The organism is Microbacterium halotolerans, assembly GCF_003569805.1.
GTDB lineage: Bacteria > Actinomycetota > Actinomycetes > Actinomycetales > Microbacteriaceae > Microbacterium > Microbacterium halotolerans.
In genome coordinates, this window is sequence record NZ_KZ984051.1 from 57,672 (window position 1) to 115,183 (window position 57,512).

Sequence of the window (57,512 nt, forward strand, 5' to 3'; positions counted from 1 at the left end):
GGCGGTGGAGCACTCCCCGCCCTCCGGCTTCTGCAGCGCGAGCACCTCGGTGCGCGCATTGAGCGTCATGATCTCTGCGATCGTCATCTCGGCGCCATCGGCGACGCCGACGAGCTCGTCGAGCACACCGGGTGCGTGCTCAGCCGTCTGCGCGAGCGCGCCGTCGACGACGCGGGAGACGGCATCCGGGGCGAACGCGAGCCGGTCGAACAGCTCGGAGTACTCCGCGAGCGAGACCCGCAGCTCGGCGCGCCACGCACGCCCGTACGCACGCCCGCGCTCAGCGGCGTCAGTGCTCTCGGCACGCCACCGCCGGATCATGCGCTCACCTCCGCACCCGTGACGGGGCAGACCATGCGCCCCCTCGATTCCACGAGCGATCCGAGATCGCCGTATGCGTCCCCGCGCTCCCTGGCGTCGCGTGCGACGCGCTCTCGCACGTCATCCGGTTTGTCCTGGCTCACCTTGAACACCGCCTTCTCGTCGATGACGGTGAGGCGGAAGCCGACGACGCCGTTCACGATCCTCTCGAAGGTCGGCACCGAGCCTTCGTCGTCCCATCTGGTCGGCATCAGGTCCTCCGCGGCACGCACCGTCTCGCGCACGATGCGCATGCAGTCGTCCGCGCCCTCGAGCACCTCCACGCGCACCGTGAGGTGCACGGCCGCGTAGTCCCACGTCGGCACTGACGGATCGGAGGCGTAGCTCGTCGGCGACACGTAGCCGTGCGGGCCGGAGAACACCAGCAGTGCGGGAATCGACTCATCGATGCTCTGCCACTGCGGGTTCGCCCTCGCGATGTGGCCGAGCAGGGTGGTGCCCACGAGCGTGTCGGCGGGGGCGGCGTCCGAGGGGATCACCACGGGTGCGTGCGTCGCCACCGGCGCCTCGCCGGGCGGCGAGGTCACGATCATGGCGAACGGATGCCTGCGCACCAGTTCGACGACGTCCTGGCCGGAGGGAGCGGGGTACTTCGCGAACTCGTGCACCGTCTACCGTCCCGCCTCTACGATCGCGTCCCAGACGACCTCGCTCGCGAGTGCGCCGATCGCTGTGGCGTTCAGCGACAGGCGCCCGTGCTTCGTCTCAGGCGAAACGGGAAGCTCGACCTCGTCGGTGGTGAGCGCGAAGAGCGTGTCGCCGTCGAGCGAGGTGTGGAACGGCTGGATGCCGCGGTGCATCGAGCTGTGCACCTGCTTGGCGAGCTGGTTCAGCTCCACGTCGCCGAGTGCGACGTTGGTGATCACGGCGGTGACGGTCGTGTTGCCAGCCGCGGTGTCGGGCAGACCGCCCTCGGCTATGGCCGCCTCGTAGTGCTCGTTGGGATGGTGCCGCTCGCCGCTGGACTCGTCGTAATCGCCCCGGATGATCGTGCCGTCGCGGTCGACGACGACTCCGACGGGGTTGACGACGGTCACGGCGAGCACCTTCACGTCGCCGACCTGGCGGAACGCCGCGCCCTGGCCGGTGAACTCCGCACGCGAGTACTCGATCTTGCCGGCGGACGCCGTCGCGCCGGCGCCGACGCGGCCGATCCGCACGGCCGGCTCCGCGTTCTCCAGAGCCGCCCGGCCGAGCTCTGTGTCGGGACAGATCGCGTTGTCGCGCACGGCGAGGTCGTAGATGATCGCGCCGGAGACCAGCTTCAGGTCGGCGAACGACGCCCGGCCCTCCGTGCTCTCCAGCAGCGCGTGCGAGACGCCCGTCGCCGCGGCCAGGCCGTAGACGGATCCGCCGGCGAGGCAGATGGCGTGGTTGAACGGATACGACCCGATCTGCCCGACCGCCCCTCCCCTGGCATCGACCGCCGTCCTGGCACCAGCAGGCACCGAGATCACGGTCGCACCGGTCGGCCCTTCGTCGTACTCCGCGCTGCCGACGAGCACGCCGGGGAAGTCGTACTCGAGGCGCGACCTGCCCGCTCCGTTGGCCGGCACCAGCGGAAGATCCCGATTGGTCCGTCCGACGGATGAGGGGAAGTAGGGGGCGAGGCGATGGGTCACGATGTCAACTCCTGGAACAGCTTCTGCGAATACGGATGGGAGGGGCTCTCATAGAAGACGGAGGTGTCGGCCACCTCGACGACCTCTCCGCGCCGCATGACTGCAACGCGATGAGCGACGTAGCGCACCGCAGCGAGGTCGTGCGAGATGAACAGGGAGGAGAAGGCGTGCTCGGCCTGCAGATCCCGGATGAGGTTGAGGATCTGGGCCTGGACCGACACGTCCAGAGCGCTGACGGCCTCGTCGAAGACGATGAACTTCGGCCGCGTGACGAGGGCGCGCGCAATCGAGACCCGCTGGCGCTGACCGCCGGACAGCTCATGCGGATGGCGCCAGGCGAACGACTCCGGCAGCCCGACATCGGCGAGCATGGCGAGCGCGCGCTGTTCGTCGTCCTTGTCGCGCGAGACGACGCGCAGCGGCTCGAGCACCGAGTCGATCACACGTCGGCGCGGGTCGAGCGCCCACTGCGGGTGCTGCTGCACCGCCTGCATCCGGCCCGCTCGCGAACGCAGGCTGCGGGCGAGCGGTGCGCCGTCGAAGCGCACGGCGCCGCCGGTCACCCGCTGCAGACCGAGCACGACAGCTCCGGTCGTCGTCTTGCCCGACCCCGACTCCCCCACCAGGCCCAGCGTCTCGCCCTGCTCGATCGAAAGCGTCACGCGGTCCATCGCGGTGATCTGGCGTCGGTTCGCGCCCCATCCGGTGCGGAACTCGACCGAGACCTCGTCCAGCTCGACGAGCGCGCTCATGCGGCGTCTCCCTCGCGACGGGCACCGAGCGGCGCCGGCTCCGGAAGCTCGTCGGTGCGTATGCACAGCACGGATCGGCCCTTGCTGGTCACGCGCCGAGGCCGTGTCACGTGACAGGCGTCGACGGCGAAGTCGCATCTCGGCGCGAACGCGCATCCGTGCGCCGCCTCGCGCAGCACGGGAGGCGTTCCCGCGATCGAGACGAGGCGAGCACCCCTCGGCACGTTCGCCGGGTCCGCGCCGGCGAGCGCCCTGGTGTACGGATGCACTGGCGCTTCGAGCACGTCTCCGGCAGGTCCTCGCTCGACGACGCGCCCCGCATACATCACCGCGATCTCGTCGCACCAGCGCGCGACGCTGGGCAGGTCGTGGCTGAGCCACACGATCGTCGTGCCGCTCGCCGCGGCTCGGTCGAACATGAGCCGGATGACCTCCTCTCGCACCTGCGCATCCAGCGCCGCCGTCGGCTCGTCGGCGACGAGGATCCGCGGCTCGCGGCACATCGCGATGGCGATCGCGATCCGCTGCGCCATCCCGCCCGACACCTCGTGCGGGAACAGCCGCAGCACCCTCTCGGGGTCGGCGATCCGCACGCTGTCGAGCAGTTCGACGCACGCCGCTCTGTCGTGGTCGCTGCCCGCTTCGCGGAGCACGAGTCGCAGCTGCCGTCCGATCCGCAGCGTCGGGTCGAGCGAGCCGATCGGGTCCTGCGGCACCATGCCGACCGTGATGCGACGCAGCTCGCGGACGCGATCGGTCGGCATCGCCGTCACATCGGCACCGTCGACGCGCACGGTGCCGCGGGAGATCTCGGCGTTCCGCGGCTGCAGCCGCGCGACGAGCGACGCCAGGGTCGACTTGCCCGATCCGGACTCGCCCACGATCGCGAGCGACGACCCGGCACGGATGTCGACGCTCGCACCGTCGAGCGCTCTGACGACCCCTGATGGAGTGTCGAAGTCGACCACGACGTCGTCGGCGTCGAGGGCGGGAGGCGTGTTCTCGGAAGCGCTCATGTCAGGCTCCGTGTCTCTCGGGGTTCGAAGGCATCGCGCAGGCTGTCGCCGACGAGGTTCACGCACAGGATCGAGATCACCAGCGCCAGCCCCGGCGCCATCAGCAGCCACGGCGCCTGGGTCATGTACTGCATTCCCTCCTGCACCAGTGTGCCCAGCGAAGCGCCTGGCACCTGCACGCCGTAGCCGAGGAAGCTCAGCCCTCCCTCTACGAGGATCGCGATCGACAGCGCGTAGCTGGCCTGCACCGCGATGGTGCCCGCGATGTTGGGCAGCAGGTGCTCGGCGAAGATGCGCGGGGCCGACACCCCGCTGATCCGCGCCGAGACCATGAAGTCCCTCGGCGCGACGCGCATCGTGGTGATCCGGACCATCCGGGTCATCAGCGGGATCGTGATGATCGTGATGCTGACGATCGCGGCGACGCGACCCGGCCCCATCAGCGCAGAGACGAGGATCGCCAGCACCAGCGCGGGGAAGGCGTAGAGCACGTCGATCACGCGCATCACGACCTCGCTGACGCTGCCGGCGAAGTAGCCGGCGAGCATGCCGAGGATGGTGCTGACCACGGCCGAGCACACGACGGCGATCAGCGACAGCAGCAGCGTGGTGCCGATCCCCTCGAGCAGACGGGGCAGCGCCGACCGACCGAGGTTGTCGGTGCCGAGCCAGAACGCGTTGGACGGGCGGTCGAAGCGCGCGCCGACGGTGTCGGTCGTCGAACCGGCGACGTCGGTGAACCACCCGAGCGCCGAGAGCACGACGAACAGGCCGAGCACCGCCGTCGCGATGACGAGCACGAGGTCGACCCGCCGTCGCCGCCTGCGCCGCTGGGTCGGCATCACGGTTGTGGTCGCGGGGGCTGCGGACATCAGGCTCTCCTCCCTCTCAGGCGCGGATCGAGCCCCGCGGCGACGAGGTCGACGATGAGGTTGGCGACGATGAACACCACGGCGGCGAGCAGCACGCCGGCCTGGATGATCGCGTAGTCGCGACGGCCGAGCGCCGTGATCAGGTAGGCGCCGATGCCCGGCACGTCGAAGATGCTCTCCACGATCACCGTGCCGCCCAGCAGCGTCGCCGTGATCGTGGCGAGCAGTGTGAGCACGGGAGGCATGGCGTTCCGGATGAGGTGGTGCCGCACGATGAACCACGATGACGACCCGCGTGCGACCGCGGCGCCGATGTGCGGTTCGACGAGCACGTTCATCACGGCGTCGCGGGTGTTGCGCGCGGTGATGGCCGCGCTCGGCACCGCGAGCACGATGGTCGGCAGCACGAGGGAGCTCACGAACGCGGCGGGATCCGTGTCGAACGAACGGTAGCCGCCGACGGAGAGGCCGACCGCCAGCGACGACACGGCGAAGACGACCAGACCGCCCAGCACGAAGTCGGGCACGCTGATGCCGAGCGCGCTGACGATGCGCCCGCCTGCGCCTCCGCCCCTGCGGCCGGAACGCAGCGCGGTGAGGAAGCCGAGCGGAATGCCGATGATCACCGTCAGCGCGATGGCACCGAGCGCGACGGTCGCCGTCACCGGCAGCCGCAGCGCGAACTCCTCCGCGATGGCGACGTCGGAGACGAACGACCGGCCAAGGTCGCCGGTGACCACGCCCATGATCCACTGCGCGAACTGCACGACGATGGGCTGGTCGAGCCCGGCCTCGGTCATCGCCGCCGCACGCTGCTCGGCGGTGGCGAGCGGACCGAGCGCGACGTCGACGTAGCTGCCGGGCATCAGCCGGACGGACGCGAAGATCAGCACGCCGACGGCGAGCACCGTCGCGGCCGCGACGACGATGCGCCGCAGCGCCCACAGCACGACTGTCATAGGAGAGCTCCGAAGTGTGGGCGCTACTCGGCCGCGCGGTACTCGGTGATCGCGCGCAGCACGTTCCCGTAGCCCTCGTCGGCGAAGAGCGTGGGGCTGAGGCTGTCGGTGCGGTAGCCGATCTCGGTGGGACGCAGCACGAGCGGCACCGTCTCCGACTCCGCATCGACGCTCTCGCAGAGATCGGCGAAGAGGTCTGCCCGCTCAGCACCGGCCGGGGTCCGGGCCGCGTCGGCGATGAGAGCGCTGGTCTCGTCGGAGCCGACGTTGTACACGCTCGTGAAGCCGGCCAGCGACGGATTCCACCACGTGGTGACCATGGACGGGTCGGCGTAGCCGGAGAACCAGCTCAGCGCGAGGTCGAAGTCGGACGGGTCGGCGTACACGAGGCTGGAGTACGTCGCGTAGTCGTAGGACTCGATCGACACCGTCACGCCGATCTCGGCGAGATTCTGCTGAATGACCTGAGCGATGTCGCTCAGCACGGCCTCGGAGTCGTACACGACGAGGTCGAGGTCGAGACCGCCGAGGTCGTCGATGACTGCCTTGGCGGTCTCGATCGAGGCCTGAGCGCTGGGAAGATCCTCCGCGACGCAGGCGTCGGGCAGCGTCGCCGGAGTGACGCCGGTCGCCTGGCTCGTCCCTCCGAGCACGAGCTCGTTGATCGCGTCACGATCGATCGCGGTGTTGATCGCGAATCGCACGTCCTCGTCCTGCAGAGCTGCGTCGCCCGCGATCGAGTTCATGACCAGGTAGTGGAAGTCGGTGTTCTGCTGGTTCACCACGGCCACATCCGAGGCGTCGGCCAGTGCGTCGGCCGAGTCGACGGAGTTGAGCACGGCGAGATCGGCGCTGCCGTCGCGCAGCGCGGCCACGCGGGTCGACTCGTCGCCGACCACCTCGAGGCGCAGCCCCGAGAAGCCGAGCTCGGCGGCTGCCGGGTGGTGCTCGTTCGGCTCGAAGGTCCAGTACTCGTCCTGGCGGTGCTCGGCCACCACGAGCGGGCCGGTGCCGAGCATCTCCGCGGCGACGTCGATGTCGCCCGCGTCGATCTCCTGCATCGGCAGCACGGCGGCCGGCGTGTTCGCCAGCGCCGCGAGGAACGGCGTGTACGGCTCGGCCAGCGTGACGGTGACCTCTTCGTCGCCCGTCGCCTCGACCGAGCTGATCGGGCCGAGCTGGCCCGTCCACGTGGTCGGGGTGTCGATGAGCCGCTGCAGGCTGCCAGCGACGTCGTCGACCGTCATGTCACGTCCGTTCGAGAACGTCGCCTCGGTGTCGAGCTGGAAGACGTACTCCGTGTCGCTCGGCTGATCCCATGAGGCTGCAAGACCCGGCTGGACCTCGAGGTTCTCGTCGATCGTGGTGAGAGTCTCGTAGACCAGGCCCTCGACCATCCAGCCGCGGGCGGCCGACGCGGCCTGCGGATCGAGGCCGCCGACCTCGTCGACGTCGTAGTCGACCTGCACGGTGAGCTCGCCGCCTGCGGCGAAGTCGGCGTCGGCCACGGCGAGGTAGCCGGGCTCGACCTCGTCGGCCGACCCTCCGCCGCCGGTGGGATCTGCGGGTGCGCCGCACGCGGTGAGGCCGACGGCCGCGACCGCGGTGAGTGCGAGGAAAGCGCGCTTCTTCATGAGGCTCCTTCGGGAATGGGCCGGTTCATATCGGCCCCGGTCGGGTTGCAGGAACGTTCCGGCATTGTTGGGAAGGTACAAGCCGAACGGGCCGGGCACAAGCCCCCACAGCATCTCGAAACACAGATTTCACAGTTTCAGCCGTGGCCATGACCGCCCGCCCCGCATCCGTGCGCCTGTGCACCGTCCGCCTCGCCGTGCCCGGATGTCCCGCACCCGCAGACGCCGTGCGACGCGGTCGTCGCCGGCACGTCGAGCGTCGGATTCCGATCGAAGAACCCGTATGGCGCGAAGCTGAACCCCGTCGTGTCGACGGGCATGATCGGCCAGTCCTCGAGCCGCGGGAAGTGGGTGAGGCCGAACGTGTGCCACAGCACGAGCCGCTCACCGTCGATGCCCTCGTCGTCGGCGATGTAGGAGGGCAGACCGCCGCCCGGCGCGCTCTGATTGACGATGGCCCCGGCTGGGTAGCGCTCGTCTGCGTGGTACGCGGTGACCCAGAGATGGTCGGCGGCGAATGCGGCGCGCTGGGCGATCACGGAGCCCTCCGCGGCGAGCAGCACCGGCCTGCCCTCCGGCTGGAGCACGTACGCGACGGGCTCGCCCATCCGATTGCGCGCATCGGGGTTCGACACGTGCCAGGTGCGGTCGACGGATGCGTCGGCGTGCCGCCTGCCCTCCTGCTCGGTTCGCAGCCGGGTGGCACGATTCGCGATCGCGTTCCCCCACGGGTTGTCCGGCCCGGTCGGCACGCGCACCACGTCCACCTCGTCGACGCTCGCGCGCTCCCCGTCGACGGCGACGTCGAGCCGCGCACAGAAGAGGTGCTGGTGGTAGGGCGCGGCGAGGCCGGGGGCGAGCTGGGAGGCGTAGTCGCTGGTGCGCTCGTCGTACGCGGCGGTGAAGACGAGGCCGGTGGCCTTCGCCTCGAACTCGATGCGGCCGTCGAGGTACAGGTACCAGTAGAAGCCGTAGTCGTAGTTGCCGACGGTGGTGAAGAACGACACCACGAGCCGGCGCTGTCGGCGCACGTCGGTGGTGCCGGTGAACTGCTCGGTGTGCTTCCACAGGATGCCGGCGTCCTCCTCGTGGATGCACACGGCGTTGCGCAGCTCTCGCACACCGCCTGACGCATCGGGGATCACCGCGTCGAGGTACGCGATCTCGCCGAGGCAGTCGCAGCCGAGCTCGAGCGAGTTCGCCAGGCGGCCGAGCATGTACTCTCCGGTGTCGAAGTAGTTCTGCCAGAACCGCACGGGGCCCGGATCGCCGTAGGGCACGAGCATCTCGGCGATCGATGCGCGGTTCAGGATCGGACGCCGCCTGCCGGCGTCCTCGAAGCCGATGTCCTGCAGGATGAGCCCCTCGCGCATGTCGAACGCGACACGCAGCGACCATTTCTCCCATGTCAGCTCATCGCCGTCTATCCGGAAGCTCGGTCCCTCCGGCTGGGTGATCTCGATCGGCTTCTGCGTCGTGCGCTCGGGACCGAAGGCGCCCGGGACGTGGTAGTCGCCGTGCTCCTGCGGAATCGCCGGCTGGTGCGTGTCGACGATCTCGACCACCTCGGCCGCGGCGAGGTCCACCACGGCGAGCAGGCCGTCGATCGGATGCGCCCACGGCATCGACTCCGGCGTCGGCTGGTGGTGCGCGAGCACGCGCGCCAGCCGCTTTCCGGCCAGCTCGGGCCTGTCGTACCGCCCCGCGCTGAGACCGGCGAGTGCCACCGTCGACGGGTCGTCGATGCCGCGCCTGCGCAGCGCAGCCGCCCAGCCCTCGTCAGCACCGAGCACCTCGCGCAGGAGCACGTGCTCCTCGCTGAGCAGGGGCACCTGCCCCTCATCGATCGGATCGATGCCCCTCGTCGAGACGACCGCGCCCGACCCCAGGTCGACGACAGCCTCCAGCCCGGTCGCCCCGTCGAGCAGCTGCGCGAGGGCACAGCGCCCTGCCAGCGCGTCGGCTCGGCGATCGGGCTCTGCGACGCCGAGATACGCGATCCGGCGCTCGTCGTTCAGCACGCCCTCCGCGCGGAGGATCTCGCCGACGCGTTCGACCTCGAGCCTGCTCAGTGACGCGAAGGGGGTGCGCTCGTCTCCGATCACACCCGCCGATCTCGTGGTCGCACAGTTGCAGGCCATGTCGCTCCATCCGCAGTGATCCGTCGTCTCTCGCGCCGATCGGTTCGTCGATCGATGCGAGCCCATAAATGCCGGAACGTTCCGGCATGGTGGGGATGCTACGCGATGTTCGCGCGTTCCGCCAGGACGATCCCGCCGATCCGGTGTGCAAGAATCGCCCCCATGCGCGATTCCGGACGACCAACACTCATCGACGTCGCCAAGCGCGCCGGCGTCGGAAAGACGACGGCGTCCGACGCCCTGTCCGGCCGCGGCCGCATCTCGGAGGCCACCAGGGACGCGGTGCTCACGGCCGCGTCAGATCTCGGCTATGCGCCGAACACGGCGGCTCAGCACCTGAGGCATTCGGCGACGGGGACGCTGGCGATCATCCTGCCCGAGGTGTCGGCGCGGTCCGCGTACTACATGACCTTCGCCTTCGGCGTGATCAGCGCCGCGGCGCGCGCCGACTACGACGTCACGGTCGTGACGCGCCCGCAGGGGCAGCAGCGACCGCGACGCCTGCGCGCGGACGGCATCATCATCGCCGACCCCCGCAGGGGCGACCCGGTTGCGGAGCAGCTGATCGCCGAACCGACGCCGGTCGTCACGACGGAGCATGTGCTCGAGGGTCCGAAGCCGGATGGCGTGGTCTACTCGGATCACGCGGCGGCGATGACCCAGCTGATGGCGCACCTCGACGGCACCAGGTTCGCCCGCCCCGCCCTGATCGTCGCAGCCGACGACACCGACTGGTCGGCGTCGCTCGCGCACGCGTTCCGCGAAGGCTGCACGGCGCGCGGCGTCGAGCCGATCATCCGGTACACCTCGTTCGAGGCGCCGTCCCATCAGGTGCGCGAGACGACCGAGCGGCTGCTCGCCGATCATCCGGATGTCGATGCGGTCGTCGTCGGCCCGGACGGCGGCGCCGTGGAGGTGCTGTCCGTGCTCAACCGCTCCGGCCTCGTCGCCGGTCGCGACATCGCCGTGGCGTCGTGCGTGGACTATCCGGCGCTGCAGTTCGTCGAGCCGCCCGTCACGGCGGTCGATCTGCGCCCGCACGCCGCGGGCGTGGCCGCGGCAGAGCTGATCCTCGATCTCATCGGCGGGAAGGCTGAGGCGCCGGTCGAGCGGGAGCACCCGATCGCCGTCGTCGGACGGGCGTCGACGCAGGAGGCGGTGGCGCGATGACCTCGGCACCCCTCGAAGGCATCCTGGTCGCCGATTTCTCGCGCGTGCTCGCCGGGCCGCTGGCCACGATGACGCTCGCGGATCTGGGGGCGCGCGTGATCAAGGTCGAACGCCCCGGCGCCGGGGACGACACCCGTGCGTGGGGACCGCCGTACAGCGAGCACGCGGCAACGTACTTCGAGGGCGTCAATCGGAACAAGGAGTCGGTCGCGCTCGATCTGAAGGACGAATACGATCTCGAGCGGGCGAGGAGGCTGGCCGCACGAGCCGACGTCGTCATCGAGAACTTCCTCCCCGGCACGATGGACCGGATGGGGCTGGGCTACGACGACGTCTCAGGCGCCAACCCGTCGATCGTGTACGCCTCGATCACGGGCTTCGGTTCGGCCGGCGGCGCTCGCCTGGCCGGGTACGACTTCGTGGTGCAGGCGCTCGGCGGGCTGATGCACATCACGGGCGAGCCGGAGGGCGACCCGATGAAGGCCGGCGTCGCCGTGGTCGACGTGCTGACGGGCAAGGACGCGACGATCGGCATCCTCGCCGCGCTGCGCCGCCGCGAGCGCGACGGCTCCGGTGCCAGGCTGGAGATCTCGCTGCTGAGCAGCCTGCAGGGGGCGCTGGCGAATCAGGCATCGGCTCATCTCGGCGCAGGCGCCTCCCCATCGCGGCTCGGGAACGTGCATCCGTCGATCGCCCCTTACGAGCTGCTGCGCTGCGCCGACGGCCCGCTCGCCGTCGCGTGCGGGAACGACCGCCAGTTCGCGAAGCTGGCGGTCGCGATCGGCGCACCGCAGCTCGCGGACGACGACCGCTTCCGCACCAACGCCCTGCGCGTGGCGCACCGGGGTGAGCTGCGCGAGGCGCTCGAGGACGCCCTGGCACGCGAGACGGCCGCGCACTGGCAGGCGACGCTGAGCGCGGCAGGAGTTCCGGCCGGCCAGGCGGGCGATATCGCAGATGGAATCGCCTACGCCGAGCGGCTCGGCCTCGATCCGACCATCGAGGTCACCGGTGCCGACGGCGCGTCGCACGGCAGACAGGTGCGCCATCCGGTGCTGTGGCAGCCGCGGTTCGAGCCTCCCGCGAAGGCCTCGCCGCGCCTGGACGAGCACGGCGACGACGTCAGGGCGTGGCTCGACAGAGTCTGATCGGCGCGGCAGGAGCACCTGCGATCGTCACATCTCGCGCAGCGCGAGCCAGAGCGATGCGGACACGTCGGGATCGGGCAGCGGGCGCCCGATGATCTCCTCCGCGTGCGCGATCCGCGATCGCACGGTGTTCCGGTGCACGCCGAGCGACCGCGCGGTCTGCTCCCAGCTCTGCCCGCCCCTGAGGTGCTCGGCGACCGTGTCGATGAGCGGACCGCGGGCCACCGCGAGATCGTCCACCCAGCGCGTGACGTGCTCCGCGTCGACGGGCGGACGCTGGCGGCGTCTGCGGGCGACGAAGCCGGCCGCCTCGATGTGGCCGGCCCCGACGAGGTCGGCGATCACCTCGTCGATGCCCCGTCCGGCATCCGGTTCGACCTCTTCTCGACCGGCGAGCGCCGTTTCGAGCGCCGCCTGCGCCGTCACGACGAGCAGTCGGTCCTCAGCGGAGAGCGGTCGTCCCGCGCCGACGGCGAGCGCGCCTGCCTGCACGACGGGGTACGCGACGACGTCGTGACCGCTGACCCCGAACGTCGCAGCTGCGAGCTCGGTGCCGGCGAACAGTCGTCGCGCCTCCGTGCGCACCGCGGGCAGCAGCCCCGAGCGCGATGCGGGCCATCCGGTCGGCTCCGCCGCGTCGTCGTGCGGGAGGAAAGCGGCCCAGCCGCCCAGCGCCTGTGCCACGATCCGCACGATCTGCGCCGCCGGATCGTCCGCAGCGATCGCCCGCACGATCCGCGACTGGGCGCTCAGCGACTGCACCGCGGCCGTGCGGTCGGTTCCGGCGACGAGCGACCAGTACGCGCGCGTCACCCGCTGGAACGGTTCCTCGGGCGGGACCACCAGCAGTGGCACGCCTGCACGTCGGCAGGCCTCGCGCAGACCGTCCGATGCCTCGTCGATGCCCTGCCCGAGCCCCACCACGATCCCGGCCGCGTCGATCCGCGCAAGACGATCGACGTACGGGGCCGGCCGCTCGCCGTGCACGGTGAACGGCACGCCCGTGGTGAGCACGAGCTCGCCGCCGTCGAGGAACGTCGTCGGATCGACCAGCTCCGAGACGTGCACTCCCCTGACCTGCGGGGAGGGAAGCGGAAGCGGATCGACGGGGAGCAGCGCGCTGCCCGCCTCCGTCACGAGCTGCGCGAGGGACACCATCCGGTCATTCTGTCCTAAGACAGGATGTAATATCCATATTCCTCACGGTTTGGGATGTTCTATCCATTCCGGACGCGATGCACCGCGCATAGCGTGGCGGCATGACGTTCGCTCCTCCCGATGCCGCGCGCCTCGCCGCCCCCTCCGTCGTCACCGAGATACCCGGTCCGCGTTCTCGTGCTCTGCACGCTGAGCGCGAGAGCGCCGTGTCGAGCGGCTTCGGCACAGTGCTGCCGGTGTTCGTCGACCATGCCGAGGGCGCAGTGCTCGTGGACGTCGACGGCAACAGGTTCATCGACCTCGCCAGCGGCATCGCCGTGACGAGCATCGGCGCCGCGCACCCCCGTGTGGCCGAGCGCATCGCACAGCAGGCCGCGCGCTTCACGCACACCTGCTTCATGGTCACCGAGTACGAGTCGTTCGTGCGAGTGGCGGAGTGGCTGAACGCGCGGGTTCCCGGCGAGTGGGACAAGCGCACCGCGCTCTTCTCGACCGGCGCCGAGGCCGTCGAGAACGCCGTGAAGATCGCCAGGAAGCACACCGGGCGCCCCGGAGTGCTCGTGCTCGACGAGGCGTACCACGGCCGCTCGCTGCTGACGATGGCGATGACGGCGAAGGAGCACCCGTACCGTTCGGGGTTCGGCCCGCTGCCAGATGACGTGGTGGTGCGCGCGACCAACGGCAACGCGCTGCGCAGCGGCCTCGACACCGCGGCAGCTCTTGCGGAGGTCGAACGCGTGCTGCAGGCGCACGGCCCCGAGTCGTTCGCGGCGCTCGTCGTCGAGCCGGTCCAGGGCGAGGGCGGGTTCAACGTGCCGCAGCCGGGCTTCCTCGCCGGGCTCGCCGACCTCGCGCGCGCCCACGGGATCGTGTTCGTCGTCGACGAGATCCAGGCGGGGCTCGGCCGCACCGGGCGGCTGTTCGCGAGTGAGCACGACGGCGTCGCGGGCGATCTGACGCTGACCGCCAAGGCACTCGGCGGCGGAATGCCGATCTCGGCCGTGACCGGGAGAAGCGACATCATGAACGCCGTGCACACCGGAGGCCTCGGCGGCACCTACGCTGGCAACCCCGTCGCATGCGAGGCCGCTCTCGCCGTGTTCGAGGTGCTCGACGACCCCGAGACGCTGCGGAACGTCGCCCGCATCGAGCAGGCGGTGCGCGAGCGGCTGGATCCGCTCGTCGACGAGGTCGACGTCGTCGCCGACGTCCGCGGCCGCGGTGCCATGCTCGCGATCGAGTTCGCCGATGCCGACCTCGCGCCGCTGCCAGAGCTCACCTCGGCGATCTCCCGCGCCTGCCACGCGGCTGGCGTGCTCACCCTGACGACGGGAACGCACGGCAACGTCATCCGGCTGCTTCCTCCGCTCATCGCGGAGCCGGAGCTGGTCGCACGCGGCGTCGACATCCTCGTCACCACCATCAAGGAGGCCGCAGCATGACCGGACCAGCCGACCTGCTCGATCTCGACGATCAGCTCACCGATGCCGAGCGCTCCACGCGCAAAGCCATCCGGTCGTTCGTCGACGACATCCGCCCGTCGATTCCAGAATGGTACGAGAAGGCGCACTTCCCCGCCGAGATCATGCCGGAGCTGGGGCGACTCGGTGCGCTCGGCATGATCTACGACGGCTACGGCTGCCCAGGCCGCGGCGCCGTCGAGTACGGCCTCGCGGCGATGGAGCTCGAAGCCGGCGACTCGGGTCTGCGCACGGCCGTATCGGTGCAGGGCTCGCTGGCGATGAGCGCGATCCACAAGTTCGGCTCCGAGGATCAGAAATCGGAACTGCTGCCCCGGATGGCCGCCGGCGAGCTGATCGGCTGCTTCGGTCTGACCGAACCGAATGCGGGGAGCGACCCCGGCAGCATGACGACCTTCGCGCGGCGCGACGGCGACGACTGGGTGCTGAACGGCTCCAAGCGCTGGATCGGCCTCGCCAGCATCGCCGGCATCGCCGTCATCTGGGCGCAGACCGACGACGGCGTGCGCGGCTTCGTCGTGCCGACGGACGCGGCCGGCTTCACCGCGACGCCGATCGAGCCGAAGATGTCGATGCGCGCCTCCGTGCAGTGCGAGATCCGGATGAGCGATGTCAGGCTTCCCGAGTCGGCGATGCTGCCGGAGGCGCGCGGGCTGCGCGGACCGTTCTCCTGCCTCAACGAGGCGCGCTACGGCATCGCGTGGGGCGTGCTCGGCGCCGCGCGCGACAGCTACCTCACCGCACTGACCTACGCACAGGGCCGGATGCAGTTCAACCGCCCGATCGCGTCGTTCCAGCTGACGCAGGCGAAGCTGGCGGACATGGCCGTGAAGATCACGCACGGCCAGCTCGTGGCGCTGCGGCTCGGCCGGCTCAAAGAGGCCGGCCGACTCCAGTCGCACCACATCTCCGTCGGCAAGCTCTCCAACACCCGCGACGCGATCGACGTCGCCCGTCAGGCCCGCACGATCCTCGGCGGCAACGGCATCTCAGCCGAGTACTCGCCGCTGCGCCACGCCAACAACCTCGAATCGGTGCGCACCTACGAGGGCACCGACGAAGTGCACACCCTCGTGCTCGGTCGGCACATCACCGGCCTCGAGGCGTTCCGCTGATCCACCCCAGGGAGAAGAAGACATGACGGCCACGCTCACGCATCACATCGGCGGCAGCTTCGTCGACGGCACCGGTTCGCGGATCCTCGACGAGAACCCGAGCCGACCGGATGAACTGGTCGCCGAGGGCTCGGCGGCCGGGCCCGAGCAGGTCGATGCCGCCGTGGCCGCGGCGCGTGCCGCCGCACCCGGCTGGGCGCGCACGCCGATCGCCGAGCGCGCTGCGGTGCTGGAACGGGCGGCCGGCCTGATCGACGCGGATGCCGACGCGCTGGGCACGGAGCTCGCCCGTGAGGAGGGGAAGCTGCGCGCCGAGGGCATCGGCGAGGTCCGCAATGCGGCGAACATCCTGCGCTACTTCGCGAACGAAGCGCATCGCGAGCAGGGCGAGGTGTATGCGTCTCCCCGCCCCGGCGAGCGCATCCTGGTCGTGCGCCGCCCCGTCGGCGTGATCGGCGTGATCACCCCGTTCAACTTCCCGATCGGCATTCCGGCCTGGAAGATGGCGCCGGCGCTGGTGCACGGCAACACGCTGGTGTGGAAGCCTGCGATCACTGTTCCGCTGCTCGCCCTCCGACTGGCGCAGAAGCTGCACGAGGCGGGTCTGCCTGCAGGCGTGCTGAACCTCGTCATCGGCGAGCCGGACGTCGGACCCGCGATCGTGGAGCACCCGGGCATCGACGCGATGACGTTCACGGGATCGACGGCGGTCGGCCGTGCGATCGCGGCACGGCTGGCTGCGCGCGGCGTGCCGTTTGCGGGCGAGATGGGCGGCAAGAACGCCTCCGTCGTGCTCGCCGACGCCGACCTCGACCTCGCAGTGGAGCGGGTCGCCGGCGGCGCCTTCCGCGCGGCGGGTCAGAAGTGCACGGCGACCTCGCGCGTGGTCGTGGATGACGCCGTCGCCGACGAGTTCCTGGAGCGGTTCGCCGCGCGGGCGGCCCAGGTGCGCGTCGGCGATTCGATCGTGGATGATGTCGACATGGGCCCGCTCGTCGACGGCCGTGCCCGCGACCGCGTGCTCGAGGCGATCGCCGGGGCGAGATCCGGCGGCCTGCGCCCCGTGCATGCACCCGAGCCGTACGCATCCGGGTCACTGGCTGCGGGGTACTTCGTGGCGCCGACGGTGTTCGAACTCGTGGACGAGACGCACCCGCTCTGGCGCGACGAGGTGTTCGGCCCCGTCGTGGCCGTGCGCCGGGCAGGCGACACGGCCGACGCGATGCGGCTCGCGAACGACAGCGTGTACGGGCTGTCGGCCGCACTGTTCACACGCGACCTCGGGCGTGCGCTGGCCTCGATCGACGACCTGCACGTGGGCGTGCTGCACGTGAACTCCGAGTCGGCCGGCGCCGACCTGCACGTGCCGTTCGGCGGCATGAAGGGCAGCGCCCTCGGCCCCCGCGAGCAGGGCGCAGCCGCCCGCGAGTTCGTCACCGAGACCACCACCGTCTACCTCCAGGGCGCCTGAGCCCGCGCCCTGCCGCACCTGAGCGGCAGGGCGCGGGGTCAGTTCGATGAGAACGCGGCGTCGAACGCGGCATCTGGGGCGTCGAAGGCCAGGGTGCGCACGAAGCCGACGGCCTCAGCGGCGCCGACGAGGCGGTCCATTCCTGCGTCCTCCCATTCCACCGACAGCGGGCCGTCGTAGCCGATCGCGTTGAGCATCCGGAAGGCATCCTCCCACGGGACGTCGCCGTGGCCGGTGGAGATGAAGTCCCAGCCGCGCCGCGGGTCCGCCCACGCCAGGTGCGAGGAGAGCCTGCCGCTGCGCCCGTTCAGGCGCTTCTTCGTGTCCTTGCAGTGCACGTGGTAGATGCGGTCGGCGAAGTCCCACAGGAAGCCGACGGGGTCGACGTCCTGCCACACCATGTGGCTCGGGTCCCAGTTCAGGCCGAACGACTCTCGGTGCCCGATCGCCTCCAGCGTGCGCTTGGCCGTCCAGTAGTCGTAGGCGATCTCGCTCGGGTGCACCTCGAGCGCGAAGCGCACTCCGACCTCCTCGAACACGTCGAGGATCGGGTTCCAACGGTCAGCGAAGTCCTGGTAGCCGGCCTCGACCATGTCGGCGGGCACGGGCGGGAACATCGCCACGGTCTTCCAGATCGACGAGCCGCTGAAGCCGACCACGGTGCGCACGCCGAGCTTCGCCGCCATCCGCGCGGTGTCCTTGATCGCCTCGGCGGCACGCTGTCGCACGCCCTCCGGGTCGCCGTCGCCCCACACCTCGGGCGACAGGATCTCCTGGTGCCGCCGATCGATCGGGTCGTCGCACACGGCCTGGCCGGTGAGGTGGTTCGAGATCGCCACGATCTTCAGCCCGTGCCGCGCCATCAGGTCGAGCCGCCCCTGCACGTACTCGGCGTCGTTCCAGCGCGTCACGTCGAGATGGTCGCCCCAGCAGCACAGTTCCAGCCCGTCGTATCCCCATCCGGATGCCAGACGCGCAACCTCCTCGAGCGGCAGGTCGGCCCACTGGCCGGTGAAGAGCGAGATCGGTCGAGTCATGTCGATTCCTTCCTTTGCTGTCTCCGGATGGAGACGTGGTAGTTGGTCAGTTCGAGCGCATTCTGCGGACGCGCAGCACGACTGCGGCGACGCCCACGAGGGTGACGACGCCTATCCCTCCCCACAGCCAGGCCGTTCCCGCGCCCAGGCCGCCTGACGCCTCGGCTGCCTCGTCCTGCTGCGCGCTCGCCTCGTCTTCCGCAGCGGCGGGCGGATTCTCTGCTGGGGGTTCCGGGGGCGCGGCGACATCGAGCTCTGTGGTGGTCTCGTGCTCCTGGGGTTCGGTCGTGGTCGCGGTCACGGTCCAGTGCCCCTCTCCGAGCAGGCCGGGCTCCGATGTGTACCAGCCCACCCCCTCCGGCGCGGACTCGAGGCGGACGGGCCCGACTTCCTCACCGTCGTCCGACACCGCCGCGATCTTGATGTCCACGGATTCCTCCACCGGATGCTCGTCCCCGGCCCAGACCACGAGCGCATCGATACCGCCTGCGCCGTCCGTGCCGAGATCGATCTGCAGTTCGCCGCCGTGCGCCGCAGCGGGCGCGGCACCGGTCCACCCGCCGAAGGTGAGGGCGGTCATGGCGAGGATGAGGAGTGCCGCCATCCTCATCGGGTGAATCCGACGTTGGGTGTCCATCGCTGGTGTTCCTTCTGTCTGAAGTGGTGAGAAGACCCCCGGCACAGGATCGGAGCGCGCCATCCTGTGTCGGGGGCCGCCGACGCGAGGTCGGCGTGCCGCTGCCTTGTGCCGGCCGTTGATAGGTGTCCGGGCCTGGACCATACCCACGGGCGCCCGGCACTCGTTCAGCGGCGTCTGGGGACGGGGGCCGCACACCGTGCGGCCCCCGCGGTCCGGTCAGAGTCGAGTCGCCTCCTTCGATGCATGTGCGACGGCCCCGGCGCTGCGCCGCAGACGCATCGCGATCACGATCGCGATTCCGGCCGCGAGCAGCATCAGCGCCACCACAGGTATCCCACCGAGCGCGAGGCCGGTGGCCGGCAGTTCGTTCTGACCCGGCGTGTTCTGCTGCCCATCGGTGCCGGATGCTCCGTCCGAGGCTCCCGAACCGTCCGCGTCGGTCGCGCCGTCTGCAGAGCCATCCGCATCGGCGGCGCCACCGGCGTCCGTCGACCCGTCTGCGTCCGCAGCGTCCGCGTCTGTCGCATCAGCATCCGCAGCATCAGCATCCGTCGCGTCCGCATCGGTCGCGTCTGCGTCCGCAGCATCCGCGTCGGTCGCATCAGCGTCGGCGCTGTCCGCCTCGGCGATGGTGAACGTGAGGGTCTCCCCGACGACGTTCTCCTCGCCCGCAGATGCGCGCAGCTCCACGGCGTGCTGGCCGGGCTCTGACACCTCGATCGGCGCCGTGTACTCGCCCCAGCCCGCACCGTCGACGTTCACCTCGCGGTAGACCGTCGTGCCATCGGCTCCGCCGGTCGTCTCCACGGTGACCGTGACGGGGCCGAGGTAGGTGCCGTCCGGACCATCCGGATCGGCCGGGTCGAGCGAACCAGCGACCTCGAGAGGCTCCGCGGCCTCGCCCTCGACAACCCGGAAGTAGTCGAAGGACGCGACGGACGCCGTCGTCTGCGTGGCCCCGAGTGCGTAGACGCCGATTCCGGGATCCGTCGTGCTCACAGACGCGGCGAGCGACGGTCCGGTCTGCAGCGCCTCAGCGCCGCCGTCGGAGCCTGCCAGACCGTCGTGCGAGACGGCGTCGGCGACCGTCTCCCAGTTCTCGCCGTCTGCCGAGTACGAACCGGTGAAGGTCGAACCCTGTTTGGCGAGCCGCAGGTACCAGACGTCCGTAGACAGGTCCGTGACGCTCGGCTGCGGATCCAGCACCGCTGCATCCTTCTCAGAACGCAGCTCGATCCGTCCCGTCGCCGGATCGCCCGGCGCGTTGTCCACGACGTAGTCCAGCTTGACGTAGTTGTCGTCGTCACCGTAGAGGATCAGACCGCCCTGCTGGTACTGCTCGGTGAACTGCGAACCGTCGACCTTCGTCTCAACCGTCCAGTCGCCTTCCGGCTCGTCCTGGAGGATGATGTTCGGCACATCGGTGTTGCTGTCCGTGTAGATGTCGGTCGCGGTCGTGTCGATCTGCAGCGAGCCGTCAGCCACGCGGTAGCCGGAGGCGTCCTCGCGGACGATCCGGTCCCAACGACAGGCGTCGAGCGCGTCGCCGTCGAACTCGTCGTCCGGCTCCGTCGGCGCTGTCTCACCCGTCGCCAGGTGGAACCAGTCGAACTGCGCGTCGACGGCCGGCGCGTCCGACGACGTGCCCGCCAGTGACACCAGACCGATCTGCGGATCGACCAGGCCGTCGAGCGACTTCGTCTGCGGCATCTGCGTGAAGTCGACGCCGTCCGCCGAGTACGACGCGGTGAGGTCCGACCCGTCGGTGCTCGCGAGCCGCACATACACCGTCGACGGATAGTCCGCCCCCAGCGCATCCGTGTTGGACTCGCCCACCTCGTTCGGCTCGCCCGCCTCTTCCCGGATGAACTGGAAGATGCGCGTCGCCGGATCGGCCGGTGCCGAGCGCCCCTGGATCACCATCTTGGCGTAGTCGTCATCACCGCCGTAGATGAGCAGCCCTGCCTGTTGGTACTGCGCGTTCGCCTCGATCGCGACCTTGGCGGTCGCGGTGAAGGCGCCGTCAGGCAGATCCTGCAGAACCAGGTTCGGCACCGCGACGTCGTCCGTCCCGTACAGGTCGGCTGCCGTCGTCGGGATCGTCAGCATCCCGTCGGCGACCTGCAGATCCTGATTGCGGTTCAGCACGGTCCAACGCTCCGGATCGACGTCGTCGCCGAGGAAGTCGTCGGAACCACCGGGGAAGCACAGCGCCGGTTCCGTCACCTCGCCCGTCACGGTGACCGTGACGTAGTCGTCGACGTACGCTCCACCGGAATCGGTCACCCTTGTCTGGAGGCGGTAGGTGCCGGGCTCCGTATAGGTGTGCTCCAGCGTCGGCTCGCCGTCAGCGAATCCGTCACCGAGGCCGATGTCCCACTCGTAGGACAGCTCGGCGTCGTCACCATCCGGATCGGTCGCCGTTGCCGTGCCCGACACGGTGAGCGGCGCCTCTCCCTCCAGCGGCGTCACATCCAGTTCGAGTTCCGGACGCTCGTTGGCGGTGACACCGCGACCGTCGACCTCGAACCAGTTGACGTTGATGCCGCCGGATTCGAGCACGAAGTGCAGCGAACCCGATCCGCTCGGCACATCTGTGAGCGTCGCGGCGACATCGTCGAAGACCTGCCAGTCACCGGTCGAGGGAATCGATAGGTGCGCGATCTCAGGGCCGTCTGGCGCATCCCAGCGCACCGACACCTCTCCGCCGTCCGGCGACGCTGCGCGCAGCGACAGCCCGTCGACGTCTCCCAGGCTGATCGGCTCGTGCGCCCACCAGTCATCAGGTTCGATGTAGCCGATGTTCTGACCGCCGCCGGCGCTGTCGGAGGTCTCCTCGATGATCACACCGGCATCGCCGCTGCTCGTGGATCCGTCCAGACGCCCCGTCGAGGTGAAGAACTCCGACTGGATGAGCTTCGGCTGCAGCACCTGCAGGTCGTTGCCCGTGAGCGGAACGCCGGCGGAACCGCCGTCGTCGGTGTACATCGCCTCGATCACCCAGAAGATGTTCGATTCGATGCCGTGGCCCTCGTCGCGCGCCGTCTGGATGACGCCCTCGCAGCCGGTCAGCTCGTCGAAGGGGTGCGCGTGCGAGTCGTGGCCCAGTGAAGTGAACAGACGTACGTCGGCGCAGTCGACCTCTCCATCCGGATCGTCGACGGCGATCTCGTAGGCGACCTGGTCGCCCCATTCGAAGAAGCCGCCGTTGTCGGGGAATGCGATGGAAACCGTCGGGGCTTCGTTCCCCACGACGATCGTCACGTTCGCCACGCCGGATTTGCCTGTGTCGTCCGTCGCGGTGAGCTGAGCGGTGTAGGAGCCCTCCTCGGTGTACGTGTGCGTCGGGTTCGCCTCGGAGCTCGGTTCGGAGCCGTCGCCGAACGTCCACTGCAGCGCGATCGGGTCACCGCTCGGGTGCCGCGTGCCGTCGGAGGAGAACTGCACCGTCAGCGGTGCGGGTCCGTTCGTCACGTCCGCAGACGCCCTTGCGATCGGCGCAGGGTCGCCCTCGATGTAGTTGACCTTGAAGATGCCGGACGAATCGTTGTTGCCGCCGAAGCCCGACCCCCAGTCGACCATGTAGAGCGCGCCGTCCGGTCCGAACTCGAAGTCCATCGGCCGGTCGAAGCCCTCACTCGGGTCGAAGATCCCCGGGAGCACACGATTGATGTCGACCAGGTCGCTCCGATCATCGTCCGCAAGCTGGAACGAGTACATCTTCCCCTGGTTCCACTCGCCGAAGAACGCCTTCCCGTCCCAGTACTCCGGCCATTTCACATCGGAGTCGAGATCTGCGTCGTATTCGTAGACCGGACCGCCCATCGGCGCTCCGCCCCCTCCGATCTCCGGGAACAGCGGATTGGTCTCGTAGCCGTACCAGACCTCCGCCTCGATCGCTCCGGGGAGCTGCTGGATACCGGTGTTGTGCGGCGAATCATTGACGACCCCGCCCGCGCAGTCGAAGGACTCGCCGGACTGGCCGGTCGCGAAATCGTAGTCGACGTAGGCGCTGTTCTCACCAGTGCAGTACGGCCAGCCGTAGAAACCCGGTTCGCTCACCACGTTCCATTCGACCGTGCCGGCAGGTCCGCGCGACTCACTCGCGCTGCCCGCATCCGGTCCGTAGTCCGCCACATGGACGGAGCCGGTCTGCGGATCGAGACCGATGCGGAAGGGGTTGCGGAACCCCATCGCGTAGATCTCAGGCAGCGCGTCGGCCGTCCCCTCAGCGAACATGTTGCCCTCGGGCACCGTGTAGTCGCCGTCGTCCTGAGGTGTGATGCGCAGGACCTTGCCCCGCAGGTCGGCGGAGTTCGCCGAGGTGCGCTGGGAGTCGTAGTTCTCCCGGCCTTCCCGCTCGTCCAGCGGCGCGAAACCGGCCGACTCGAACGGGTTGGTGTTGTCGCCAGTGGCGACGTAGAGGTTCCCATCGCCGTCGAACACCATGTCCCCGCCTGCATGGCAGCAGGTCTCGCGCTGGGTCGGAATCACCAGCACCTTCTCCTCCGTGGCCAGGTCGATCGCACCGTCCGCGTAGGTGAAGCGAGACACCCGGTTGTGAGGTCCGTCGTCTCCGACGTCAGAAGGCGACCAGAACAGGTACACCCAGCCGTTCGTCGCGAAGTCGGGATCCAGCACGATGCCCGTCAGCCCGTCCTCGTTGGCCTGCGTGACATCGAGGGTCGCCGCCGTCGTCGTCACGTTCGTGGTCGGGTCGATGACCCTCACGCGACCGTCGCGCTCGACGTAGAAGACCGTTCCGTCCGGCGCGACCTCGAGCATCATCGGGTTCGCCGTGCCGTCGTCCAACGTCACGGCCTCGTAGCTCGCACTCTGCGTCGCCGAGCAATCGGAGTCCGCCGCGCCGGCGGCCGTACGGATCCCGCCCAGCAGGTGCTGCAGGAACTCGGGTTCGGCGAACGACTCGTCGGTGTGCCCACCGCCCGTGTACCAGGAGCGCCCGCCGTCATACGACTGGCACCAGGCAGTCGGATGTTCGGCGCCCATCGCGCCCGCTCCCGCCTCGTACGAGGTCTCGTCGAGGCTGGCGAGCACATGCACGTCGTCGCGGGGATCTGTGCGGAAGTTGTACCACTCGTCGTGTCGTTCCCAGCGCTCCGGCAGGTGCGCCGTCGACTCGTGCACGTGGTCCTCGACCTTGACGGTCGCGTCCTGATTCTGGGGGTGGCTGTCGAAGTACGCACCGACGAGATCGCCGTACCACGGCCATTCGTACTCGGTGTCGGAGGCGGCGTGAACGCCTGCGTAGCCGCCACCAGCTTGGATGTACTCCTCGAACGCGACCTGCTGGCTCTCGTCGAGGACGTCACCTGTCGTCGAAAGGAAGACGACCGCCTCGTACTGAGCGAGGTTCTCGGTTGTGAATGCTCCTGCGTCTTCGGTCGCGGTGACCGAGAATCCGTTGTCGACGCCGAGCTGTTCTATGGCGTCGATCCCCGCGGGGATCGACGAGTGGCGAAAGCCTGCGGTCTTGGAGAAGACGAGAACGTCGAACTCCTCGGCCGCTGCCTCCGCAACGGGCGGCTCGTCTGTTTCAACGGCCTGTGCGCCGGTGGCGCCGATCCACGAGAGCGGCAGGGCGACGGCCGTCGCGATGGCGATGCCGATACCTCGTCTCGTGGCACGTGAACGTGCGCTGAGCACTGTGCTCACCAGGAACTCCTTTGGTCTGGTTCAGTGGTCCTGCTGGACTGCGCTCCGCGGCGGCCACTCACGTCGGCCCGGACGTGGGTGTGGCACCGGCTCCTGATCGTCTGCTGGTCAGCTCTCCTTCCTCACTGTCGTCCTGCGCTCACACGTCGAGCCACGTACCGCTTTCAGCGCTGCGCTCGACCGCGTCGAGCACGCGCTGCACGGCGAGCCCGTCGGCGAACGACGGCGCGGGTGCTTCTCCTGCGGCGAGCGCGTTCACCAAGTCGACCGCCTGGTGCGTGAACGCATGCTCGTAGCCGAGGCCGTGGCCGGGCGGCCACCACGCGGCGATGAACGGATGGTCGGGTTCGGTCACGACGATCCGGCGGAAACCGGCAGTCGCCGCCGGATCGTCGGCGTCGAAGAAGTGCAGCACGTTCATGTCCTCGAAGTCGAACGACACCGAGCCGCGCGAACCGTTGATCTCGACCCGGATGGCATTCTTGCGCCCCGAAGCGAATCTTGTCGCCTCGAAGCTGGCGAGCCCTCCCCCCGACAGTCGGCCGAAGAACAGCGCGGCGTCGTCCACCGTCACCCTCCCGGTCCCCCGACCGGCCGTGCTCGACAGTCCGTTCGACGATGCGGCGACCGGACGCTCGGCGATGAACGTCTCCATCAGCCCCGCGACCCCGATCAGCGACTCACCCGTGATGAACTGGGCGAGATCGACCGCGTGCGCGCCGATGTCTCCCAGCGCACCCGATCCGGCCTTCTCCTTGTCGAGTCTCCACGACAGCGGCGCATCCGGATCGGACAGCCAGTCCTGCAGATACTGCACGCGCACGTGCCGGATCTCGCCGATCCGCCCGTCGGCGACGAGCTGGTGCGCCAACTGGATCGCCGGCACCCGCCGATACGTGAACCCGACCATCGACCGGATGCCGGATGCCGCTGCCCGCTCGGCAGCAGCTGCCATCCGCTCGGCCTCGGCCACGCTGTTCGCGAGCGGCTTCTCGCAGAGCACGTGCTTGCCGGCGTCGAGGGCGGCGATGGCGATCTCGGCGTGCGTGTCGCCCGGTGTGCAGATGTCGACGAGGTCGATGTCGTCTCGCTCGAGCAGGCGGCGCCAGTCGGTTTCGGCCGACCGCCATCCGAGTCGCTGAGCCGCATCGGCGACGCGTGCGGCATCGCGGCCGACGACCGCCGTCATCTCTGTGCGCAGCGGCAGGTCGAAGAAGCGCGGAGCGGTGCGCCACGCCTGCGAGTGCGCTGCGCCCATGAACGAGTAGCCGACCATGCCGACGCCGAGGCGGGAGCGTGCTGCGTCACCCATGTGTGATGTCCTTCCTAGGTGGGTGCGGCCCGCACCCGTGTGGGCATGCTGGGCCGCAGCGGCGGGCGCCCGGCGCCCGCCGCTGGTCGCGGATCGGGTCAGGAGCGGAAGCCGAGGTCCATGTACTGGCCGACGTTGTCGGCGGTGACGACCGGGGCGTGCAGCTGGATCGTGCGCGGCACGTCGGCCGAGACGAGGTCGCCGAGGTTCTTGTCCTGCGCAACGAGACGAGCGAGCTTCACACCGTCAGCCGCCTGGGTCGACGGGTAGACCACCGTTGCCTGCATGACCGTGTCACCGGCTTCGATCATCTCCATCACGTCGAGCGAACCGGCGCCGCCGACCATGAAGAACTCGTCGCGATCCGCGTTGTCGATCGCGGCGAGCACACCGACGCCCTGGTCGTCATCGTGGTTCCAGACGGCGTCGATCTCGGGCTCGGCCTGCAGCAGGTTCGACGTGGCCGTCTCGCCGCCCTGAATGGTGAAGTCGGCGGCCACCTGCGTCGAGACCGACAGGCCGCAGTCGTCGAGCGCGTCGGCGAAGCCCTGCGAGCGGTCCTGCGTCAGCGGCAGGTTCGCGATGCCCTGGATCTCGGCGACGACGGCGTCGGACTGACCGTCGAGCTGCTCGCAGATGTACGTTCCGGCGGAGATGCCCATGCCGTAGTTGTCGCCCAGGATCGTCGCTCGCGACGCGAACGGGCTGGAGAACTCGCGGTCGACGTTGATGACGGGGATTCCCGCCTCCATCGCATCGAGCGCCACCTCGGTGAGCGCATCACCGTCGAACGGCAGCAGCACGATCGCGTCGACGCCGTCGTTGATGAAGGTCTCGATCTGGCTGATCTGCACGTTGACGTCGTTGGTGGCCTCGGCCTGGCGCAGCTCGACGTCCTCGTACGACTCGGCGGTGTCGAGCGCGGCCTTCGTGATGGCTCCCATCCAGCCGTGGTCGGCTGCCGGCGCCGAGAAGCCGATCGTGACGGTGTCGCCCGTCTCGTCGTTGGAGGTGCCGCTGTTGACCGATGTGCCGCCGCCGGTCTCCTCCTCCGGCGGCTCGTTGCCGATGCAGCCGGTGAGCAGCAGCGCGCCTGCGGCGAGCGCTGCGGGAACGGCGACCAGCCTGCGCCATGTGATGTGTTCGGACATGTGATCTTCCTCGATTCGATCCGGATGTGATGTGTGGTTGTGCGGGTGGGGTCAGCTCGACCTGGCGCGGCCGGAGAACCGCTGCTGCAGCAGCACGGCGACCACGATGATCGCGCCCTTGGCGACCAGCTGCGCCGACGACGACATGTTGTTGAGCGTGAAGATGTTGAGCAGCAGCGTGAAGATGAGCACGCCGAGCACGGTGCCGAAGATCGTGCCGCGTCCGCCGGCGAGCAGCGTGCCGCCGACGACGACCATCGCGATCGCCTCGAGCTCGTAGAGCATGCCGTTCGTCGAGGTCCCGGCGCCTGTGCGCCCGAGCATCATCACGGCGGCGATGCCTGCGGCCAGACCGGCCAGACCGTAGATGTACAGCGTGTGGCGGCGCACCTTGATGCCGGCCAGGCGCGCGGCCTCGGCGTTGCCGCCGATCGCCACGGTGCGGCGCCCGAATGTGGTGCGATTGAGCAGGAACCAGCCTGCCACGGCGACCAGGGCGAAGATCCAGACCAGCATCGGCACCCCGAGCAGGTCCATCCGGAAGAAGTCGACGAACTCGGTGCTCGTCACGCGCTGGGTCTGCCTGTCGGAGATGAGCTCCGCCAGCCCCCGCGCGCCGGCGAGCATCGCCAGCGTGGCGATGAACGGCACGACCCTCCCATAGGCGATGATCACGCCGTTGACCAGCCCTGCCGCGGTGCCGACCACGAGCGCCGTGATGACGATGACGATCCAGTGGAAGCTCTCCGCCATGTTCTGCGTCGACCATGTCGTCGCCCACACCGTCGCCAGCCCCATCACTGAGCCGACCGACAGGTCGATGCCGCCCGAGGTGATGACGAATGTCATGCCCACGGCGAGCACGCCGAACACGGCGGCCAGGCGCAGGATGGTGAGCAGGTTGCCGACGTCGACGAAGCGCTCACCTCCCGTGACGGCTCCGACGATGCACAGCAGGATCAGCGCCACGATGAGGCCGAGGTTGTGGCCCGCGGCGCCGGAGAGCAGCGAACGGAATCGGCCTCGCTCCCGGGATTCGGCGATCCCCGCCTCAGCGGTCGCTTGTTCAGTCACGCGGTTGTTCCTTCCATGACGAGGTCGAGCACCTGGTGCTCGTCGATCTCCTGCGCCGGAGACGTGTGAACGACCCGCCCCTCCGACACGACCAGCACGCGGTCGGCGAGCCCCAGCACCTCGGGGATCTCGCTGGAGACCATGAGCACAGCGGTCCCGGCATCGGCGAGCCTGCGCACCAGGGCGTAGATCTCGGCGCGAGCGCCCACATCGACGCCGCGGGTGGGTTCGTCGAGCAGCAGCACGTCGCAGCCGTGAACCAGCCAGCGGGCGAGCATCGCCTTCTGCTGATTGCCGCCGGACAGCGTGCGGATCGCGCGCTCGACGCCCGTCGGGCGCATATCGAGCGCCGTGGCCTGCTCGGCCGACACCGCCTTCTCCTGCTTCTCGTCCAGCCACCCGGCCCTGGCCATCCGTGCGAACGATGACAGTGTGATGTTCCGGTAGACGGGCTCGTCGAGGAGCAGCCCCTGGCTCTTGCGCTCCTCGGGCGCCAGGCCGATGCCCGCGCGGATCGCGCCTGACACACTGCCTTTCCGCACCGGCTTCCCGTCGAGTGCGACGACGCCGGTGGCGGTGCGGCGGGCGCCGTAGACGGCCTCGAGGATCTCGGACCGTCCGGATCCGACGAGACCCGCCAACCCGACGACCTCCCCGGCCCTGACCGTGAACGACACGTCCGAGAACTCGCCGGCCACCGACAGCTCGGTGACTTCGAGACGCACGGGAGCGTCGTCTGGGACACCTGGCCGCTCCGGAAACGCGATGCCAGCCTCTTTGCCGGTCATCAGCCGGATGAGTTCATCCGTCGGCGTCGTCTCGACGCTCAGGTTGCGCTCGACGGTGCGTCCGTCCTTGATGACGGTGATCCGGTCGCCGATGCGGCGGATCTCCTCGAGTCTGTGCGAGATGTAGATGATCGCGATTCCCTGGGAGGTCAGCTCCTCGACCACTCGGAAGAGGTTGTCGACCTCGCCCGAATCGAGCACGGCCGACGGTTCGTCCATCACGATCACCCGCGCGTTGCGGGAGAGCGCACGCGCCATCGACACGATCTGCTTGCCCGCCGCGGGGAGGTCCCCCACCAGTCGGTTCGGAGGAATCTCCGCATGCCCGAGGCGCTGCATCAGCTCACGAGTGCGACTCGTGGCCTCCCGGCGCTGCGTCACCCCCGCGGTGGCGAGCTCGTGCCCGAGATAGATGTTCTCGGCCACTGTGAGCCCGTCGACGACGTCGAGCTCCTGATACATCGTGGCGACGCCGTGTTCGAGCGCTGCGACGGGGTTCGGGATCTCGATCCGCTCGCCGTCCATGAGGATCGTGCCCTCCGTGGGCTGATGGGCGCCGGCGAGCACCTTGATGAGCGTGGACTTGCCGGCTCCGTTCTGCCCCAGCAGGCAGTGCACCTCGCCGGGGAGCACGTCGAGGTCTACGCCGTCGAGGGCGCGAGCACCGGGGAACGTCTTCACGATGCCCTGCATCTGCAGCAGCGGTGCTGAGGGGTCTTCTGTGACCATATGGCGACGGTATACCGACTTATGTTGCTCGTCAAGCAAAAGTATGGGAACTTTGTTGACGCTATCGGCTCGTGATAGACATCGAGCAACAGAACATCGAGGCCGAAAGGGCGTGGTTTACTGTGCTCATGGAAGGGTTGCAGAAGTTCCCGCCACGCCCCACCGGGGCCGGAGAACTGTTCCAGCTCTTCCGTGACGGCAGCCCCCGCACCCGAGCCTCGCTGGTCTCCGAGACGGGGCAGTCGCGCTCGACGGTCGCCGCGCGGATCGACGCGCTGAGCGCCGCGGGGCTGCTCGCTCCGGCGGGAGAGGCCACCAGCACGGGAGGACGCCCTCCGTCGACCTTCGCCTTCGCGCCGACGAACCGGATCGTGCTCGGCGTCGACCTCGGCGCCACCCACGCGCGCCTGGCCGTCACCGACCTCGCGGCGAACGCCCTCGCGTCGATGCAGGCGCCGCTGGCGATCACCGATCACCCGGAGCGCGTGCTGTCCTGGGTCGCCGAGACGGGCACGCAGCTCGTGACCGAGGCGGGGCGCGGACTGGACGAGCTCGCCGGCATCGGCATCGGCCTGCCCGGCCCCGTCGATCACACCGACGGCCGTCCCGTGAACCCACCGATCATGCCGGGCTGGGACGGCACCGACGTGCCCGACATCCTGCATCGGCTTCTCGGCGCCCCGGTGGTCGTCGACAACGACGTGAACGTGATGGCGCTGGGCGAGCACCGCACGGTGTGCCCGGATGTGCAGAACCTGTTGTTCGTCAAGGTCGCCACCGGTATCGGGGCGGGCGTCGTGATGGACGGCGAGCTGCGCCGCGGTGCGCAGGGCGCCGCAGGCGACATCGGCCACATCGCGGTGCCCGGTGCGGAGCAGGCCCCGTGCCGATGCGGCAACACCGGATGCCTCGAGGCCGTGGCGGGCGGGGCGGCGATCGCCGACGTGCTGCGACGGGGCGGCGCACGGATCGACACGACTCAGGACATCGTCGACCTCGTCCGCGCCGGCGACATCGCGGCCGGCCAGGCGGTTCGTCAGGCGGGCCGCGACATCGGGGCCGTGCTGGCGGCTTCGGTGAGCATGCTGAACCCGTCGCGGATCATCGTCGGCGGCGTGCTCTCCGGCGCCGGCGAGCACCTCATCGCCGGCATCAGGGAGGTCGTCTACCAGCGCTCGCTTCCGCTGGCGACCCAGCATCTGCGGATCGTGACGTCGCGCGCGGGCTCTCAGGCGGGGGTCGTGGGCGCCGCCACCCTTGTCACCGACCGCTTCCTCGCACCTCATTCGATCGATGCACTCATCACCGTCAAGGAGGACGCATGAGCAATCAGAGAGCCCTCGTCGTACGCGGAGGCTGGCAGGGGCACGACCCCGTCGGCTCCACGGACCTGTTCATCCCGCAGCTGCGCGAGGCCGGCTTCGACGTGGTCATCGAAGACTCGCTCGAGGTCTACGCCGACGAGACCGCGATGTCCGGCGTCGACCTGATCGTGCAGAGCTGGACCATGGGCGACATCCTCGCCGATGAGATGCACGGCCTGCGCATCGCGGTCGAGAACGGCGCCGGCCTGGCCGGCTGGCACGGCGGTCTGCTCGACGCGTTCCGCAACGCCACCGACTTCCAGCACCTCGTCGGCGGCCAGTTCGTCGCCCATCCGGGAGACATGGTCGACCACGAGATCGTGGTCGACCCGGAGCGCGCCGGGCACCCGATCGTCGCGGGCCTCGGCCCGCGCATCAGGCTGACCACGGAGCAGTACTGGGTTCACACCGACCCGCTCTGCGATGTGCTCGTCACCACCACGCACGATGTCCGCCCTGATGCACCGTGGCAGGAGCCGGCGACCGTGCCCGTGGCATGGACGCGCCGGTGGGGTGAGGGCAGAGTCTTCGCCTGCACCGTCGGCCACGGCGTCGAGGACCTCACCCACCCCGACATCCGCACGATGATCGGCCGCGGCCTGATCTGGGCCGCCCGCCGCCGCTGAGCACCCGTCGACAACCGCTCAGGTGCGACAGATCGCCGCCGCCACATGCCCGCAGCGGCACCATCCCGCACCTGAGCAGCTTCGCGCGGCGACGCCGCCGGGGCCGGGGTGCGAGGCGGTGACACCAGTGGCGCTTAGAGTGAGCGCATGGGGACCACGGGCGATCAGGAGAGGGCGGCCCTCGTGTTCAATCCCGCGAAGGTCGACGGCTCCCGCCTGAAGTCGCTGGTCGCGATGCACTCCGCGCGCGCCGGGTGGGCTGAGCCGGTCTTCCTGGAGACGAGCGTCGCCGACCCGGGGCAGGGCATCACACGGTGGGCGCTCTCCGACGGCGCGACGAGCGTGTTCGTCGCCGGCGGCGACGGCACCGTGCGTGCGGTCGCCGAGGTGATGGACGGCTCTGGCGCTCCGCTGACCATCGTGCCGTCAGGCACGGGCAACCTGCTCGCGCGCAATCTGCATCTTCCGCTCGAAGACCCTGAGACGATCATCCGGGCCGCGTTCGAGGGCGAGATCGCGCACATCGACGTCGGCATCGCGATGCTGCGCCGCCCGGACGGTGCGACCCAGCAGCACGCGTTCGTCGTGATGGCGGGAATGGGGCTCGACGCGGCGATGATCGCGAACACGCGCCCCACGCTGAAGAAGCAGGTCGGCTGGGTCGCGTACGTGGACGGCGCCGCGCGGTCGCTGAAGGACGCGAAGGCGTTCCGGATCGTGTACCAGCTGCTCTCCGGTGACCAGGACGCCACGATCGACGAGCGGAACACGCAGTCGAAGCTGCACTCGGTGAAGGTGCACAGCGTGCTGGTCGCCAACTGCGGCGCACTGCCTGCGGGCATCTCGCTGGTGCCGGATGCCTCCGTCGCCGACGGACTGCTCGACATCGCGCTGATCCAGCCGTCCGGTCCGTTCGGGTGGCTCGGCGTGTGGCGCAAGGTGTGGTGGGACAATTCGGTGCTGCGCCGGTTCCGTGCGGGGCGACGGATCGTCGAACGACACAGGAGCACGTCGGTGCGCTACCTGTCGAGCGTCGGCATCGAGGCGGCGGTGCCCGAGGCCAGGCCCGTGCAGCTCGACGGCGACGAGCTGGGCGAGGCCACCCGCATGTACTGCACCGTGCATCCGGGGGGCCTTGCCGTCACGGTGCCGCGCGGGCACGCCCTGGCGGGCTGACGTTCGGCGCTGCTACTGCAGCGCCGAGGTGAGGCGGGCGAGGTTGTCGAGCACCGTCGAGCGCAGCGGCTGCTTGCGCCATTCGTCGAGGGTGAGCTCCGTGCTGCTGCTGCGGTAGACATCCTCGACGGCGCGCAGCTCCTCGACGAACTCCTCGCCCCGCACCAGCAGGGACACCTCGAAGTTGAGGCCGAAGGAGCGCTCGTCCATGTTGCTCGAACCGATCACGGCGACCGCGTCGTCGATCGACAGGCTCTTGGTGTGCAGGATGTACGGCGCCTCGTAGAGCCAGATCCGCACGCCGGCCTCGAGCAGTGCCTCGTAGTAGCTGCGCTGCGCGTGGTAGACGACGGCCTGGTCACCCAGCTTCGACATGAACAGTTCGACCTGAACACCGCGGCTGCAGGCGATCGCGACGGCCGCCATCATCGCCTCGTTCGGTACGAAGTACGGGCTGACCATGACCACCTTGCGCTCAGCGGCGAAGATGAGGGCGAGGAACATGCGCAGGTTGTTCTCGGTCTCGTATCCCGGCCCCGAGGGCACGACCTGGCAGTCGAGGTCGCCCGAGCCGGAGTTCATCTCGCGCAGATCGATGTCGGGGATCGACTCGGTCTCGCCGTACCAGTCGGAGAGGAACACGGCGTCGACGCTGGAGACTACCGGACCGTCGAGGCGGACCATGATGTCGACCCACTTCAGACCGCGCCTGATGTTCCCCCGCACGTTGTAGCTGCGGTCGATGAGGTTCTGCGAACCGAGGAACGCCACCTCGCCGTCGATGATGAGCAGCTTGCGGTGATTGCGCAGATCCGGCCGCTGCATCTTGCCCTTGAGCGGCTGCAGCGGGAGCGCGAAGCGCCACTCCGCACCCATCTCGCTCAGCCGGTCCAGTGTCTGCCTGTGCAGCGGTTTGGAGAGGTTGGCCCAGTGGTCGAGCATCACACGCACCGGGATGCCCCTCGAACGCGCCTCCTCCATCGCCCGGAAGACGTTGTCGGTCGACGCGTCGGACTTCAGGATGTAGAACTCGATGTGCACATACCGCTCCGCGCCGCGGATCGCCTCCGCCATCTCGTCGAGGCTGCGCTGGTAGTCGGAGATGAGGTGCACACCGTTGTCGCCGGAGATCGGCAGGGCGCCGAGCTCGCGATTCATGCGCACGAGCGACGAGAACCAGTTCGGCTCGTTCGGGCGCAGCCCTCCTCGTTCGAGGATGTCGTTCGCCTCTCGCAGGTATCCGTTGATCAGCGCCTGCATCCGACGCTTCTGGCGCGGCAGCCGCGGGTTTCCGATCAGGATGAACAGGAACGCGCCCGGCACCGGCAGCAGGAAGATCGCCAGCAGCCACGCCATCGCCGCGGTGGGCTTGCGATTGCGGGGAACGACGACGACCGCCGCGATCCGGATGGACATATCGAGGATCCAGATGCTCGTCGTGAGCCATGGGGTATCGAGGATCGCATAGATCCGCTCGAACAGTTCCTGCACCTGTGCCCCCGTCTGACCTGGGGTTCAGCCTATCCGGAGCGGAGGGGTCGTGCGCGGAGGCGTGCCAGCACCGGCAGCACGGATGGTGCGGATGCCGCCCTGCCCGCACCACGGTGAGACGAGCATCCTTTCTCGTAATGTATGACTGATGAGTTCCGAGAGGAAGCGGCGCCGAGCGGCGCGCAGGGTCAAACCAGGTGACGGCCACGCATTGCAGCGCTACCGGTGGTGGCAGCCGTTCTCTCGCAGCCTCTTCCACCTGCGCCTCCGCAGCGACGGCGGCTCACAGGAGACCTGGACGGTCGACGTCCGGCTCGGGGGAGATTCGGGCGGCGAGGTGTGGGCCAGGCTCTACCGCGACGGCATCAACCAGGCGCGTTCCAAGCTGCCGGCCGCGTTCGCAGTGCCGGGCGGCACGATCATCAGCCCCATTCAGCTTCCCGCGTGGATGAACATCTCACTTCTGGTGGTGACGATCCTGGCGAGCACCGAGCGTGCGCTTCGCCTGCGGTACAACTGGATTCTCGACGGCGGAATCTTCGACGGCGACGTCGGGTAGAGAGTGTCTGAACGGGAGGCCGCGCTTGGCGCGCTCCTCGGCCTCGATGCGGTTGTAGACGCGGCGCTCGGTGCGGTCCATGCGCATGATCGACCGCATGATCCACCAGAACGCCCCCGCGAGCACGATCGTCGGAGCGACCGAATACACCACGGCGAGCCAGTAGGAGTCCACGCGACGATTCTATAGCCGCAAGGGCTCTCCAACGGCTGGGAGGAGCGGCCGACGACAGCAGCGCGACCGGTTCAGGTCACCCCTTCCTTCCCCTCACACCCCCTGATGCAGGTGAATGCGCCGAACCACCCCTGTGGAGAACTCCGATCCGCTCGATGCGGTTGCCACGATCGGGGCATGACGACCACAGCTCATCCCCCGATCTCCCGGCCCATCCGAGACGCCGTACGCTTCCTGCAGAACGTGCCCCGTCTGACGCACTGCACTCCGCGGCACAGCCTCGTGGTCGTTCCGCTGCGCGACGGTCACGCAACCGGTGCGCTCCGGATCGATCTGCCCGCAGACGGTTCAGGCGACGAGCACGTGGCAGCGACCGCCATCGGCATGGTGTGCCGCGTGCCGGAGACCGAGGGCGTTGCCGTCGTCGCGTACGACGGCGGCGCCGAGTGGCCGCCCGATGGACCGCTCCCCCGCGAGAGCCTGGTCGAGCGCGTGATCGATCGCGCAGACGCCTGCGGCCTGCACGTGCACGGCGCCTATCTCGTGGCCGAGGACGGTTGGGGTGCGTACGGCGACGTCGCCGCGCCGCTTCCGCTGTCGCAGATCGTGCCGGAGGCCGGCGAGGCGCTCGCCCACGACCAGCACGACGGCACGAAGCTGCCGCGTTCGTCGAAGAGCAGACGGCGAGCGGTCGCCGCCGAACTCGGTCGCCTGGAGCACGAGTTCGCCGCGGCGCTGCTGCATCGCGCGCAGACGGACCGCGAGCCCGGCGGCACCGGCGAAAGCGCCGATCCGACGGGCGACGGCGAAGAGGGCAGAGCCGACGGCGAGGCTGACGCACGTGACCCGGAAACCGATGCCCCGCACGACAGCGGCCCGTCCGCAGGAGAGGACAGCCCATCCGCGGGCGAGAGCGATCCGTCCGCGAGCGACGAGGAACGTGCGATGGCAATGTCAGCTGCCGCGAGCACGGATCCCCCGCGCCGCGTGAGCACGACGAATTCGCTCCCCGACGCATTCGAGGAAGCGCTCGCGTGGGACGCATCGCATCTCGAGGCGTCCGACGCAGGGCTGCTGGCCCTCGCGTTCGAGACACCGCTGCTGCGGGACACGCTGCTGACCCAGTGGTCGACGGATCTCGAGGGCGGGCGCACCGTGCTCGCCTGGCAACTGGCGTGGCGGCCGAGTCCGCCTGGAGACAGCCCGCCGCTTCCGGATGGGCCGGTGCGGCTGGCGGGCGAAGGCCCGCGTCCCGAGGGATGGCGACTGCGGCAGGGACTCGCGCTCGCGCGGCAGATCGCTGCGTCGGCTCCTCGTCGAGCCCGGCCGGGCTCGCTGGCGGCGGCATCGTGGCTGTCCTGGGCACTGGGCAACGCGACGCACGCGGCCGAATACGCGGAGCAGGCGCGCGAGATGGAGCCGGGGCACGGCCTGGCGGGCATCATGACGACGCTCACGGAGTCGGGCATGCTCCCGGCATGGGCGTTCGCCTCACCAGCTGAGCCGGACGGCGCAGCCGAACCCGATCGCTGAGCGGTCGGCCGGTGGGCGACACCGACGCGGGGCGGGGACTTCGCCCCGGCCCGCCTACTTCACCAGCGGGAACAGGATGGTCTCGCGGATGCCGAGACCGGTGATCGCCATCAGCAGGCGATCGATGCCCATGCCCATCCCGCCCGTGGGCGGCATGCCGTGCTCGAGGGCACGCAGGAAGTCCTCGTCGATGCGCATGGCTTCGTCGTCACCGCGGTCGGCGAGCTTCGCCTGCTCGACGAAGCGCTCGCGCTGGATCACCGGATCGACGAGCTCCGAGTACCCCGTGGCGAGCTCGAAGCCGCGCACGTACAGATCCCACTTCTCGACGACGCCGGGAACCGTGCGGTGCTCGCGCACGAGCGGACTGGTGTCGACGGGGAAGTCCATCACGAAGGTCGGCCGCTGCAGGCCGGTCTTGACGAAGTGCTCCCACAGCTCCTCGACGAGCTTTCCATGCGTGACATGCGGCGGCACGTCGACGCCGGCCTTCTCGGCGAGCGCGAGCAGCTCGTCCAGCGAGGTCTCCGGGGTGACCTCCGCGCCGGCGGCCTCGGAGAGCGAGGGGTACATCGACACGCGATCCCAGTTTCCGCCGAGGTCGTACTCCGTGCCGTCCGCCCAGGTCACGGTCGTCGAACCCGCGACGGCAACGGCCGCGTTCTGGATCAGCTCCTGGGTCAGGTCGGCGATGCCGCTGTAGTCGCTGTAGGCCTCGTACGCCTCGAGCATCGCGAACTCGGGGCTGTGGGTGGAGTCAGCGCCCTCGTTGCGGAAGTTGCGGTTGATCTCGAAGACGCGGTCGATGCCGCCGACGACGGCGCGCTTGAGGTACAGCTCGGGCGCGATGCGCATGAACAGCTCGGTGTCGAAGGCGTTCGAGTGCGTCACGAACGGGCGGGCCGTCGCGCCGCCCGGCTGCACCTGCAGCATCGGCGTCTCGACCTCGGTGAAGCCGTGGCCCACGAACGTCTCGCGCAGCGACTGGTTCGTCTTCGCGCGGGCGACCACTGTGCTGCGAGCCTGGTCGCGCACGATCAGGTCGAGATAGCGCTGGCGCACCCTCGACTCCTCGCTCAGCTCGCTGTGCAGGTTCGGAAGCGGCATCACGGCCTTCGCCGCCATCTGCCATGAATCGACCATGATCGACAGCTCGCCGCGGCGGCTCGAGATGACCTCGCCGGAGACGAACACGTGGTCGCCGAGGTCGACCAGTTCCTTCCAGGCCGCGAGCGCGTCCTCCCCGACCTTCGCAAGCGACACCATCGCCTGAATGCGTGAGCCGTCGCCCGCCTGCAGCGCGGCGAAGCAGAGCTTGCCGGTGTTGCGGCTGAACACGACCCGCCCGGCCACACCCGCGATCGTGCCGGTCTCGGCGCCGGCCTCCAGCTCATCCGGACCGCCGTCGCCGTACTGCGCGCGCAGCTCGGCGATCGACGCCGTGATCGGCAGCGACACGGGGTACGCACCACCCGCGGCCGACTCGCGCTCGGAGATCAGCCGCTCGCGCTTGGCGAGGCGGACCGCCTTCTGCTGGATGACATCGTCTTCCGGCGTGGTGTCGGCGTTCTCGGCGGGCGTCTCAGGCATGCGGGTGCTTCCTCGTGCAGGGTGTGCGGCGGCGATCCGCGGCGCGCGGTCGCGGTCGTCCCAGTCTATGGCCCGCCGACTGGGCGACCGTCATGCCGCCGACCCGCTCGCGAGATGCGCACGTTTTCGACGAGAACCCGACCAAAGCGGCGCATCTCGACGAAAAGTGCGCATCTCGGCAGCCGCGTTACGCCTCTTCGGGGAAGTCGGGGACGGCGGGGGTCGCCTCGGCGAGTGCGTGGTCGACGGTCGATCGCACCAGCGACGAGAGGAAGCCGCCGGGGTTCTGCACGCCGATGCCGCGCAGCATTCCCGTCGCCTGCCGCACGATCTGGCTCGAGAACTCCGCGGCCGTCGCGATCGCCTCCGCGTAGGCCGGGCGATCGGGCTCCTCGATCACGATCGGTTCCAGCCCGATCTCCACCGCGAGCGCCTGCGCGATCGGCAGCACCGGCGCGGGAGCCGTCACGCCCGCGTACGTCGCCGCGAGCTGGCGCAGGTCCATGCTGGTGCCGGTGAACGTCATCGCGGGGTGCACGGCGAGCGGGATCGCACCCTTCTCCGCGACGGGGCGCAGCGCTTCGATGCCGTGGGCGGCATCGGTGTGCAGCACCAGCTGCCCCATCTGCACGTGTCCGGCCTCGGCGAAGCCCGACACCGTCGCGGCGAGTTCCGAACGCGGCACCGTGATCAGCACGAGCTCGCTGCGGCGCAGCACCTCCGGCGCATCGAGCACCGGCACGTCAGGCAGCAGCGCGGAGGCGCGGTCGTCGTCGCTCGCCGCGGTGCGTCCCGTCAGCGAGTGCCCCGCTCCGGCGAGCGCTGCGGCGAGCACGGGCCCGACCCGACCCGACCCGACCACACCGACGCCGAGCCGTCCATCGCGCATCATGCTCATGTTCCGGGGGTCGGCTGATCCGGATGCGAGAGCCCCACCGGCGCCGCTGCCATCATCTGCGGAAGCGCCGAGACGGTGCCGGGCACGGGCTCGGCCGTGCCCCACCGGTGGGTCTGGTCGTTCGCGGAGGCGACGACTGCGGCACGGCGCACCTGGTCGAGCAGCTCAGCGGCGTCCTCCCGATCGAGCCCGACGATCTGGCCGGAGACCGCACCGGCGACGGCGTGCGCCTGCGCCCACGCGACGCGCTGCATCCGGTCGATCGGTCCCTGAGCGATCGAGACGCCCTGCAGACGGGCGAGCGGGAACACGGCCTGCTTGCGCCAGATCGTGCCGCGGCGCAGGAACAGCCCGTAGCCGGTCACGGCGAAGCCGTGCCGCTTGAACGAGAACGGCCGCCGCCACCATCCGCGCTTGGCCATGGTGCGATAGGGGTCAGCGGCATCCGGAGCCGACCAGTACATGCCGTTGTCGACCATCAGCGGCAGGTCGGCGACCGGCAGGTAGGGCAGGCATACGCGCAGAACGCGTTCGACGTCGGCGCGCGTTCCCACAGGCAGCACCTGTGCCGACTGCTGCGACTGGCCCGACTGCTGCTGCGACTGGCTTTTGCCCGACATCCGGTTGATCTTGATCTTCCACCAGCCGAACGGGCGCCACAGGATCGGCTGCGACACCTCGAGCGCGTGGATGCGGCCGGGCGGGATCGTCTGCGTCGTGGTGGTCGTGAGCCCGTAGGTCACCCGCACACCGTTCTGGGTCTCGGCGATCGAGTAGCGCAGCGACTGCGAGACCTTGGTCCACAGCACGGCCCCCAGCGCGATCAGGCCGGGGATGAGCGTCACGAGGGTCGTGATGCCCAGCACCGCGAACCCCTCGCCCGGCCCGTCGTCGTTCGAGAACACGAACGGGACCATGATGCCGAAGAAGATGCCGTACGCCACCAGTGCGATGCCGAGCCCCCACAGCAGCTCGAGCGCCTGTGCGCCGATGACGCGGCCGGTCGGGATCCGTACGAGGCTCTCCGGCGCGACGTCCTGCGTGTCGACGCCGTCGATCAGTCCCTGCACTCCCTCGCTCACGGTGGAGGCGACGACCCGGCGCACGCCTGCCTGCTCATCGTTCGCCGCAGCCTCGCGCGCCTGCGCCCTGGCCGCGCGCACGCCGGACGCCAGCCGCAGGATGTCGGCGCGCACCTCCTCGGCCCGCTTGGTGCCGAGGTACTCCAGCGGCACGTTCGCGTCGGTGCCCGCACCGTCGACCTCGAGCTTCGCCATGCCCGCGATGCGTGCGATGAACGGCCTGGTCAGGTTCACGCCCTGCACGCGATCGAGCGGGGCGCGGCGCTGCGTGCGGAAGACGACGCCGCGGCGCACCTCGACGTGCTCACCGGTGATCCGGAACTCGTGCTTGCGCCAGCTCAACCAGAACAGCCCGCACAGCAGCGCGACGAACACGAGCACGCCGAGCAGCACCAGCAGGATGAGGTTGTTGGCCACAGTCCAGTCGATCGCCTGGCCGACCGGATCCCCGTCCTCGTAGTCGATGTCGATCGCATGCTCACGGTCGAAGATCGAGATGAACCAGAAGATGATCCTCTCGCGCAGGTTCGCGAGCAGGATGCCCACGATGATCACCAGGGCGAGCCCTCCGCGGAACAGCGGAGTGAGCGGATGCAGGCGGTGCCACCGACCGTCGGCCAGCGACGACGCCCCTCCCCCGCTCAGCGGCGCGGCGGGCGCTGCCGGTGCAGAATCCGACTGATCGCTCACAGGCCGGTCCGCCTCGTCTCGGCGACCTCGATCAGGGTGTCGCGCAGCGACTCCGCCGCCGCCTGCGACAGCCCCGGGATCTCGACGCCGGTCGTCGCGGCCGCCGTGATCATCTTGAGCTTCGCGATGCCGAAGGCGCGGTCCATCGGCCCGTGCGTGATGTCGACGAGCTGCATGCGCCCGTACGGCACCGCGACCATGCGCTGCCACAGGATGCCCTTGCGGAATACGAGGTCGTCGTCGCGCAGCATGTACCCGAGCGCGCGGGCCTGCCGCGGCAGCACGATCTGCGTGATCGCCGTGATGAGCACGATGGCGCCGGCCGCGATCCACCCCCACCACTGCTCGGCGAACAGGTGCACGGCGGCCGCGGCGATCAGCACGACGGCGACGAAGATCGCATTCTGCACGGTCTGCGACACGACGTACTTGGGCGAGATCTGATGCCACTGGCCGTCGAGCGCGATTCTGCCGTCGTTGCGAGGCTCGCGAAGCTGCGTGTAGGTGCCGTCGTCGAGCACTGGCGACGCCTGCGGCGCGGCCCCGGATGACGCAGGGGTCTGCCCGGGGAAGGGCGGGACCGGTGCGGAATCCGGATGCTCGGGGCGAGGAGGAATCGGCGCTCCGGATGCCGACGGTTCCGGGGCGGACGGCGGCGGCTCGGCAGGTCCGGTCGAGCCCGTCGCCGCTGGTGCGGCTGAAGGCGCCGCCGGGCGGGGCGGTATGACCGGACCCTGCGCGTCAGCTGGTGGGTTCGGTTCCTGGCCCGGCGTCGGGGTGCTCTCGGTCATCTGGGTCCTTCGGCAGCGTGCACATGTGTTCCGCGACCAGAGCCGCGACGACCAGGACGATGCTCGCCCCCACCGCAGCGATGATCGCTCCCATCGACCCTATCGGCGCGGGGACGGGTCGGGTAGTGAGGAACACGATGAGGCCGAGACCCGCGCCGCCGACGGCCGCGCCGACGAGGCTCGACGCCTTCGCGAGAACCGCGATGCGCAGCGCGCGGAACGGGTCGACGCGCGGCGCCTTCTGGTCGTTCACCGATCGGCGGATCGGCCAGGCCAGGACGATGCACGCGCCCCCGAGCACGACGAGCAGGACGGTCAGGCCGATGGGCGGCGTGAACGTGGGGTGTCCGGTCGTCGTGAGCACCTGATCGATCACGAACCCCGCACCGCCGCCGAGCACCGCGGCGACGATGAGGGCGAGCGGATCGGTGCGCTTCACGCCGCCCCCTCGGCGAGCAGGCCGGCGAGCAGATCGTCCGCCCGGCCTCGGCCCGGCACTGCGGCATCCGGGTCCAGTTCGAGCCACGGCCCAAGCACGAAGTCGCGCTCGTGCGCGCGCGGGTGTGGCAGCGACACCTCGGGGCCCGCGGAGCACACGTCGCCGTATGCGATCAGGTCGAGATCGAGAGTCCGATCGCCCCACCGCTCCTCACGCACGCGCCCGTGGGCGTTCTCGACATCGTGCAGCGCCGCCAGCAGTGCGGCGGGAGCGAGCGTCGTGCGCACCAGCGCCACGGCGTTGAGGTAGCCGGGCTTGTCCGGGTCGGGGCCCGTCGGTGTGATCGCAACCGATTCGACGGGCGTCGACATCCGGATGTCCGTCACGCCGCCCAGCGCGGCGATCTGACGCTCGGCGGCGGAGAGCGTCGCGTACCGGTCGCCGAGGTTCGCCCCGAATGCCACGACGGCGTCGACGGCGGCCGCGTCGGGCGAAGTCTCAGGCTGGGGTGCCTTCTTCGTCGCTTCGTCGGTCATCGTGTGCTCGTTCCCTCGCCGCTCGGCGGCGCGCCCTGCGTGCGCATCACCGTCACGGAGACGTCGTCGAAGCGCTGCTCGATCGGGGCCTGCGGCTTGTGCACGGTGACGCCGACGAATTCGATCCGCTCGTCGGCCAGCACCGCGCCGCCGATGCGGTGAGCGAGCGTCTCGATCAGATTCACCGGCTCGCCCGCGACGATCGCGGCGACACGATCGGCGACCTCGCCGTAGTGCACGGTGTCGGTGACGTCGTCGGTCCTGGCCGCCTGCGCCATCGGCAGCGAGATGTGCAGATCGATCACGAACTCCTGGCCGTTCTCGCGCTCGAAGTCGAACACCCCGTGGTGCCCGAACACACGCAGGCCGGTCAATTCGATCATGCCGGAGCCATCAGCGTCCGGCGCACCTGCGGCACCCGGCACCTTCGTGCTCCCGGCGACCGGAGCGCCGTCCCACGCGTCGAGCACCGCGAGCGCGTCGACCGTGCCGACGACATCGTGCACGCGCACGCCGTAGGCGCCGGCCCTGGCCGTGAGAACGCTCGTCACGGCCGTGGCCAGGTCGCGACGGCCGGTCGAGGCGTCGTCGCCGAGTGCTGTCGTGAGCAGTCGCTTGCGCGAGACTCCGATCAGCAGGCGGAAGCCGAGCGCGCTGATCGCGTCGAGCTCGCGCAGCGCCGCCCAGCTCTGCTCCGGCGTCTTCGCGAAGCCGATGCCCGGGTCGAGGATGATCTGCTCGTCGCGCACACCAGCGGTCCGTGCCGCCTCGACGCGCCGCAGCAGCTCGGCCGCGACCTCGTCTCCCACGCGCGAGTACTGCGCCGTCGCGTACATGTCGGCGGACGGCCCGCGCCAGTGGCCGATGGCGATCTCGGCGTCACCGGCCGCGACCACGTCGAAGATGCGCGGGTCCTCGATGCCGCCCGATACATCGTTGACGATCCTCGCACCCGCGGTGATCGCGCGCTCTGCGACCTCGGCGCGGTACGTGTCGACGCTCACGACGGCGCCATCGGACGCCAGCGCCTCGATCACGGGGAGCACGCGGCGCAGCTCCTCTCCGGCGCCGATCGGGTGCGCACCGGGCCTCGTCGACTCTCCGCCGACGTCGAGCACGGTCGCGCCCTGCTCGCGCAGACTGCGCCCGTGCGCGATCGCGGCGTCGTGCGAGAAGAATTCGCCGCCGTCGCTGAACGAATCGGGCGTGACGTTGACGACTCCCCAGATCTCCATCAGCCCTCGCCCTTCCCGATCAGCGCGATGATCTCCGCCCTGGCCGCCGGGTCGGCGAGCTCGCCGCGCGTGGCGATAGTGACGGTGGAGCTGTCGGCCTGCTGCGCTCCGCGCATCGTCACGCATTGGTGCACCGCGTCGAGCACGACGACGACGCCGCGTGCGGCGAGGGCCCGAGCGATCGTGTCTGCGATCTGCTCACCGAGGCGCTCCTGCACCTGCGGGCGGTTGGCGAGGATGTCGATGACCTTGGTGAACGCGCCGAGCCCGACCACCTTCTCGCCTGGCAGGTACGCGACGTGCGCCGTGCCGTGGCTGGGCAGCAGATGGTGCTCGCACACCGAGCGGAATCGGATGCCCCGCACGATCACCGCTCCCGACGGCTGCGTCTCTGGAGCCGGCCCTGAGGCGACGCTGATCGTCGAGGCCAGCGGAGCCGCGGGGTCCTGCGAGAGACCGCCGAACATCTCGGCGACCATCTCCGCGACCCGCTCCGGCGTACGGGTCAGCCCCGGGCGATCCGGGTCCTCCCCGATGGCGATCAGCAGCTCGCGCGTGAGTTCGGCGACTCTGTCGCGGTCCACGCCCTCCGGACCAGCCATGGATCAGGCCGTGGCTGGACGGGAGCTGCCGGATGCCGGGTGCGGCTGGGCCTCGCCGGGCGCGGCCTGTGGGTCGGCCGCGTTGGCCGCCACGGGCATCTGCTCGCTGGCGCGACGCGGCACGTCGACCGGAGGCAGATTCGAGACCGGGCGACCATCGCTGGAGAGCCACTGCGGGCGCTTCGGCAGCTTCCGCACGTTCGCGAAGATCTCGTCGAGACGATGGTGGTCGAGCGTCTCCTTCTCGAGCAGCTCGTGGGCGAGCCCGTCGAGGATGTCGCGGTTCGCCGTGAGCACCTCGTACGCTTCGTCGTGGGCTTGCTCGATCAGCGCACGCACTTCGGCGTCGATCGTGGAGGCCGAGCCATCCGAGAAATCACGGCCGTGCCCCATGTCGCGTCCCATGAACACTTCGCCGCTGGCGCCCGCGAGCTTCACTGGCCCGATGGCCGTGGTCATGCCGTACTCGGTGACCATCTTGCGGGCCGTCGACGTGGCCTTCTCGATGTCGTTCGACGCACCCGTCGTCGGGTCGTGGAACACGATCTCCTCGGCGACGCGGCCGCCCATCGCGTAGGTGAGCTGGTCCTGCAGCTCGTTGCGGGTGATCGAGAACTTGTCCTCGAGCGGCAGCACCATCGTGTAGCCGAGTGCCTTGCCGCGCGGCAGGATCGTGATCTTCGTGACCGGGTCCGAGAAGTTCATCGCCGCCGCGGCGAGCGCGTGGCCGCCCTCGTGGTAGGCCGTGATGAGGCGCTCCTTGTCCTGCATCACGCGGGTGCGGCGCTGCGGGCCGCCGATGACGCGATCGATCGCCTCGTCGAGGGCGCGGTGATCGATCAGCTGCGCATTGGAGCGCGCCGTGAGCAGCGCGGCCTCGTTGAGCACGTTCGCCAGGTCGGCGCCTGTGAAGCCCGGCGTCTTGCGTGCGACGGAGTTCAGGTCGACGCTGTCGGCGAGGGGCTTGCCTCGGCCGTGCACCTCGAGGATCCGGTGGCGGCCGGCGAGGTCAGGTGCGTCGACGCCGATCTGGCGGTCGAAACGGCCGGGACGCAGCAGAGCGGGGTCGAGGATGTCCGGACGGTTCGACGCCGCGATCACGATGACGTTGGCGTTCGGATCGAAGCCGTCCATCTCGACGAGCATCTGGTTCAGCGTCTGCTCGCGCTCGTCGTGGCCGCCGCCCATGCCCGCACCGCGCTGGCGGCCGACGGCGTCGATCTCATCGATGAAGATGATCGCTGGGGAGTTCTCCTTGGCCTGGTTGAACAGGTCGCGCACGCGACTGGCGCCGACCCCGACGAACATCTCCACGAAGTCCGAGCCGGAGATCGAGTAGAACGGCACGCCCGCCTCACCGGCGACGGCACGGGCGAGCAGCGTCTTTCCGGTGCCGGGAGGGCCGTAGAGCATGACGCCCTTCGGGATGCGCGCGCCGACCGCCTGGTACTTCGACGGGTCGGCGAGGAAGTCCTTGATCTCCTGCAGCTCTTCGAGCGCCTCGTCGGCTCCGGCGACGTCGGCGAACGTCACATCCGGGTGCTCCTTGTTCGCGATCTTCGCCTTCGACTTGCCGAACTGAGCCATCCGGCCGCCGCCCTGCGCGTTCGCGAGCAGGAACCAGAACAGCAGTCCGAGCAGCAGCACCGGGATCAGGAACGTCAGCAGGCTGGCGAAGATGCTCTGCTGCGGAACGTCGTCGTCGTAGCCGTCGGCCGGCGCGGCCTTCTCGACCGCGTTGACGAGGTCGTCTGCGCGGGCGCTGACGTAGTAGAACTGCACGTCCTCTGCGCCCTCGTACGCCTCGGACAGGTGCATGTCGACGCGCTGGTTGCCGTCGGTGATCGTCACCTCGGTGGCTGCGCCCTTGTCGAGAAGTTCGAAACCCTCCTGGGTCGTGATCTGCTTCGGCCCGCCGAGGCTGTTGATCAGGATGAACCCGGCGATCAGCAGCACGCCGATCAGCAGCACGTAGATCAGAGGATTGCGGGTGAGCTTCTTGGCGTTCATGGTGTGGGCGCGGGCCCGGCTCCCTTTGGGTCGATCAGCGACGCGCCATGGCGCGTTCATAGAAGGCTATCGCGCCGCGTTTATGGCGCGACTGTGATTCGCCCGCGGCGTAACGCGGGGCCCTGCCGCTCAGGTGCGGCGAAGCGCCGCCATGACCGCCTGTTGGCGGCGTTCTCCCGCACTCGAGGGGCTGTAGGCGCCGCTCGGGTCAGGAGTAGATGTGGGGGGCGAGGATGGCGACGTCCCTCAGGTTGCGGTACTTCTCGGCGAAGTCGAGGCCGTAGCCGACGACGAACTCGTTCGGGATGTCGAAGCCGAGGTAGCGGCAGTCGATCTCGACTTTGACCGCCTCCGGCTTGCGCAGCAGCGCGAACACCTCGACGGACTCGGCGCCGCGCTCGGCGAAGTTCTTCAGCAGCCAGCTGAGGGTGAGGCCGGAGTCGATGATGTCCTCGACGATGAGCACGTGGTAGCCGCCCAGGTCCGTGTCGAGGTCCTTGCGGATCTGCACCACGCCGCTGGACTTCGTACCTGCGCCGTAGCTGGAGACGGCCATCCAATCCATCTCGATCTCGCGGCTGAGGTGGCGGGAGAAGTCGACCATCACCATGGCCGCGCCCTTGAGCACACCGACCAGCAGGAGCTTCTTGCCCGCGTAGTCCGATTCGACCTGACGGGCGATTTCGGCGAGTTTGGCGTTGATGTCCTCTTCTGTGACGAGAACGTCTGTGAGCTGGTCGGTGATGTCCGCGGCGCGCATGCCCTCAAGTGTAGAAGGCCCACCGCTGCGCGCCCGCCCCTGAACTCCTCAAGTCTCCGCCCACTCTCCAACCGCCCGCTGCAGATAAGACGGAGACTTGACGAGTTGTCAGCGTGCGGCGAGCACGATGCGGCCGGACCGACGCTCGGCCGTGAACCCCGGCAGATCGATCGGGCCCTGACCGTGCCAGTCGGTGACCAGCCGCGCGATCTCGAGGGTCTGCCGTCTGGTGAGGCTCACGCCGAACTCGCTCTGCGCGACGAGCCGGATGATCCGGTTCCGGATCGCGGACGGGTTCGCCTCGAGCGCCGCGGCGGAGACCGCGATGCCCGCTTCGGCGTGCTCGACGATGTCCTCGATCGTCTCCTCGATCATGTCGGCGAAGGCCTCGTTGTCCTCGCGCAGCTGCTCTGCGGTGCGGGCGAGCGCCTCGGCGATGCCTGGCCCGAGCTCCGTCTCGAGCACCGGCAGCACTCGTTCGCGCACCCGCACCCGCGAGAAGCGGTCGTCCGAGTTGTGCGGGTCCTGCCATGGCTCGATTCCGGAAGCCGCGCAGAACGCACGGGTGTCGTCGCGGCGCAGCGCGAGGAACGGACGCACCCAGGCGAGCCCGCGCTCGTCGACTCGCCGCGGCGCCATGCCCTGCAGGCTGCCGGCTCCCGCGCCCCTGGCGAGCGCCAGCAGCACGGTCTCTGCCTGATCGTCGAGCGTGTGGCCGAGGAGCACGGCGACCGCGCCCATCTCTGACGCGACACGCGCGATGGCACCGTAGCGGGCATCGCGCGCCGCGGCCTCCGGCCCGCCGTCCGAGCCGACCTCGACTCGCGCGATCCGGGCATCCGGGATCTTCAGTGCGCGAGCCTGCTCTGCCGCGCGCTCTGCCACCTGGTCCGAGTCGGCCTGAAGCCCGTGATCGACGGTCACAGTCGACACTTGAAGCCCGAGCTTCGGTGCCTCGTGCGCCGCGGCCGCGGCGAGCGCGAGAGAGTCCGCGCCGCCCGAGAGCGCGACGAGCACGGTCGCTCCGCTGCCGGAGAACGGGCGAAGCGACCCGCGCACGGCGAGGCGGCAGGCGGCGATCGCGGGGTCGAGCATGGGTTCACGGTAGTACGCCTCAGCCGTTTCGCGACGTCGCCGGGTAGGCTGAGCGCGCCAGATCGGCAGACTTTCAAGGAGTTACCAGGCATGGGCGCATACGACGCTGTCATCGAGATTCCGCGCGGCAGCCGCGTGAAGTACGAGGTCGACCACGAGACCGGTCGGGTGTTCCTCGACCGCGTGCTGTACACGACCTTCGGCTACCCCTCCGACTACGGCTTCTTCGAGAACACTCTCGGCGAGGACGGCGACCCGCTCGACGTGCTCGTCGTGATGGATCACTCGGTCTACCCCGGCGTCGGCGCGAAGGTTCGGCCCGTCGCCGTGCTGAAGATGAGCGACGAGGCCGGCGGCGACGACAAGGTCGTCGCGGTGCTCGCCAAGGACCCTCGCTGGGACCACATCCAGGACGTCGAGGACCTCCCCGAGTACACCCGGAAGGAGATCGGTCACTTCTTCGAGCACTACAAGGACCTCGAGCCGGGCAAGTGGGTCAAGGTCGACGAGTGGGCCGGCGCGGCCGAGGCCGAGCGCCTGGTCACCGAGGCGTTCGACCGCGCGAAGACTCAGGGCCACTGAGCCGCAGCGTCTTCGGGGGAGGGTCCGCTTCGGCGGGCTCTCCCCTTTCTGCGCTCCGGCGGGTGTGCCTGCGCGAGGCGGGCTCCGGAGCGGGCCGACCCGCGCGCCGGATGGGCCGCGGCACGTCTGCAGATGAGCAGAGTCGGCCCGTGCGCAGGGGCGCCGAGTCGCGGCAGAATCAGCCGGATTATGCAGTGCCTCAGCGAAAGCGCAGTGGCTCAGCGCCGCTCGACTGCGGGCCCGACGCCCGCTGCCTCGTCTCGTCCGAATGTCGGGCATCCGGGAACGCGGTCAGAGGTAGACGCCACGGGCCGCCATGAACGGCGCAGGGTTGATCTGCCCACCGCCTTGGAAGACCTCGAAGTGCAGGTGGCAGCCGAAGGAGTTTCCCGTGTTCCCCTCGTAGCCGATCACCTGTCCGGCCGAGACGCGCTGACCGTAGCTGACGACGATGTACGACTGGTGGGCGTATCCGGTTGCAATGCCGCCGCCGTGATCGATCTTGACGAAGTTGCCGTACCCGCCGAGCCCACCCGCCCAGATCACGGTACCGGAGTGCGCGGCGTAGAGCGGTGACCCGCAGCCGGCAGCGAGATCGGTGCCCCTGTGCCAGCCGCTGGCGCAGTATCCGGTGCCGCACTGCACCATACGAGGTCCGAACCCTGAGGTGAGTCGCCCGTTGTTGGGACGGACCCATCCGGAGCTGGACCCCCCGCCGCCACCGCCGCCGTTGCTGCCGGTGGATGTACCGCCGCCTCCGCCGCCGCTTCCGCCACCGCCGCCGTTGTTGCTGTTGTTCTTGGCGCGTTCTTCGGCTTCTCTCTTGCGACGCTCTTCTTCCTTGCGGCGCTGCTCGGCCTCGTACTCCTTCTTGGCCTTGACGCCTTCCTTGTACTCCTTGACGGTCTTGCTCGTCTTGCCCTGAAGCGCCTCGAGCTGAGCTTCGAGAGTGACGAGGTGCTCCTCCTGCTGAGCAAGAGCGGCCTCGGCCTCCTGCTGCGCGGCACGGGCCTCCTCGAGCTTCTTCTCTGCGACCTTCTGCAGCCGGTCACGCTCCTCGCGTGCCACCTCGGCCTGGTCGCTGAGCGCCTGCGCGGAGTCGCGCGCGGCGACCGCGTCTGCGCGAATCGCCTCGTTCTGCTCCGAGAGCTTGTCCATCTGGCCGAGGCGGGCCAGAAGATCGTCCGCGCTCGCACCGGAATCGGCGAACAGCACACCGAGAGAGGTCTCACTCCCGCTCGTGCGTGTGAGCTGCGCGGCGAGGCGGGCCGCGGCGAGCTCGGCCTCGTTGGCTGTCTTCGCGGCCTCGTCCGCCTGCTCCTGAAGATCCTCGACTCGCTGAGCTGCGGCGAACGCATCCTGCTGCGCCTCGTAATACGCGTCTGCGGCCTGCTCGGCACGGGCCTGCGCCGCTGCGACATTCTCTTTGAGCTGAGAGATCAGCCCTTCGATGCGGCGGGTCTCCGCCGCCTTCGCCGACTGGCTGCTGCGAGCAGACTCTACGTCCGCCCAACTCGGATAGTCATCCGGATCGTAAGCGGCGGCCGGCTTCGCAAAGGCCGACACGCTGCCGGCAGCGACACCCACCGCGCCTACGGCAAGAGCAACGCGACGTGTGACCGGCCCCCAGAGCGAGCGACGCTCAGCCGCGGTCGGGGCGCACCCGCAATCCACCTCGGTAGCAGCGTCCATCGAGTCCTTCACCGCCTCTTTCACACGAGTCACAATAACAACACCATTCACAAACGTACCTGATTTGGGCGCGGACCGGCAGATTTTGCTTCACGACAGGTGCTGCGATGAGCACGGAGCGCATGCCCATCCTGCCCGGCGACACTCCCGGGCAGACTTCGGCGCGCCCCCGATTTGAAGATTCGCGGCGGATGTACGTATGCTTGGTTGTCGGCAACGGTGAGCCACACGGTTCGCCCCGGCCCCATCGTTTAGCGGCCTAGGACGCCGCCCTTTCACGGCGGTAGCACGGGTTCGAATCCCGTTGGGGTCACCGTACCGAACGACAACTTCATAATCATGGCCCTGTAGCGCAGTTGGTTAGCGTGCCGCCCTGTCACGGCGGAGGTCGCGGGTTCAAGTCCCGTCAGGGTCGCTCCAAGCGACGGGCCTTCTTTCGAGGAGGCCTTTTGCGTAGGATGCGGCAGATGGATGATTGCCGTACGGCTCTGTAGCTCAGTTGGTAGAGCGTTCGACTGAAAATCGAAAGGTCACCGGATCGACGCCGGTCGGAGCCACAAGGACCGTCATTACAACGGTTCTAGAAACCCTCGCCTAGCTTCTACATGGCGGGGGTTTTGCTTTGCCCTGATGAGGGGTAGTTTCCGAGACGCTCCCCTGGACCGTTCCGACCAGTCTTAGAGCCTCCGCAGCTCCCGGTCGTTGAGCGAGCGAAGCGAGACGAAACGCGCCGCTCACGAGGCTTGTGCCGGTTTTGTGCCGGTCTGCGGCCTTGAGCTGTCGCTGGACCAGTCGCGCCATCGCGCGATACACTTGAACCACGGCGGGCAGTAGCCCTCGGAGCCTGGCAGTCTTCCGGACGGTATGACGAGCCAGGCTCACGTATTTCTACAAGCGGGTCACCCGCCGCTCGACGATCGTCTCAACGCGACGGATCCAGTCGCCGCCGTTCGAGTAGCACCACGCGACGGCGTCGCTCACCCACAGCAGCGGATGCTCGTGCGGCGCGACGTGCCGATAGAGGAACTCGGACGCCGACTCGCGACGGACGATCCCGGCGATCAGACGCCGGTCGGCGTGCTCGAGGGATTCGTCTCGTTCAATGAACAGCTGCGCGACGCCATCCCGAACGGCATCCTCGACGAGGGCGCCGAGCGACAACGGCCGTGCTTCCTTGTCCGGCAGTTTCCGCACGATCCACACGCTGACACGGACGTTGAGCTCACAGATCCGCGACAGGATCAGCCGGCGACGACTGTCGCTCTCACTCTTGAAGTGGAGACGTCGCTGCCCCGGCTTCAGCAAGGCGCGCAGCTCTCGATCCGCCGCCTTGACGTCACCGACGGCCGATGCGGTGGCCACGACGTAGTAGCCACGGGCCTTCGACTCGTCGACGTAGACGCGGTCAGCCGGGCGGAAGGTCACTGTTTCACCGGAGACGAGCACGCGCAGACGACCCTGACACAGCTCGCAATCCTCTCCAGCGGAGATCTGCCAACGAGTGGTTGGCGAATTGCGCAACAGCTCGTTGCCCAAATTGCCCAGCAGCCCGCCGAACAATGACGGGCCGGGGCACCTTCACCCACCAGCGCGCCCACGCTGGCATTCATCCAACGGTCCGTTGGACGATTGTGCAACGAGTCGTTGCACACGTTCGACGTTCTCGGGAACCGTGGGCAGGCCGTACCCGCGAAGCTCCTCACGGATCTCGTCGTCGTCCGTCTCGTGCCCGTTCATGCTGTGCACGAGCACGATCGCCGCGGCGATGTCTGCGATCGGATCTCCTCGCCGACCAGGGCCGAGATACATCAACTTTTTCGCCACGCACTCCCCCTTGTGCCTCTACAGCGAACGCAGCCACTCGTCGATCACCGCGAACGGGATCGGTGCGTAGCCGAATGCGTCAACGCCAACGTGGAACTGGCGCCCGTCCGCGCCACGATCGCGGTCATGAGTGTGCCCGTGAATCAGCGGCAGCCCCTCCTCGACAGGACGATGCCGCTGGTGACGCTCCGTCTCCCGCGAGTCGCCCCGATACGGATAGTGCGATGCCAGCAGCGGACGCCCATGACGCTCCCCACGAAGCATCTCTGGCAGCACCACCCAGCCTGCGTCCTCATACAGGGGGCGAAAGCGCTCGATCGCCCGCTTCGACTGCGTCGCCGACGACACCCGATCATGATTGCCCGGAACCAGGAAGCGTCTGCCGTGGAGCTGCGCCGTCAACTCGAGGCTCCGGTCAATCGGGCCAAGTGCCACATCTCCCAGATGAAGCACGACCGCATCCGGCGGCACGACCTCGTTCCACAGGCGCACCAGCTCCGCATCCATTGCTTCGACGTCACTAAATGGGCGCTCGGCGAGTTCGCTGATGCGCTTGTGCCCGAAGTGCGTGTCGGAGGTCACGTAATCGACGACACCAAAGTCGAACTGCCCACGAAGTTTCGGAGACTCACTCAACATCTGCCTCCGCTCAATGGAAGGAGCCAACCACGAGGACGACTCCCCGTCAGCAAGCTGGCCATGCATTGGAATCCGGGTCGACTCGCTCTGCAAACTCGCGCAGGTGATCACGTTGACGGGCATCCGCATCGTGCCGGCCGACGCCACCGCGCAGCAGAGTCAGGGTGCGAACATCGCGCCCCAAAGCGTGATCGAACTTGACCTCTGCCGTTGCCTCGATGAGACTCCAACTCCCTACCCGATTCGACATTCTCCCAGCACGGCCGAACGCATACGCGGGAGCAAGCGCTGGGAACCAAAACCACTCTCCGTCAAGCGAGACGGCAAACCCTCGGCTCCGTTCATGCTCGAACGTAAACCGATCGGTCTTGAGACGGTCCGCCTCAACAATGACCTCGAACGGATCTCTCACAAGCAACTCCATTTTCTGATCAGGCGGACCGCATGCCGCCAGCATCGGCTTCGAACATCCCGTCCAATGCTGCGCCAGCACGCTTCGCGGCATCCAAACGCGCCCGACTGTAGCGCTCGGTCACCTGGAGCGACGAGTGCCCCAGGATCGCTTGCACGTCGTTCGCTGCGGTCCCGGCGTCGAAGAGCAGCGTCGCGAGCGTGTGACGGAGATCATGGATCCGGAGGTCCGGTCGATCGAGTCGTTCCCGCAACGCTTCCCAGCCGACCGCGCGACGAACATTGGAAGTGTTCAGCTGGCCGCCGCGCGGACCGGTGAAGACCAGCTCAGTGCGACGCTTGTCCTCGATGGCTCGCCTCATGGTCGGCACGAGCACCTCCGGAAGCGGCACCGTGCGTTCCTTGTGGCTCTTCGGCGTCTGCTCCACCGCTGCCCCGCTCGCGGTCGTTCCGAAGTTGCGCCGAACATGGATCACCCGGCCGTCGACGTCCACGTCCCCGACACGCAGCGCACTTGCCTCCCCCGCACGCATACCGGTGTAGACGAGTGCGGCGAGGTAATCACGGTACGGACCAGCTTCCACGTGTTCAAGCATCGTGCTGACCTCAGACATTCGGAGTGCTCGTGATCTGAAGCTGTCGGCTCGCTCATCCTTCGGGCGACGCGCAAGTCGTGCCGGATTCGACTCGATCACACCGGAGCGGGCCGCACCGTCGAGAAGTCTGCTCAGCAGGGACAACGCGTCACCGCGTGTCGACGCCGTCCCCTTCCATCCGGCGATTGCGGCCTCGATGTCGCCGACCGAGATCGATTCGATCCTGCGATGTCCGAGCCACGGTTTCACTCGCTTCCGCCAGGCGACGTCGTACCCGCGAGACGTGGCGGGCCGGACGCTTTCGACGAGGATCGGCCAGTAGCAGTCTCGCCACGCTTCGAGGCTCATCCCGCCGTCGGGACGAACTCGCGATCGGGCTTCAGAACGAAGACGCTTCGCCTCAGCGAGTGTCTCGACGAGGTAGCTTCTTTCCCTGTCCTGACCGTTGAGACCCACCGCCCACACGCGCACCTGGTACTTGTTCCGATCCCTCCGGTACCGAATCCCTTCCGGCAGCGGGCGACGGCTCTTCGGGTCGATTCGCTCGCTACGGCCGGACACGGGTGCCCCCTCGCTCGAGGAAGGCGGCTATCGTGTCGGCCTTCCACAGCATGTGCTTGCCGACCTGCGCGTCCGGGAATGGCACCCGCGCTTGCCGACGGAGCGAATCGAACGTCGACAGAGGAACCCTGCACCACTCGGCAGCTTCTCGACGCGTCAGATACCTCGTCTCGTCGATGCCATCGCCGTCGAACGCGTCAATGGTCTCGGCGTTGCTCTTCATGATCCGTCCTTCCTCCCTGCCCGTTCTCTCTGCTCTTCGCAGCCCGCCACTCCCGCGCGGCCCGTGCCGCTTCCATCGCGAGCAGCTTGTCCGCCTCGCTGCGCCAGCCCATGCCTGCGAAACTCCACTGGCCGATGACCAGCACGTCGTCCGTGTCGTGTCCGTCTTCTCGTGCGTGTTGAATGACGCGATCCAGCCGCCAACGTCGACGAGCACCTCGCAACTCACCGAGAGTGATCGAGTACCGCCGCGATTTGGAGGAGAAGTGCCCGCGGAACCCGAGCATCGACGACCACTTCCTCAGCTGGACGTACGCGCTGTCGGGCTCTGCGACGTCGGCAACCGCCTCAGCGGTGGCCCGGAGCATACGGATGTGCTTCCGACCGTTCTCAGCACCATCAAGGTCGTCGGTTGCCTTCGTCGCATACTTCGCGATGTATGCCGCGACTGCCCGATCCGACAACGCTCCTTCGAGCCCGTCGCGCCGAACGATCGGTCGGATGTCGATCTGCTTGCCCCACTGCAGAATCGGGCGAGCGCCTCCTCCCGGAAGCGCAGGCGCTTCGTATGCGACGGAGCGCGCAGCCTCGCGAATCGCTGCCACGAGGTGCTCTTCCGTGACGTCGGGCGGCGGACTGACGAATTCCGTCCGCTCGTCGACGCCGTCGAGCCGGATGATCGCGTGGAAGTGCACAGCCCCGCGCTTCTGGAACTCAGCGACTTTCGCGAATTGCACACGCACGATCTCCGCAGCCGCGCGCTGGGTGAGCCCGAGTTCTCGCGCCAAGCGGCGACGGAGCTGAATGGTGAAGCGCCGCCACAATTCGGGAGCGCAGAACTGCCACACGATGTGCCGCTCATAGTCGTAGCACTCGGGACACACGGGGTCACCCAGGTGAGCTTCGTTCTCTGAGTGTCCGCACCGGCATCCACGGGGTCGCCCGTGTTCGCAGACACCGACAGCACGTGAACCGGCTTCCGAATGCACCGCGCCGAACGATGGAGCGGTCAGCGTGAGGAACACCGTCGGATGCTCGCGAACCGTATCCGGCACGCCCTTCATCCCGCCGCCGGCACCGGCCATGATCATGTGCCAGGTGTCGCCCTTGTACTCGTGACTGCAGGACGCGCATCGTTGCGCACGACGATTGCCACAGCGCACGTAGGCAACGCCATCGACAGCCGACCCGGAATCGAACTCGCGCAGAACGACACCGCTGTCGGCGTCGAGCGTCACCGCGGAGCCAGCGAGCTTGACCGGGTTCGAGCAGTACCCCACGCGCGCCGCATCGCCCATCCAGCGGTCGAAGTCGGACGTGCGCAGTCGCGCGGCCACGGATTCAGCGAGGTTCACCGCGCACCTCCAGCACGGGAGCAGCGCAGCCGATCGAATAGACGGCGCCGACGATGACGTCCTCGGACATCACGGGACGGCAGACTTCGTCGTCGAGGCCGCTCTCCTGGCGTTGCGCCTGCCACTCGAGAATGTCGGCATCGCTGCATGAGAGGTTCGCGATCCGGCCGTACTCGGGTGAGTACGACGCCATCGCGGAATCTTCGTAGACCGCTTGGAAGTCTTCGTCAATCCGGTCCCACACCAGCGACAAGTTGCACGGCACTGGGCTCGCCTCGTCCTGGCGACCGGTCGAATCGGAGTGCTCGTATGCGTAACCTCCGGCTGCCGCCGCTGCCAGGAGCAGCACTCCAACGCTCAGCGCGCCGCTCACGGACGCAGCCTTCTTCACGTTCATGACGTCTCCTCTCGCGACTTTCGTTCTGTTCGCCGCCCTCGCGCCCGTCGCGGCTTCGGCTGCACGTGTTCGGGTTCAGGCACGTGCACGGGGCGCTGATGAGGCGCCTGATAGGCAGTCGCCAGGCTGCGGATATGACCATCTGATGCATATGCAGCCCGCACGCGACGGGGCGGTGAGCCAGCCTCGTCCAGCACGTAGGCAGTACCTGGCATCGACGAGGAGATCTCGTGACAGAGCGCCCCAGCGGCCACGGCACCGTCGCCGAGGACCATGGCCGTTTCCGTTCGATCGCGCAGCCGCAACCCGACTGTCTGGGTGAAGAGGCCACGTGCTGGCAGCGTTTCTTTGCGCGGATCCTGCAGGCACGCGAACACGATGAATCCCACGGCGCGGCCCTGGGACGCGAGCGTCGCAATCGCCGCATTCGCGCGGCGCAGCGTGTCGCGATCGTTCTCATATGCCGTCAGCGCAGCGAGCTCGTCGATCAGCACGATCACCGTGGGCATCTCGCTCGATGCCACATGCTGCCGAGTAACCCCCGCCAACCGACGGGCGCGGGCCTGCATCTGCTCAACAGCATCCTCGAGCAGTGCGACAGAGTGCGCAGCGTCATCGGCGAACCGCGTAAGCAGATCCTTGCCAAGCGCGAGTTCCATTCCGCCTTTGCGGTCAATGCCCCAGACTTCAATGGTCCCGTCGTGGATCGGATGACGGAGGCCGAGAAGCAGACCCCAGATCAACGATGCCTTCCCGCTCCCAGAGGACCCGGCGACAAGGGTGTGAGGTCCGACCGGTAGCCGCCACTCGGAGCCATCTTCCGCAAGCCCCATCGAGACGCTACGCCCGTCCCATTCGACCTCCTCCGGGACCAAGAACGGCTGTTCCAGTACGTCCACGTACTGGACGCGAAGAGCGATGTTCCCGGAGGCTTGCCCGATCACGGCCACTCGGCTCGCTCCGAACGCCTCTCGAATCCGGCCCACGACCGCGTTGATGTCCTCGATTGCAAGCCCAGGCGGTGGAGCGACTCCGATGTCGCAGGCCCACCCGGACCACGTCGGACGCGCGATCGGCATGAACACGTTGCGCCCCTCAAAGTCACGTACCCCGAGTTTGAGCGTCACAACCAGCGTGGGCCAGACAGCCAGGATCCGCTTCGTCATCGCCTCCTGCCACCGGCGATGGAGCACAGCGTCGAGGTTGCGCGCGGCACGAACGCGCCGAAGAACGATCACGATCACCACCACAACGA

General features: G+C 68.9%; 49 protein-coding genes and 3 tRNA genes (2 of these 52 cut by a window edge). 14 read left to right on the plus strand and 38 right to left on the minus strand.

Translation table 11 applies throughout. From position 1 onward, the window contains the following. The 9 genes from DZG09_RS00275 to DZG09_RS00315 all read right to left on the minus strand — a co-directional run. Positions 1–321 carry the beginning of a C45 family autoproteolytic acyltransferase/hydrolase gene (locus DZG09_RS00275; protein ID WP_119695766.1) on the minus strand. The gene continues 735 nt to the left of window position 1, outside the view, so only the first 321 of its 1,056 coding nucleotides appear in the window; the start codon lies at positions 319–321; its stop codon lies beyond the left edge, outside the window. Then, on the minus strand, positions 318–989 hold the full coding sequence (locus tag DZG09_RS00280; protein ID WP_119695767.1) for an FMN-binding negative transcriptional regulator: 672 nt from the start codon (positions 987–989) through the stop codon (positions 318–320). The genes DZG09_RS00275 and DZG09_RS00280 overlap by 4 nt, the downstream gene beginning before the upstream one ends. Positions 990–992: 3 nt before the next feature. After that, entirely contained in the window at positions 993–2,003 is a 1,011-nt protein-coding gene (locus DZG09_RS00285; protein WP_240423560.1) for a P1 family peptidase, read from the minus strand. Next, positions 2,000–2,755: an ATP-binding cassette domain-containing protein gene (locus DZG09_RS00290; protein WP_119695769.1), complete on the minus strand. Its 756-nt coding sequence runs from the start codon at positions 2,753–2,755 to the stop codon at positions 2,000–2,002. The genes DZG09_RS00285 and DZG09_RS00290 overlap by 4 nt, the downstream gene beginning before the upstream one ends. Continuing rightward, a complete protein-coding gene (locus DZG09_RS00295) occupies positions 2,752–3,771 on the minus strand; it encodes an ABC transporter ATP-binding protein (protein WP_119695770.1) in 1,020 nt (339 codons plus the stop codon). Before DZG09_RS00295 ends, DZG09_RS00290 begins: the two co-directional genes overlap by 4 nt. Further along, positions 3,768–4,643, minus strand: coding sequence for an ABC transporter permease (locus DZG09_RS00300; RefSeq protein ID WP_240423562.1), 876 nt, complete (start codon positions 4,641–4,643; stop codon positions 3,768–3,770). The genes DZG09_RS00295 and DZG09_RS00300 overlap by 4 nt, the downstream gene beginning before the upstream one ends. Then, positions 4,643–5,602, minus strand: coding sequence for an ABC transporter permease (locus tag DZG09_RS00305; protein ID WP_119695771.1), 960 nt, complete (start codon positions 5,600–5,602; stop codon positions 4,643–4,645). Before DZG09_RS00305 ends, DZG09_RS00300 begins: the two co-directional genes overlap by 1 nt. Before the next feature lie 23 nt (positions 5,603–5,625). After that, positions 5,626–7,236, minus strand: a complete 1,611-nt coding sequence (locus DZG09_RS00310) for an ABC transporter substrate-binding protein (RefSeq protein WP_119695772.1) — start codon at positions 7,234–7,236, stop codon at positions 5,626–5,628. Positions 7,237–7,373: 137 nt separating this feature from the next. Continuing rightward, complete coding sequence (locus DZG09_RS00315; RefSeq protein ID WP_119695773.1) at positions 7,374–9,377, minus strand: primary-amine oxidase; 2,004 nt, start codon at positions 9,375–9,377, stop codon at positions 7,374–7,376. A gap of 162 nt (positions 9,378–9,539) precedes the next feature. Between DZG09_RS00315 and DZG09_RS00320 the strand changes: the two genes are divergently transcribed. Both DZG09_RS00320 and DZG09_RS00325 read left to right on the plus strand, forming a co-directional pair. Continuing rightward, on the plus strand, positions 9,540–10,547 hold the full coding sequence (locus DZG09_RS00320; RefSeq protein WP_162893057.1) for a LacI family DNA-binding transcriptional regulator: 1,008 nt from the start codon (positions 9,540–9,542) through the stop codon (positions 10,545–10,547). Then, positions 10,544–11,695: a CaiB/BaiF CoA transferase family protein gene (locus DZG09_RS00325; RefSeq protein ID WP_119695775.1), complete on the plus strand. Its 1,152-nt coding sequence runs from the start codon at positions 10,544–10,546 to the stop codon at positions 11,693–11,695. Before DZG09_RS00320 ends, DZG09_RS00325 begins: the two co-directional genes overlap by 4 nt. A 27-nt stretch (positions 11,696–11,722) precedes the next feature. Here the strand turns inward: DZG09_RS00325 and DZG09_RS00330 are convergent, their stop codons facing one another. After that, positions 11,723–12,853 carry a PucR family transcriptional regulator gene (locus DZG09_RS00330; protein ID WP_205529014.1) on the minus strand — a complete coding sequence of 377 codons (1,131 nt, stop codon included), beginning with the start codon at positions 12,851–12,853 and terminating at the stop codon, positions 11,723–11,725. Positions 12,854–12,954: 101 nt separating this feature from the next. On the opposite strand from DZG09_RS00330, the gene DZG09_RS00335 reads away from it, so the two are divergent. From DZG09_RS00335 to DZG09_RS00345, 3 genes are read left to right on the plus strand one after another with little or no spacing between them, the layout of a single operon-like run. Then, on the plus strand, positions 12,955–14,295 hold the full coding sequence (locus DZG09_RS00335) for an aminotransferase class III-fold pyridoxal phosphate-dependent enzyme (protein WP_119695776.1): 1,341 nt from the start codon (positions 12,955–12,957) through the stop codon (positions 14,293–14,295). Continuing rightward, on the plus strand, positions 14,292–15,449 hold the full coding sequence (locus DZG09_RS00340) for an acyl-CoA dehydrogenase family protein (protein ID WP_119695777.1): 1,158 nt from the start codon (positions 14,292–14,294) through the stop codon (positions 15,447–15,449). Before DZG09_RS00335 ends, DZG09_RS00340 begins: the two co-directional genes overlap by 4 nt. A gap of 22 nt (positions 15,450–15,471) precedes the next feature. Further along, positions 15,472–16,920 (plus strand): aldehyde dehydrogenase family protein, encoded by a 1,449-nt coding sequence (locus tag DZG09_RS00345; protein WP_119695778.1) that lies wholly within the window; start codon positions 15,472–15,474, stop codon positions 16,918–16,920. Positions 16,921–16,958: 38 nt separating this feature from the next. Here the strand turns inward: DZG09_RS00345 and DZG09_RS00350 are convergent, their stop codons facing one another. The 7 genes from DZG09_RS00350 to DZG09_RS00380 all read right to left on the minus strand — a co-directional run bounded on the left by DZG09_RS00350 (position 16,959) and on the right by DZG09_RS00380 (position 29,327). Next, entirely contained in the window at positions 16,959–17,957 is a 999-nt protein-coding gene (locus DZG09_RS00350; RefSeq protein WP_119695779.1) for a sugar phosphate isomerase/epimerase family protein, read from the minus strand. 46 nt (positions 17,958–18,003) lie between these two features. Beyond that, the gene (locus tag DZG09_RS00355; RefSeq protein ID WP_162893058.1) at positions 18,004–18,594 is read right to left on the minus strand and encodes a cytochrome c-type biogenesis protein; all 591 of its coding nucleotides are present in this window, start codon (positions 18,592–18,594) and stop codon (positions 18,004–18,006) included. Between the two features lie 219 nt (positions 18,595–18,813). Further along, the gene (locus DZG09_RS00360; protein WP_240423564.1) at positions 18,814–24,273 is read right to left on the minus strand and encodes a ThuA domain-containing protein; all 5,460 of its coding nucleotides are present in this window, start codon (positions 24,271–24,273) and stop codon (positions 18,814–18,816) included. 139 nt (positions 24,274–24,412) lie between these two features. Next, positions 24,413–25,585: a Gfo/Idh/MocA family protein gene (locus tag DZG09_RS00365; protein WP_119695781.1), complete on the minus strand. Its 1,173-nt coding sequence runs from the start codon at positions 25,583–25,585 to the stop codon at positions 24,413–24,415. Positions 25,586–25,683: 98 nt separating this feature from the next. Further along, on the minus strand, positions 25,684–26,736 hold the full coding sequence (locus DZG09_RS00370; RefSeq protein ID WP_119695782.1) for a substrate-binding domain-containing protein: 1,053 nt from the start codon (positions 26,734–26,736) through the stop codon (positions 25,684–25,686). A 51-nt stretch (positions 26,737–26,787) separates the two neighbouring features. Beyond that, positions 26,788–27,810, minus strand: coding sequence for an ABC transporter permease (locus DZG09_RS00375; RefSeq protein WP_205529015.1), 1,023 nt, complete (start codon positions 27,808–27,810; stop codon positions 26,788–26,790). Continuing rightward, a complete protein-coding gene (locus DZG09_RS00380; RefSeq protein WP_119695783.1) occupies positions 27,807–29,327 on the minus strand; it encodes a sugar ABC transporter ATP-binding protein in 1,521 nt (506 codons plus the stop codon). Before DZG09_RS00380 ends, DZG09_RS00375 begins: the two co-directional genes overlap by 4 nt. Positions 29,328–29,455: 128 nt before the next feature. On the opposite strand from DZG09_RS00380, the gene DZG09_RS00385 reads away from it, so the two are divergent. From DZG09_RS00385 to DZG09_RS00395, 3 genes are all read left to right on the plus strand, one after another. Beyond that, a complete protein-coding gene (locus DZG09_RS00385; protein ID WP_119695784.1) occupies positions 29,456–30,652 on the plus strand; it encodes an ROK family protein in 1,197 nt (398 codons plus the stop codon). Then, the gene (locus tag DZG09_RS00390; protein ID WP_119695785.1) at positions 30,649–31,317 is read left to right on the plus strand and encodes a ThuA domain-containing protein; all 669 of its coding nucleotides are present in this window, start codon (positions 30,649–30,651) and stop codon (positions 31,315–31,317) included. Before DZG09_RS00385 ends, DZG09_RS00390 begins: the two co-directional genes overlap by 4 nt. 147 nt (positions 31,318–31,464) lie before the next feature. Then, positions 31,465–32,493 carry a diacylglycerol/lipid kinase family protein gene (locus DZG09_RS00395; protein WP_119695786.1) on the plus strand — a complete coding sequence of 343 codons (1,029 nt, stop codon included), beginning with the start codon at positions 31,465–31,467 and terminating at the stop codon, positions 32,491–32,493. Positions 32,494–32,505: 12 nt separating this feature from the next. Here the strand turns inward: DZG09_RS00395 and cls are convergent, their stop codons facing one another. Further along, a complete protein-coding gene (cls, locus tag DZG09_RS00400) occupies positions 32,506–33,909 on the minus strand; it encodes a cardiolipin synthase (protein WP_119697291.1) in 1,404 nt (467 codons plus the stop codon). 223 nt (positions 33,910–34,132) lie between these two features. On the opposite strand from cls, the gene DZG09_RS00405 reads away from it, so the two are divergent. Both DZG09_RS00405 and DZG09_RS00415 read left to right on the plus strand, forming a co-directional pair. Further along, complete coding sequence (locus DZG09_RS00405; protein ID WP_119695787.1) at positions 34,133–34,543, plus strand: hypothetical protein; 411 nt, start codon at positions 34,133–34,135, stop codon at positions 34,541–34,543. Between the two features lie 351 nt (positions 34,544–34,894). Beyond that, positions 34,895–36,250 (plus strand): DUF4192 family protein, encoded by a 1,356-nt coding sequence (locus DZG09_RS00415; RefSeq protein WP_162893060.1) that lies wholly within the window; start codon positions 34,895–34,897, stop codon positions 36,248–36,250. Between the two features lie 54 nt (positions 36,251–36,304). Here the strand turns inward: DZG09_RS00415 and lysS are convergent, their stop codons facing one another. From lysS to tilS, 11 genes are all read right to left on the minus strand, one after another. Continuing rightward, positions 36,305–37,840: a lysine--tRNA ligase gene (gene lysS / locus DZG09_RS00420; protein ID WP_119695790.1), complete on the minus strand. Its 1,536-nt coding sequence runs from the start codon at positions 37,838–37,840 to the stop codon at positions 36,305–36,307. Positions 37,841–38,027: 187 nt separating this feature from the next. Further along, positions 38,028–38,732, minus strand: a complete 705-nt coding sequence (locus tag DZG09_RS00425) for a DUF2520 domain-containing protein (RefSeq protein ID WP_119695791.1) — start codon at positions 38,730–38,732, stop codon at positions 38,028–38,030. Positions 38,733–38,734: 2 nt separating this feature from the next. Beyond that, on the minus strand, positions 38,735–40,510 hold the full coding sequence (locus tag DZG09_RS00430; protein WP_240423566.1) for a PH domain-containing protein: 1,776 nt from the start codon (positions 40,508–40,510) through the stop codon (positions 38,735–38,737). Continuing rightward, on the minus strand, positions 40,507–41,127 hold the full coding sequence (locus DZG09_RS00435) for a PH domain-containing protein (protein ID WP_420845898.1): 621 nt from the start codon (positions 41,125–41,127) through the stop codon (positions 40,507–40,509). Before DZG09_RS00435 ends, DZG09_RS00430 begins: the two co-directional genes overlap by 4 nt. A 124-nt stretch (positions 41,128–41,251) precedes the next feature. Next, positions 41,252–41,740: a DUF3180 domain-containing protein gene (locus DZG09_RS00440; RefSeq protein ID WP_119695793.1), complete on the minus strand. Its 489-nt coding sequence runs from the start codon at positions 41,738–41,740 to the stop codon at positions 41,252–41,254. After that, positions 41,737–42,276: a 2-amino-4-hydroxy-6-hydroxymethyldihydropteridine diphosphokinase gene (gene folK / locus DZG09_RS00445; protein WP_119695794.1), complete on the minus strand. Its 540-nt coding sequence runs from the start codon at positions 42,274–42,276 to the stop codon at positions 41,737–41,739. Before folK ends, DZG09_RS00440 begins: the two co-directional genes overlap by 4 nt. Next, positions 42,273–43,511 carry a dihydropteroate synthase gene (gene folP, locus DZG09_RS17015; RefSeq protein ID WP_338039968.1) on the minus strand — a complete coding sequence of 413 codons (1,239 nt, stop codon included), beginning with the start codon at positions 43,509–43,511 and terminating at the stop codon, positions 42,273–42,275. Before folP ends, folK begins: the two co-directional genes overlap by 4 nt. Next, the gene (gene folE, locus DZG09_RS00455) at positions 43,511–44,113 is read right to left on the minus strand and encodes a GTP cyclohydrolase I (protein WP_119695795.1); all 603 of its coding nucleotides are present in this window, start codon (positions 44,111–44,113) and stop codon (positions 43,511–43,513) included. Before folE ends, folP begins: the two co-directional genes overlap by 1 nt. Before the next feature lie 3 nt (positions 44,114–44,116). Next, entirely contained in the window at positions 44,117–46,123 is a 2,007-nt protein-coding gene (ftsH, locus tag DZG09_RS00460; protein ID WP_119695796.1) for an ATP-dependent zinc metalloprotease FtsH, read from the minus strand. A gap of 208 nt (positions 46,124–46,331) precedes the next feature. Next, a complete protein-coding gene (gene hpt / locus DZG09_RS00465; RefSeq protein ID WP_119695797.1) occupies positions 46,332–46,883 on the minus strand; it encodes a hypoxanthine phosphoribosyltransferase in 552 nt (183 codons plus the stop codon). 108 nt (positions 46,884–46,991) lie between these two features. Beyond that, positions 46,992–47,978, minus strand: a complete 987-nt coding sequence (gene tilS / locus DZG09_RS00470) for a tRNA lysidine(34) synthetase TilS (RefSeq protein WP_119695798.1) — start codon at positions 47,976–47,978, stop codon at positions 46,992–46,994. A gap of 90 nt (positions 47,979–48,068) precedes the next feature. Between tilS and ppa the strand changes: the two genes are divergently transcribed. Further along, entirely contained in the window at positions 48,069–48,560 is a 492-nt protein-coding gene (gene ppa, locus DZG09_RS00475; RefSeq protein WP_087054171.1) for an inorganic diphosphatase, read from the plus strand. A 291-nt stretch (positions 48,561–48,851) separates the two neighbouring features. Here ppa and DZG09_RS00480 read toward each other — a convergent pair whose 3' ends face one another. Then, positions 48,852–50,147: a M23 family metallopeptidase gene (locus DZG09_RS00480; protein ID WP_240423568.1), complete on the minus strand. Its 1,296-nt coding sequence runs from the start codon at positions 50,145–50,147 to the stop codon at positions 48,852–48,854. Positions 50,148–50,492: 345 nt separating this feature from the next. Here DZG09_RS00480 and DZG09_RS00485 point away from each other — a divergent pair. The 3 genes from DZG09_RS00485 (at position 50,493) to DZG09_RS00495 (ending at position 50,809) form a co-directional block, all read left to right on the plus strand. After that, positions 50,493–50,565: transfer RNA gene (locus DZG09_RS00485), tRNA-Glu, on the plus strand. 28 nt (positions 50,566–50,593) lie between these two features. Next, positions 50,594–50,667 (plus strand) — tRNA-Asp (locus tag DZG09_RS00490). 69 nt (positions 50,668–50,736) lie between these two features. Further along, positions 50,737–50,809: transfer RNA gene (locus DZG09_RS00495), tRNA-Phe, on the plus strand. A gap of 331 nt (positions 50,810–51,140) precedes the next feature. Here DZG09_RS00495 and DZG09_RS00500 read toward each other — a convergent pair. From DZG09_RS00500 to DZG09_RS00535, 8 genes are all read right to left on the minus strand, one after another. Next, the gene (locus DZG09_RS00500; RefSeq protein WP_162893061.1) at positions 51,141–51,812 is read right to left on the minus strand and encodes a hypothetical protein; all 672 of its coding nucleotides are present in this window, start codon (positions 51,810–51,812) and stop codon (positions 51,141–51,143) included. An 18-nt stretch (positions 51,813–51,830) separates the two neighbouring features. Continuing rightward, positions 51,831–52,076, minus strand: coding sequence for a hypothetical protein (locus DZG09_RS00505; RefSeq protein WP_162893062.1), 246 nt, complete (start codon positions 52,074–52,076; stop codon positions 51,831–51,833). An 18-nt stretch (positions 52,077–52,094) separates the two neighbouring features. Then, the gene (locus DZG09_RS00510) at positions 52,095–52,838 is read right to left on the minus strand and encodes a metallophosphoesterase (protein WP_162893063.1); all 744 of its coding nucleotides are present in this window, start codon (positions 52,836–52,838) and stop codon (positions 52,095–52,097) included. Positions 52,839–53,146: 308 nt separating this feature from the next. After that, positions 53,147–54,070, minus strand: a complete 924-nt coding sequence (locus DZG09_RS17020; protein WP_338039969.1) for a tyrosine-type recombinase/integrase — start codon at positions 54,068–54,070, stop codon at positions 53,147–53,149. Between the two features lie 199 nt (positions 54,071–54,269). Further along, positions 54,270–54,506 (minus strand): MerR family transcriptional regulator, encoded by a 237-nt coding sequence (locus DZG09_RS00520; protein ID WP_119695803.1) that lies wholly within the window; start codon positions 54,504–54,506, stop codon positions 54,270–54,272. Then, a complete protein-coding gene (locus DZG09_RS00525) occupies positions 54,481–55,860 on the minus strand; it encodes a replication initiator (protein ID WP_119695804.1) in 1,380 nt (459 codons plus the stop codon). Before DZG09_RS00525 ends, DZG09_RS00520 begins: the two co-directional genes overlap by 26 nt. Further along, entirely contained in the window at positions 55,847–56,257 is a 411-nt protein-coding gene (locus tag DZG09_RS00530; protein ID WP_119695805.1) for a hypothetical protein, read from the minus strand. The genes DZG09_RS00525 and DZG09_RS00530 overlap by 14 nt, the downstream gene beginning before the upstream one ends. Beyond that, on the minus strand, positions 56,254–57,512 hold the 3' portion of the coding sequence (locus DZG09_RS00535) for an FtsK/SpoIIIE domain-containing protein (RefSeq protein WP_162893065.1). The gene runs 73 nt beyond the window's last position; 1,259 of the gene's 1,332 nt are visible here — the last part of the coding sequence; the start codon falls outside the window, past its right edge; the stop codon is at positions 56,254–56,256. The genes DZG09_RS00530 and DZG09_RS00535 overlap by 4 nt, the downstream gene beginning before the upstream one ends.

Coding starts and splice junctions, on each gene's coding strand:
- lysS (WP_119695790.1), bottom strand. CDS start 37,840: ATGCCTGAGACGCCCGCCGAGAACGCCGACACCACGCCGGAAGACGAT.
- folP (WP_338039968.1), bottom strand. CDS start 43,511: ATGGAGATCTGGGGAGTCGTCAACGTCACGCCCGATTCGTTCAGCGAC.
- ppa (WP_087054171.1), top strand. CDS start 48,069: ATGGGCGCATACGACGCTGTCATCGAGATTCCGCGCGGCAGCCGCGTG.
- DZG09_RS00335 (WP_119695776.1), top strand. CDS start 12,955: ATGACGTTCGCTCCTCCCGATGCCGCGCGCCTCGCCGCCCCCTCCGTC.
- DZG09_RS00310 (WP_119695772.1), bottom strand. CDS start 7,236: ATGAAGAAGCGCGCTTTCCTCGCACTCACCGCGGTCGCGGCCGTCGGC.
- DZG09_RS00345 (WP_119695778.1), top strand. CDS start 15,472: ATGACGGCCACGCTCACGCATCACATCGGCGGCAGCTTCGTCGACGGC.
- DZG09_RS00320 (WP_162893057.1), top strand. CDS start 9,540: ATGCGCGATTCCGGACGACCAACACTCATCGACGTCGCCAAGCGCGCC.
- DZG09_RS00385 (WP_119695784.1), top strand. CDS start 29,456: ATGGAAGGGTTGCAGAAGTTCCCGCCACGCCCCACCGGGGCCGGAGAA.
- DZG09_RS00405 (WP_119695787.1), top strand. CDS start 34,133: ATGAGTTCCGAGAGGAAGCGGCGCCGAGCGGCGCGCAGGGTCAAACCA.
- DZG09_RS00365 (WP_119695781.1), bottom strand. CDS start 25,585: ATGGGTGACGCAGCACGCTCCCGCCTCGGCGTCGGCATGGTCGGCTAC.
- ftsH (WP_119695796.1), bottom strand. CDS start 46,123: ATGAACGCCAAGAAGCTCACCCGCAATCCTCTGATCTACGTGCTGCTG.
- DZG09_RS00425 (WP_119695791.1), bottom strand. CDS start 38,732: ATGATGCGCGATGGACGGCTCGGCGTCGGTGTGGTCGGGTCGGGTCGG.
- DZG09_RS00300 (WP_240423562.1), bottom strand. CDS start 4,643: ATGTCCGCAGCCCCCGCGACCACAACCGTGATGCCGACCCAGCGGCGC.
- DZG09_RS00330 (WP_205529014.1), bottom strand. CDS start 12,853: ATGGTGTCCCTCGCGCAGCTCGTGACGGAGGCGGGCAGCGCGCTGCTC.
- DZG09_RS00390 (WP_119695785.1), top strand. CDS start 30,649: ATGAGCAATCAGAGAGCCCTCGTCGTACGCGGAGGCTGGCAGGGGCAC.
- DZG09_RS00295 (WP_119695770.1), bottom strand. CDS start 3,771: ATGAGCGCTTCCGAGAACACGCCTCCCGCCCTCGACGCCGACGACGTC.
- DZG09_RS00305 (WP_119695771.1), bottom strand. CDS start 5,602: ATGACAGTCGTGCTGTGGGCGCTGCGGCGCATCGTCGTCGCGGCCGCG.
- folE (WP_119695795.1), bottom strand. CDS start 44,113: ATGGCTGGTCCGGAGGGCGTGGACCGCGACAGAGTCGCCGAACTCACG.
- tilS (WP_119695798.1), bottom strand. CDS start 47,978: ATGCTCGACCCCGCGATCGCCGCCTGCCGCCTCGCCGTGCGCGGGTCG.
- DZG09_RS00315 (WP_119695773.1), bottom strand. CDS start 9,377: ATGGCCTGCAACTGTGCGACCACGAGATCGGCGGGTGTGATCGGAGAC.
- DZG09_RS00370 (WP_119695782.1), bottom strand. CDS start 26,736: ATGTCCGAACACATCACATGGCGCAGGCTGGTCGCCGTTCCCGCAGCG.
- DZG09_RS00325 (WP_119695775.1), top strand. CDS start 10,544: ATGACCTCGGCACCCCTCGAAGGCATCCTGGTCGCCGATTTCTCGCGC.
- folK (WP_119695794.1), bottom strand. CDS start 42,276: ATGACCGACGAAGCGACGAAGAAGGCACCCCAGCCTGAGACTTCGCCC.
- DZG09_RS00530 (WP_119695805.1), bottom strand. CDS start 56,257: ATGAACGTGAAGAAGGCTGCGTCCGTGAGCGGCGCGCTGAGCGTTGGA.
- DZG09_RS00340 (WP_119695777.1), top strand. CDS start 14,292: ATGACCGGACCAGCCGACCTGCTCGATCTCGACGATCAGCTCACCGAT.
- DZG09_RS00415 (WP_162893060.1), top strand. CDS start 34,895: ATGACGACCACAGCTCATCCCCCGATCTCCCGGCCCATCCGAGACGCC.
- cls (WP_119697291.1), bottom strand. CDS start 33,909: ATGTCCATCCGGATCGCGGCGGTCGTCGTCGTTCCCCGCAATCGCAAG.
- DZG09_RS00510 (WP_162893063.1), bottom strand. CDS start 52,838: ATGCCCGTCAACGTGATCACCTGCGCGAGTTTGCAGAGCGAGTCGACC.
- DZG09_RS00290 (WP_119695769.1), bottom strand. CDS start 2,755: ATGAGCGCGCTCGTCGAGCTGGACGAGGTCTCGGTCGAGTTCCGCACC.
- DZG09_RS00355 (WP_162893058.1), bottom strand. CDS start 18,594: ATGGACACCCAACGTCGGATTCACCCGATGAGGATGGCGGCACTCCTC.
- DZG09_RS00520 (WP_119695803.1), bottom strand. CDS start 54,506: ATGAAGAGCAACGCCGAGACCATTGACGCGTTCGACGGCGATGGCATC.
- DZG09_RS00395 (WP_119695786.1), top strand. CDS start 31,465: ATGGGGACCACGGGCGATCAGGAGAGGGCGGCCCTCGTGTTCAATCCC.
- DZG09_RS00350 (WP_119695779.1), bottom strand. CDS start 17,957: ATGACTCGACCGATCTCGCTCTTCACCGGCCAGTGGGCCGACCTGCCG.
- hpt (WP_119695797.1), bottom strand. CDS start 46,883: ATGCGCGCCGCGGACATCACCGACCAGCTCACAGACGTTCTCGTCACA.
- DZG09_RS00380 (WP_119695783.1), bottom strand. CDS start 29,327: ATGGTCACAGAAGACCCCTCAGCACCGCTGCTGCAGATGCAGGGCATC.
- DZG09_RS17020 (WP_338039969.1), bottom strand. CDS start 54,070: ATGAGCCTCGAAGCGTGGCGAGACTGCTACTGGCCGATCCTCGTCGAA.